The sequence below is a fragment of the Limnohabitans sp. 2KL-27 genome (assembly GCF_001269345.1).
In the GTDB taxonomy this organism is placed as follows: Bacteria; Pseudomonadota; Gammaproteobacteria; order Burkholderiales; family Burkholderiaceae_C; genus Limnohabitans_A.
On sequence record NZ_CXOP01000001.1, the window covers coordinates 449,275 to 505,068 of the forward strand.

Sequence of the window (55,794 nt, forward strand, 5' to 3'; positions counted from 1 at the left end):
CGGGTAATGGTCAATGCGCTCTTCGGCGGCCGAAATGCCGGTGTCCTTGAGCAGCTGGATGGCGCGTTGCCGCGCCTCCTGGGGCGTCACAGGCAGGTGGGCCAGGATGGTTTCGGTCAGCTGCCGCCCAATGGAGTACAGCGGGTTGAGCGAGGTCAGAGGGTCCTGAAAAATCGCACCGATCTTGCGGCCCCGGATGTGGCGCATCTGGTCATTGTTCAGGTGGTCAATGCGCTGGCCTTCGAGCAAGATCTGCCCACCGGCCACACGGCCCGGCGGCTCCAGCAAGCCAATGATGGCCGCGCCCGTGAGCGACTTGCCTGCGCCCGACTCGCCCACCACCCCCAAAATTTCACCGGGGGCGATGTCGAAAGAAATATGGTCCAGCGCACGCAAGGTGCCGTGGCGGCTGGGGAATTCCACCACCAGGTTGTTGACTTGTAAAAGACTCATCGCAATCTCGGATTCAGCGCGTCGCGCAACCAGTCACCCAGCAGGTTGACCGACAAGGCGATCAGCACCAGCATCAGGCCCGGAAAAATCGTGATCCACCACTCGCCCGAGAACAAATAATCGTTGCCCACGCGAATGAGCGTGCCCAAAGAGGGCGAGGTGGGCGGTGCGCCCACGCCTAAAAACGACAGCGTCGCCTCGGTGATGATGGCCGTGGCCACCTGGATGGTGGCCAACACCATGACCGGTCCCATCACGTTGGGCAGCACATGCTTGGCCATGATGCGCAAAGGGGCCACACCCGTCACGCGTGCGGCCTGCACGTATTCCTTGTTGCGCTCGACCAAGGTGGTGCCGCGCACTGTGCGGGCGTACTGCACCCAACCGGTCAACGAGATCGACAAAATCAACACGCCAAAAGCCAGCGACTCGTGCGCATTGGGGAACAGGGCTCGGCCCACCCCTGCAATCAGCAGCGCCACCAAAATGGCGGGGAAAGACAGCATCACATCGCACAAGCGCATGAGCAAAGCGTCGATCCAGCCGCCTTTGAAACCCGCCAGCAAACCCAGGCCCACACCCACCACCACCGACAAGACCACCGAGGCCAAGCCCACCACCAAAGAGATGCGCGAGCCGTAGATCAGGGCCGACAAAATGTCACGCCCCTGATCGTCGGTGCCGAGCAAAAACTTGGTGGAGCCCCCGTCCATCCAGGCGGGGGGCAAGCGGGCATCGCTCAGCTCCAGCGTGGCCAGGTCAAACGGGTTGGTGGGCGCCACCCAGCCGGCAAAAACCGAACAAAACAGACAGACGAAAGCGATGCCAGCCGCCACCATCGCGGTGGGCGATTGGCGGAAGCTGTAACCGACGTCGCTGTTCAGCCAACGTTTCAGTGCGTTCATGTATTACTTGATGGAGATGGACTTGAACGGCATGTAGTTGTCACCGCGCTGCACCAATGTGACCTTTTTGCTGGTGCCCCAGGCCAGCGCTTGCTGGTGCAAAGGCAGGTGACCGATGTCTGCACTGTGCAATTCGAAGACCTCTTTGATCATGGCATTGCGCTTGGCTTGGTCGGTTTCGCTCTGGATTTTCACGGTCAGCTCGTCCACCTTGGGGTTGCAATAAGCGCCCAGGTTGAACTGGCCCGTGCCTTTGTCGTCCACGCAGCGCATCAAGGCATTGAGGGCGTTGTGGGCGTCGTAGGTGCTGGGGGTCCAACCCAGCAAATAGAAGCTGGTGTCGCGGCGCAAAATTTTCGGGAAATAAGTGCCCTTGGTCTCGGCCTTCAGGTTGATCTTGATGTTCACCCGTGCCAAGTTGGCAGCCACGGCCTCACAGATCTGGCCGTCGTTCACATAACGGTCGTTGGGGCAGTTCATGTCCACCGAAAAGCCCGTGGGGTAACCGGCATCGGCCAACAGCTTCTTGGAAGCTTCTGGGTCAAAGGGCAAGCGCTTGTTCAGGTCTGGGTTGTAACCGTTGATGCCGGGGCCCACCATCAAGGCGCTGGGGTTGGAGGCGCCGCGCATCACGGTGCGCTTGATGCCCTCGATGTCGATGGCCTGGTAGAAGGCCTGGCGCACGCGCTTGTCCTTGAAGGGGTTCTTGCCCTTCACGCTGGAGTACAGCAGTTCGTCACGCTTTTGATCCATGCCCAAAAAGATGGTGCGCAGCTCGGGTGCCACCAGAGCGCGGGTGTTGGCACCGGCATTGATGCGGGGCACGTCTTGCACGGGCACGGGCTCCATGATGTCGATCTCGCCCGACAACAAAGCCGCCACGCGGGTGGGGTCGTTGGAGATCACGGAGAAGATGACTTCATCGACGTTGCCTTCGATCTTGCCCCAGTAGTTGCCGTTGCGCACAAAGGTGGTGCGCACATTGGGCTGGCGCTCGCGCAGGCGGTAGGGGCCTGTGCCGTTGGCGCGGAAGGAAGCGGCATTTTCAATGCCCTTGCGGCGGTCCACAGGCCGCGTGGCCTGGTTGTCCTCGCACCACTTCTTGCTCATGATGTACACGGTCGACAAAACGTTGGGCAAGATAGGGAAAGGGGCCTTGGTTTCGATCTCGATGGTGTGGCTGCCCACCTTGCGCACTTCCTTGATGTCGTTGGTGTTGCTGCGCATGTCCGAGCCTTCGCCCGCAGCGCGGTTGATCGAGAACACCACGTCATCGGCCGTGAAAGGTGTGTCGTCGTGGAAGCGCACGTTCTTGCGCAGCTCAAAACGCCACACAGTGGGCGATGTCTGCTTCCACGAAGAAGCCAGTCCGGGTTCGAACTTCAGGTCTTTGCTCACGCCCACCAGCGATTCGTAGACGTTGTTGGTCACGCTCAGTTGCAGGGATTCGTTGAGCGAATGCGGGTCCATCGACAAGGCGTCGCCCTGGTTGGCGATGCGCACGGTGGCTGCGTGTGCAGCGCCCAAGGACAAAGCCGAGACGATGGCCGCTGCCACCAGCGAGCGGGAGAGTTTGGAAGTGCGCATGAGAAAACTCCTGTGGTTGAAAGTGAAAGGCGGTCAGGGCTTGACCGTGGTGCCTAAGGGCAAAGCCTGCTCCACCAAACTGGCGTGCAAGGCCGCGCCCAAAGGCAGGATCTCGTCGTTGAAATCGTAACGGCTGTTGTGCAACGGGTGGGGGCCCGGGCCGTGGGGCAGACCTTGGCCGATGCGGATGTACGCCCCGGGTTTGGCCTGCAGCATGAAAGAAAAATCCTCGCCACCCATGCTGGGCAGCATGTTGCGCCAGACCTTGTCTTCGCCCACCAAGGCCGCTGCCACGTCGCAGGCAAATTGCGCCTCGGACACGGTGTTCACGGTGGCGGGGTAGACGCGCTCATAGGTCAATTCGGCCGATGCGCCAAAGCCCTGGGCGATGCCGTTGCACAAAGACCGCAAGCGGTCTTCGATCTGGTCTTGCACGGTCTCGCTGTAAGTGCGCACCGTGCCCACCAAAGTCACCTCGCCGGGGATTACGCTCATGGCCCCGGGGTGGCCGCCTTGCATCGAACAAATGCTGACCACCGCCTGGTCAAAGGCCGACAGGTTGCGGGCCACCACGCTTTGCGCAGCGGTGATGATGTGGCCCGCCACCAGCACCGGGTCGACGGCCTGGTGCGGGCGGGCGCCATGGCCGCCTTTGCCTCGGATGTGGATCTCGATCCGGTCGACTGCCGCCTGCATGGGGCCTGGGGTGATGCCGATCACGCCCAAAGGCGTCTCGGGCGAGTTGTGTTGGGCGTAGACCTGCTCGCACGGGAAACGCTCGAACAAGCCGTCCTCCATCATGGCGCGCGCACCCGCGAAACCTTCTTCGCCGGGCTGAAAAATCAGCACCGCTGTGCCATCAAAACGCCGGGTTTCGGCCAGGTACCGGGCCGCGCCCATCAGCATGGCCGTGTGGCCGTCGTGGCCGCAGCCGTGCATCAGGCCGGGCGTGCCAGATTTCCAGGTGCACTCGTTGAACTCGGTCAGCGGCAGCGCGTCCATGTCGGCCCGCAGACCGATCATGCGGCCCGGGTTGTGGGCCGAGCGGCCCTGACCATGCACCAAAGCCACCACGCCGGTTTGGCCGATGCCGGTGTGGATGCTGTCGACGCCACACAGCTTGAGCATCTCGGCCACGCGGCCCGCGGTGTAGACCTCTTCAAACCCCAGCTCGGGATGGGCGTGCAGGTCGCGCCGAAAAGCCGTGAGCTCGGGATGGAACTGGGCGATGCGCGCAAATGCCGCGCCCCGCCCCAACACCGATTGCAAAGAAGCACCCACGTTCAATGACCCCCGGGCTTGCCCACGCGCAGACGCGGGTCCACCACAAAGTAGAGCAAGTCCACGATCAGGTTGATGGCCACAAAGATCAGCGCGATCAGGCACAGGTAGGCGGCCATGACCGGGATGTCGGCAAACGTCACCGCCTGGATGAACAGCAAGCCCATGCCGGGCCACTGGAACACCGTCTCGGTGATGATGGCAAAAGCAATCAGGCCGCCCAGCTGCAAACCGGTGATGGTGAGCACGGGCACCAAGGTGTTTTTCAGCGCGTGACCAAAGTGGATGGCCCGGTTGGACAAACCCCGTGCGCGTGCGAACTTGATGTAGTCGGTGCGCAGCACCTCCAGCATCTCGGCCCGCACCAAGCGCATGATCAGCGTGAGCTGAAAAATTGCCAGCGTGACGGCCGGCAGCACGATGTGGTGCCAGCCCTTGGCCGTCATCAAGCCGCTCGACCACCAGCCCATTTGCACCACGTCACCCCGGCCAAAGCTGGGGAACCAGCCGAGCATCACGGCGAACACCAAGATCAGCAAAATGCCGATCAGGAAAGTGGGCAGCGACACCCCCAGCAGCGACACGGTCATGATCAGTTGGCTGGCCCAGGTGCCCCGGCGCAAGGCCGCGTAGACCCCCATGGGGATGCCAATGACCAGCGCCATGGTGGCGGCCACCAGGGCCAGCTCCAAGGTGGCGGGCAAGCGCTCGGCAATCAAGCGCGAGACCTTGGCACCCTGGCGCAGACTCAGGCCAAACTCGCCTTGGACCGCGTTGGACAAAAAGTGGCCAAACTGCACAAAGAACGGTTGGTCCAGACCCAGATCGGCACGCAACATGTCGATCTGCTCTTTGGTGGCGTCTTGCCCCAGCAAGAACACCACCGGATCGCCCACATACTGAAACAGCAAAAACGCAATGAAAGCGACCGTGACCATGACGACCACGGCCTGGATCAGCCGCTGCAAAATGAATGCGAGCATCAATTGACCTTGATCAGCGACCAGTCAAGGCGGTTGTCAGGGCGGTGCACCACGTCGACGTTTTTCTTCATCGCCCAAGGGATCACCTGGTTGTGCAGCGGGATGTGCGCCACGGTGTCGTTTTGCAACTGCAGACCTTCGGTCATCAGGCGGTTGCGCACCGGCAAGTCGGTCTCGGTTTTCACGCGGTCCACGATGTAGTCCATGCGGGTGTTGCTGTAGCGGCCCACGTTGTAGTTGCCGTCGCCGCCTGTGCCCACCGAGCGGGTGAGCGACTGCAGGCTGTACAAGCCGTCAAAGGTCGGAACGCCCCAGCCCAGCATGTAGATGCTGGCTTCGTAGCGCTGGATCATGGGGAAATACGTCACCAAAGGCATGGTGCGCAGTTTGGCCCTCACGCCAACCTTGGCCCACATGGCGGTGATGGCCTGGCAGATCTCTTCGTCGTTGATGTAGCGGTTGTTGGGGCAGGCAAAGTCCACCTCAAAGCCGTTGGGGTAGCCAGCCTCGGCCAGCAGCTTTTTGGAGGCGTCTTGCGAATAAGGGAAACGGGTGTCCACCGCTTTGGTCCAGCCATTGACCTGAGGAGCCACCAAAGCGCCGGTATTTTGCGACAAGCCGCGCATGGTCACGCGGTGGATGGTGTCGATGTCGATGGCCTGGTACAGCGCCTTACGCACTTTCACGTCCTTGAGCGGGTTCTTGCCCTTGACGCTGGAGCCGGGCAGCTCGTCACGGTGCTGGTCCATGCCCAAGAAAATGGTGCGGTTTTCGATGCCGTCGACCACCTTCAGGTTGGCGTTGTTGCGCATGCGGCCCAGATCTTGAGGGCTGGGGTCGAGCACAAAGTCAATTTCACCCGAAAGCAAGGCCGCGGCACGCGTGGCTTCGTTCTTGATGGGGGTGTAAATGACTTCGGTCACGTTGGTGGGCGCCTCGGACCAGCCCCACCAGTTGGGGTTTTTCACCAGCACCAGCTTTTGGTCAGGTTGCCATTCTTTGACCATGTAAGGGCCGCTGCCCATGGCGTTGCGGTGGGCAAAGTTTTCGTCTTTGGTCTTGGCATCTTTGGGCTCGACCGACTTGTTCTTTTCGGCCCAGGCCTTGCTCATGATGCGCAGCTCGGTCATTTGGTTGAGCAGCACCGGGTTGGGGCCGCTCAAGATGATGTCCACCGTGTTGGCGTCGACCTTGACGATGCGGCTCATGCCTTGGGTGTAGACGTTGAAGTTGGACGTCTTGGCGCGTGCGCGGTCCAGAGAAAACACCACATCGTCGGCCGTGAGGGCCGAGCCATCGCTGAATTTGACGCCCTTGCGCAAATTGAAGCGGTACTGGGTGGCCGACATTTCTTTCCAGGACGTGGCCAACTTGGGTTCGATCTTGAAGGTTTTGCTGTTGTAGTAGACCAAGGAGTCAAAAATGGCCGCATGCACGCCGTTGCCCAGTGCGTTGTTTTGCGAGTGGATATCGAGCGTGGGGATGTCGCTGGCGCTGGACCACTTGAAAGGCTTGGCCTGCACTGTGGCGGCGCCCATCAGGCCCGCCAAACCCAAAGACAGCACCAATGTGGTGGCGCGAACGGACAAATTGTTGACGTTTTTCATGAAAGTCACCTTGATCATGGAATGGAATGTACAGAGTTGCATACTATGCAACATTCAGGCCCGTGTCAGGGAGAGGGAATTCCCCCAAATGGCCTGTCTCGCACAGGACTGGTGCATGCTCAGTCCAGCCGAATGTCCCCGTACCAGGCCCGAACGTCGCCGCGGGTGTTGTCACTGTCGGTCATGATGGCCATGCCCAACAAAGCGCCAGGCGCTTCGCCAAAGGCTTTTTCAAAGTCGGCACGCACATCGCGCTGGTATTGCCGCCATTGCTTGACATGCTGTGCGCCCGATTCCAGCACCAGCTTGCGCACCCGGTCCGTTCGGGGGTTGAGGATGACCGATTCCACCGGGCGGCGGTTGCACCAGACATACATCAGCGTGGCATAGGGCAAGGGCTCGCCGGTGAGCGCCTCGGTCAGGTCGCTGAGCATGGCGTTTTTGGCAGAAAACCGGCTGCGGTCCCCTTCAAAAGCCAAAATCAGCCGCACGGGGGCGTCTTCGCTGTCGCGCTCGCCCATGTCGGCCTCGGCCATCAGGTTGTCAATTTGCCATGCAAATTGCAGCCGCCCCAATTGGGCTCCAGGCACATTCAGCCGCTGGCGCAGCATGCTGGCCGACGCTTGTGCGTGGGCGCTCAAGGCAGTTTGGCCGTCTTTCTGGGCAAGCCTGAACTCGGTGACCAATTTACCCGGCAGCTTGACCGATTCCCAGCGCGCTTTGTCCTGGGGGCTGAACGCCAAGGGGGCACCCGCGGGTTTGGTCAGGACCTTGGGCGCACTGGTGTCCGCCTTGTCCAGCTGGGCGCAACCGCCTAAGGCCATGGCACATCCCCACAGCGCGATCCAGCCTGCCCATGAACGCCAAAAAACCATGCTTGCCCTTTGAACACCCATGCAAGAACAAATGGCTTGCATAATCTTTGATCATTTTGATCCATCTGCTGCCATCAACGACTCAGGAGCAACCCGCATGATGAACCGCCGCCAACTGGTCCAAGCCGCCTTGACCACGCTCCCGCTGGGCCTCGTTCAAGCCCAAACCACTTTCCCGTCAAAACCCATGCGCATCGTGGTGCCCTTTGGCGCGGGCGGGGTGGCCGATCTGACGGCGCGCGCTGTGGCGCAAAAGCTCTCGACGAACGTGGGACAGCCGGTGGTCATCGACAACCGCCCCGGGGCAGGGGGCATTGTGGCCGCCGAGTTGGTGGCCAAGGCCGATCCCGATGGCCACACTTTGCTGCTGATGTCCAACGGCACCGCCGTGAGCGCTGGTTTGTTCAAGTCACTGCCGTTTAACCCACGCACCGACTTTGCACCGATTTCGTTGCTGGGCCTGTTTGACATCGCCATCGTGGTGCCCGAAGCATCGCCGCACCAAACCCTGGCTGATCTGATCGGCTTTGGCCGCAGCAACCCGGGCAAGCTGAACATCGGCACCATCAACATCGGCAGCACGCAGCACCTGGCGGCCGAGTTGCTGCGCACCCAAGCCAACCTGATCGCGCCAATCATTCCCTACAACGGCACACCCGCGGTCATCCATGCCTTGCGCGGCGGACAAATCGATGCGGCCGTCGAAATTCTGGGCCCGCTCAAACCGCAAATCAACGCCAAAGCTGTGCGCCTGCTGGGCGTGATGGGTGCCAAGCGCCCCCCGGACCTGCCGCTGGTGCCGGTGGTGCGCGAACTGCCGGGTCTGAGCAGCTTCAATGTGTCATCTTGGAACGCACTGGCCGCGCCCGGCAAAACACCCCAGCCGATTGTGCAGCGCCTGCACACCGAAGTGGCCAAGATACTGACCGAGCCGGAGATGGTGCAACGCCTGGCCAGCTTCAATGTGCAAGCCCAATCCAGCACCCCGACGCAACTGGCGCAACTGCTGGACGCCGACATCCAGCGCTGGCGTGAAGTGATCCTAAAAGCAGGGATACCGCAGCAATAAGGCGGGGCTCATAAAAAAACCCACCGTGTTGCCACGGTGGGTTTTTTGGTCTTTTAACTCTCAACTGGCTTGCGCCAGCGTCAAATTAGAAAGCGTGGCGCACGCCGACTTGGTAAGCAGTGGCAGACGAGCCAGCTGTAGGAGTCAACACACCATACTGAGCGTTGGCATCGTTGGTCACGCGAGCGTATTGTGCGTAAACGTCAGTGCGCTTGCTCAGAGCGTGAGCAATGCCCAAGGCCAACTGCTTGGCACCGAACTCGCCAGTGCTATTGGCTGTGTCAACCGACTTGATGGCGTAGCTGGCCTTGATGGTGTTGGCACCCATGGGCACAATCAGACCCAAGATGGTGTCTGTGCCCTTGAGGCTTTCCAGCTTTTGAGTCTGGTAACCAAAAGTTGCCTTGGCAACGCCGAAGTCATAGCTACCAGCCAAGATGGTGGTGCCCACGTTGGCAGTTGTGGTGGTTGTGACGCCGTGCTTGATGGTCTGTGTACCCACAGCCAAAGTCAGAGGACCTGCATCGTAACGAACGCGCAAGGAAGTACCTGCACCCAGCTTGCCAGTTGTGTTGGTGCTGGCGTTACCGTCGACCATGTACATGGCAACAGCTTGAACACCATTGAACACGGGAGTGCTGTAAGTGATGGTGTTGTTGGCACGGGCTGCGTTCACGCTGGCAACAGATTCGGTTAAACGTGCACCGCTGGCAGCGCTGGCAGCAGCAGCGCTGGCGTACCAAGGGCTGGCCAGAGACGCGTTGGTTAAGCCTTGCACATAAACACCAGAGCTGATGCTAGTGGTGGCCAAGTCTACGCCACGAGCAATGACACCGCCCAGGTTGTACCAGCTGCCAACGCCGTTGGTGCCGAAGGGATCAGCGATGCCGGTGATGCGGAACAGGGGGGTGTAGTCACCACCCAAGTCAACGCGACCAAAGCCACCTTGAACGCCGACCAAGCCAATACGGTCGCAGAAGCTGGTGGTTGCTGATGCAGAAGCAGAGGCGCTAGCGTAAGCAACGCCAGCATTGGGCGTCAAAGTGGTGTCGCATGTGAAGTTGGCTTTCATGCCGCCGCCCAGGTCTTCGGTGCCAGCGAACTGGATACGCGAAGAAGCCATGCCGTTCTTGGACATGCTGGTGGCTGAACCGACGTCGTTCTTGGCGTTTTGAACGCTCAAGTCAAAAGTACCCGACAAAGCCACGGTGGATTGTGCGAAAGCAGCGCCGGTGGCAGCAACAGCAGCCAGAGCAATCAGAGTTTTTTTCATTGCAAATTTCTCCAAAGTTTAAAAAAGAGCTTCGAATCCACCAGGTGGAAGACACCTGCCTGAACACTTAGCCAACCTCCAAATTCGGAAGGTTGAGCGTATTGCACCAGAGCCATGCGGCTTTTCAAAGAATTTCTACGAATAAAGGTCTTTTCCGTTGCATCGTTGCAACAACCCCACGGCAACTGTTTTCAATTGAATCCCTTTAGCTCTACTTTTATCAATAAATTCAATGACTTCCGAAGATTCTCAAAAGCATCGGTTGAATAAGGAATTGCTTCAAAATTTGACCAACAACTGGCCCACCACCGCCTTCACGCCAGAATTCAGCGCACTTTGATAAGCTCGCTTACATGAACACCCACGCTTTGATCCTGGCCGCTGACAGCGCTTTGCGCACCCTGTGGGCCGAGCCCCGTGCCAGCCGCCCCATGCCCTTGGCTGCCACTGCCGAGTTGGCATTGACCGATGCCGAGCGACGCGAGGCGGCTGCCTTGATGCGCGTGAACCATGTGGGTGAGGTCTGCGCCCAGGCGCTGTACACCGGGCAGGCGCTGGCCTGCAAAGACCCGGCCTTGCGTGCCCAGCTGGCCGAGGCGAGCCGGGAAGAGACGGACCACCTGGCCTGGACCCACCAGCGGCTCCAAGACCTGAAAGACCGCCCCTCTCTTTTGAACCCCCTGTGGTACGCGGGGGCCTTTGCCATTGGCTATGCCGCCGGCAAACTGGGTGGCGACAAAGTGAGCCTGGGGTTTGTGGTCGAAACCGAGCGGCAGGTGGAGGCGCACCTGCAAAGTCACATGGACCGCTTGCCTGCCGCCGACAGCGCCTCGCGCGCCATCGTGGCGCAAATGAAAGCCGATGAAATGGCCCATGCCCAGATGGCCATGCAGGCCGGGGCGGTCGAGCTGCCCGGCCCCGTCAAGGCCATGATGCAGATGGCGTCCAAGGTGATGACCACGGTGGCGCACCGGGTTTAAGCCTAGGCCCAAATCGGGCTTGTCGTGTGGCCAATAGAGGAGTGGGCGCCCTTCAATGCCATCCATTCAACCGTTCAAGCCAGTTCCACCACCTCAAAACTGGTCGTGATTTCTGCTGTTTTGCCCAGCATGATGCTGGCCGAGCAGTATTTGTCGTGGCTCATGGCAATGGCCCGCTCGACCGCGCTGGCGGGCACGCCTTTGGCAGTGACGGTGAAATGCATGTTGATCTGGGTGAAGACTTTGGGGTCCACCTCGGCGCGTTGGCTGCTGATTTTCACGCTGCAGCCACGCACATCGTGCCTGCCGCGCTTGAGGATGAGCACCACGTCATAGGCCGTGCAGCCGCCTGTACCGGCCAAAAGCATTTCCATCGGACGCGGGGCCAGGTTCTGGCCACCGTTTTCGGGCTTGGCGGCGTCTGGCGCACCGTCCATGTTGACCACATGGCCCGAGCCAGTTTCGGCCACAAAGCCCATGCCCGAACGGGTACCGGCCGCGCCGGTCCAGGTGACTGTGCATTCCATTTTTGTTTCCTTGTGAAGTGGCTGGCCTTGGAGGCCAGCGAATGGGTTGTGCCGATGTTACCCAAGCCCATGCTCGGGGCTTCAGCGATTTGTTGTCTGGCGTGTTTGCGTGGCAGCACCGCGCTTGCCACGTGGGCGCCTGTCAATTTTTTGCATTTTGAAACATGTCGGATGCTGCAACGCAACAAATCACACGTACAATTGCGAACAAGCGTGCTTTTTTGCATGCACCCCTTGTCTCCTCCACCCTCTGAAAAGGTGGATTTGCCCCAAGTCGCAAGGCTTGGGGCATTTTTTTGGCCGTTATCATCAAGCCCACACTTTTTAGGCGGTGGGGCATGTCCGCCATCGCACCGGACATGAAGACCCCAGACCTGAACCCCGCCGATTACCTGATCAAGATCTTGAATGCCAAGGTCTACGACGTGGCCAACGAATCGGCCCTAGAAACCGCCAAAAACCTGTCGCGCCGCTTGGGCAACCTGGTGCTGCTCAAGCGCGAAGACCAGCAGCCTGTGCACAGCTTCAAACTGCGTGGGGCCTACAACAAGATGGCTCACCTGAGCCCTGAGCAGCTCAAAAAAGGCGTGATCTGTGCCTCGGCGGGCAACCACGCACAAGGCGTGGCCCTGAGCGCCAGCAAGTTGGGCTCGCGCGCCATCATCGTGATGCCCACCACGACGCCGCAGGTCAAGATCGATGCGGTCAAGGGCTTTGGGGGGGATGTGGTGTTGCATGGCGACAGCTACTCTGACGCTTACAACCACGCCCTGACTTTGCAAAAAAAGCAGGGTCTGGCCTTTGTACACCCCTTTGACGACCCGGACGTGATCGCGGGCCAGGGCACGATTGCCATGGAAATGCTGAGCCAGCACCAGGGGCCGCTCGACGCGGTGTTTGTGGCCATTGGCGGCGGCGGCCTGATCAGCGGCGTGGCCAACTACATCAAGGCGGTGCGCCCAGGCGTCAAGGTGATTGGTGTGCAGATGAACGACTCCAACGCCATGATCCAGTCGGTGACGGCCCAACAGCGCGTGACCTTGTCCGATGTGGGCCTGTTTTCGGACGGCACGGCCGTGAAGCTGGTGGGCGAAGAGACCTTCCGCGTGGCCAGCAACTTGGTGGACGAGTACATGACGGTGGACACCGACGCGGTGTGCGCAGCCATCAAGGACATTTTTGTGGACACGCGCTCCATCGTGGAGCCTGCTGGCGCACTGGCCGTGGCCGCCATCAAGCAGTATGTGGCCGCGCACAAATGCAAGGGCCAGACCTTTGCGGCCATTTTGTGCGGCGCCAACATGAACTTTGACCGCCTGCGCTTTGTGGCCGAACGCGCCGAAGTGGGCGAAGAAAAGGAAGCCCTGTTTGCCGTGACCATCCCGGAAGAACGTGGCAGCTTCAAGCGCTTTTTGGAGCTGATCGGCAGCTTGCCGGGCGGCCCGCGCAATGTGACGGAGTTCAACTACCGCATGAGCGATTCGGACCAGGCCCATGTGTTTCTCGGCCTGAGCACCCACGGCAAAGGCGAAAGCAGCAAGATCACGGCCAAATTCAACAAGCATCAGTTCAAGGCGATTGACCTGACGCACGACGAGCTGGCCAAAGAGCACATCCGCCACATGGTGGGCGGGCACTCGGCGCTGTCACAAGACGAGCGCCTGCTGCGCTTTGAGTTCCCCGAGCGACCCGGCGCCTTGCTCAAGTTTTTGAGCCTGATGCGCCCAGGCTGGAACATCAGCCTCTTCCACTACCGCAACCAGGGCGCCGACTACGGCCGCATTCTGGTGGGCCTGCAGGTGCCGCCCACAGACAACAAGGCCTTTGACAAGTTCCTCAAAACGCTGGGTTATCCGTATGCGGAAGAGACGGACAACCCGGTTTATCGCTTGTTTTTAAGAGGGCAGATTCAAGCTTGAGCTTCAACACGCTAAAACTAGGCGTGTAGCACCTCGAACGGTGGCATGAATCCGATAGCAAAAGCTGCTCATGGGACTTTTTGGCTGCTGACCAATACTGATTCAGACAGCCGCATCCATTGGCTTTGACCCTTGAACAAACAATGGGCACTCAAATGCTTCAAGGGCCGTCTGCGGCAGGAAGCTCGAGCAGGATATCAGTGTCCGAGGACTTCAGACGGGCTTGTCTGGCGGTCAAGGACACGAGGGTCCAGCCGTCTTGAAGGGTTTGGCCCACGCGATAGGCCTGGGGGGGCTGGCCGTTGGTGGCGATCAGGGCGCTGCCTTGTCCGGAGGGGCTGGCGATCACGCCGATCAATGTGTAGGCGCTGCGGGTCTGGGGCGCCGGACTGGCCGCTGGGTTGGTGGGCTGCCCCAAGGCCCTGGCCACGGGCCCTTGCAAGTCCGTGAGCGGGTTCAAAGCGACAGGCGCTGCCGTCGCCAGGGTGGGTTCTGCCTTGGGCCAATGCAGTGCCCAATACGCCACGCCGGCTGCTGCCAGCAGCCAGACCGAGGCGGTGACAAGGGACAAAACGGTTTGGGGAGACCGTTTGGGCAGTGAAAATGTCAACATCCGAAGATTATGATGGACAACATGACCACAGAATTGACAAACAAAGCACGCCAGCAACGGGGCTTCACCTTGATCGAGCTGATGGTGGTGCTGGCCATCATTGGCGTGTTGGCAGCGCTGATCGTGCCCAACGTGCTCGGCCGCGCCGACGACGCCCGCATCACGGCTGCGCGCACCGATGTGGGCAACCTGATGCAGGCGCTCAAGCTGTACAAGCTGGACAACCAACGGTTTCCAACCGGGGAGCAGGGGCTCAACGCCCTCACGCTCAAACCCACCACCGAGCCCGTGCCCGGCAACTGGAAGCCGTATCTGGACAAACTGCCCAATGACCCCTGGGGCCGCCCCTACCAATACATCAACCCCGGCATCAAGGGTGAGGTGGATGTGCTGTCCTTTGGCGCTGACGGTCAAGCCGGCGGCGAGGGCAACAATGCAGACATCGGCAGCTGGCAGTAAACGCCTGCCAGACCCAGCCCGAGGCTTTACCCTGCTGGAGTTGCTGGTGGTGGTGGCCTTGATCGCGGTGGCCACGGCGGGTGTGCGTTTCTCGCTGCAAGGCAGTGCAGACAGCGCCCTGGAGCGCGATGCCGAACGTCTGGCCAATCTGCTCGAAACGGCACGCGCCCAGGCCCGTGCCAACGGCTCGGCTGTGGTCTGGCGCGCGCAGAGCCGAGGGGACTCTCAGGGTTTTGTTTTCGAAGGTTTGCCGCCACCGGGCCTGCCCCGCGACTGGTTGGCGGCGTCCACCCGTGCTGCGCCCGGGACCGCCGTGACGCTGGGGCCAGAGCCCTTGATGGCACCACGGGCCGTGTCTTTGTTCAGCAGCACGCGGCCCGAGCGGCAGCTGTGGGTGGTGACCGATGGCCTGCGGCCTTTCAGGGTTCAAAACACAGCGCAGCCGGTGTTGCCATGAGCCAACGCGGCTTCACGCTGATCGAAGTGCTGGTGGCACTCGGCATCACGGCTGTGGCCTTGATGGCCGGCTTGAAGGCGACAGGCTCGCTCAGCCGCAATGCCGATCGCCAGACGGTGACTATGCTGGGGCAAATCTGCGCAGACAACGAGCTCATTGCCTTGCGGCTGCGCAGGCAACTGCCCGACACAGGCAACCGCAGCGTCGAGTGCATGCAAGCGGGGCGTGTGCTGCAAGTGGATGTGTCGGTGCGGCCCACGCCCAACCCCAACTTCAGGCGCGTGGATGCGCGGGTGCTGGACCAGGGCGACCACGTGCTTCAGGTCTCTACCGTGATGGGGCGCAACTGATGCACGCCAACCAACAAAGCCGCGGCTTCACGCTGATCGAGGTGCTGGTGGCCATCGGCGTGATGGCTTTGATGGCTTGGATGGCATGGCGCGGACTCGACGGCATGCTGCGCACGCAAAGCAGTTTGCAAACGCGGTCGGACGAGGTCCGCACCTTGCAAGCGGGTTTGGCCCAGTGGCAGACGGACCTCGACCAAATGGCCGAGTTAGCGGGCACCTCCAGTTGGGACTGGGATGGCAAAGTGCTGCGCCTGACACGGCGCAGCGTTGAGGCGCCCGAAACCAGCACCGGTGCGCAGCCCAGCGTGCAGGTGGTCGCTTGGACTTGGCGCAACAATCCCGGTCGCCCCGGCGGGGGCGACTGGCAACGCTGGCAATCCGGGGCGCTGACCCAGCGACAAAATTGGCAAAACGCCTGGGCTCTGGCACAGCAATGGAGCCAGACACCGGACGACCTCACGCGTGCCGGACAGGTGCAGATTCACCCCCTGGGGGGTTGGCAATTGTTTGTGCACCGGGGCGGCAGCTGGACCAACCCCTTGTCCAGTGACGCCACCACCGGTGGCACGGCCATCAGCGGCTCAGCGCCCGATGGGGTTCGCTTGGTCCTGACCCTGCCGCCCGGCGCTGCAGGCTCGGGTGTGCTGAGCATGGACTGGGTGCGCCCCACCCTCTCGGGAGCGCCCCCATGAAGCGGCCTCTTGACCACGCCACACCCCAGCGCCAGCAGGGTGCCGCCTTGCTCATGGCCATGCTCACGGTGGCCTTGGTCACCACGCTGGCCAGTGCCGCCTTGTGGCAGCAATGGCGACAAGTCGAAATCGAAATCGCCGAGCGTGGCCGCAGCCAGACGGCCTGGATGATGACGGGCGCTCTGGACTGGACCCGCTTGATCCTGCGCGAGGACGCTGTGTCGGCCCAAGGCAAGGGAGTTGACCACTTGGGAGAGCCTTGGGCTTTGCCGGTGCAAGAGTCCAAGTTGTCGACCTTTTTGTCGCAAGACCAGCCATGGCGCGAAGGCGATGCCGAAGTGTTTTTGTCGGGCCAGATCACCGATGCCCAATCGCGCATGAATGTGATGAACCTGATCGAGGACAACAAGGTGTCGCCCCCCATGCTGGCCCGTTTTGCCGCCTTGTTTGAACGCCTGAACTTGCCCCTGGATGAACTGCAAAATTTGGCCACCCAACTGCAAGCGGCCATGCCAGTCAAGGCCGAACTCAACGCCAAACCCTCCACGGCCACCGCCAACACCGCCTTGATGCCGCAGCAAACTGCTCAGCTGCTGTGGCTGGGGCTGAGTCCCCGCAGCTTGGCGGCCTTGGAGCCCTACATCACCGTGCTGCCCGAAGCCACGCCTGTGAACCTGAACACCGCATCGGCCGAGGTGCTGTCGGCCAGCGTGCCCGGGCTGGACCTGGCCTCTGCCCGCCAAGCGGTTGCAAGGCGCCAGCAACGGCACTGGGCCAGCCTTGACGCTGCACGCGAAGCACTGGGCCCCGCGGGCCGACAACTGAGCGACAGGCAACACAGCATTCAGAGCCGCTTCTTCGAAGTCAACGGCCGCATGCGCATTGACCGTGTGGTCCAACAAGAACGCTCGCTGGTGCGGCGCGATGGCCAACAAGTCAGCATGGTGTGGCGGGTCAAAAGCCCGCAACAACGGTTGAACACGCCTCTACAATGATCCGCTCATGCGCACCCTGATTGTTCAATTGCCGCTTGGCCTGCCCAGCCCCAGCCTGACGTACCCCCACGCGGTCGTCGACGCTGAGCCCGGTGCACAACAGGGGGCCATGCAATGGGCCACGGCCAACCTGTTGCCCACGGCAGACCGGCAAACCGAGGTGGTCGCTTTGGTCCCTGCCGGACTGCTCTCATGGCACCCAGTGGAATTGCCACCCGGACTGCACAAACAAGCCGCTCGCCTGCCATTGGCCTTGCAAGGGTTGCTGGAAGACCGCCTGCTGGACGATCCGGCCCAGTTGCACATGGCCTTGCAGCCTGACTGGAACCACACCCCGCGCCCATGGGTGGCCGTGTGCGATCGCGGCTGGCTCAGCGCCCATTTGCAAGCGCTGGAGCAAGCGGGCCTGACCGTGCACCGCATCGTGCCCGAACTCAATCCTTCCTCTGCCCTGCCCTTGGGCGCCCAGTGGCAACTGACCGCCTTGGGCGATACCGAGACAGGTTGGCTCTGGATGACCCACCCCGACCGTGGTGTTTGGGGGCATGCCCTACAAGGACTGGGAGGGACGAGCCAAGGCCTTGGCCTTGCTGAAGTGGACCGACAAAGCATCGACATCCAAGCCGAACCCGGTGTGGTGGCGTGGGCCAGCCAATGGGCTGACACCCCAGCGCGGCTGATGTTTCCGGGCCAACACTGGCGGGCAGCGGTCGCGGCCGACTGGGATCTGGCGCAATTTGAGTTCAAGGCCAACAGCCGTTCACGCCAAATCAAAATCTGGCAACGCGCTGCCAGCACGTTTTGGCACGACGCTGCTTGGCGCCCCGTGCGCTGGGGGGTATGGGCCTTGTTGGCGGGTCAGCTGATCGGGTTCAATGCCTGGGCCTGGAAAACACGCGCCGACTGGCAAGCACAGCAGCAAAGCTGGGCCCAAGTTTTGCGTGAAACTTTTCCAAAAACACAGGTCGTGGTGGATGCCCCCTTGCAAATGGCCAAAGAAGTCGAGCGGCTGCGTCAGGCGTCCGGTCAACTCCATGCCGGTGACCTGGAGTCCATGCTCGGCAGCCTGGGCCAAGCCCTGCCTGCCGGCGTCACGGCCCCTGGCCAATGGACTTACCAGCCAGGTCAGTTGCGCTTGCAAAACTTCAAGCCCGGCCTTGCGCAACAACAGGCCTTGCAAACAGCACTGGCTGCGCGCGGCTACCGTTGGCGCGCCGATGGCGAGGCCTGGCTGATGACCCTCGCCCCTTCTGTGCAGGCCAAGCCATGAGCCGTCACACCCCCGCAAACCCCATGCTTGCCGCCTTGCAGCCGTTCTGGCTGCAACGCACCCCGCGCGAAAAACAACTCTTGCGCCTGGCGGGCGCCCTGGGGGTGCTGGTCGCGCTCTGGCAACTGGCGCTGGCACCGGCTTGGCAGACCTGGCAAGAAGCCCCGGCGCAGCAAGCACGGCTGGATGCACAAACCCAGACCATGCAACAGCTCAAGGTGCAAGCCCAAAGCCTGCAAACGCCCCAGGCGATCAGCCGAGTCGAATCGGTCCAATGGCTTGAAAGCAATCTGGCTGAATTGGGCCCCGGCAGCAAAGTCAGCGTGCAAGGCGAGCGCGCCACACTGAGCCTGGACGCCGCACCGGCAGAGGCTTTGGCGCGCTGGCTCAGCTTGGCGCGAGAGCGGGCCCTGGCCATGCCCGAGCAAGCCCAACTGCAATCAGGCGCTGCACCGGCAGCGGCCACCCCTGCCAACAGCCCCGCGCTGCTGCGCGGCACTTTGGTGTTGCGCTTGCCATGAAAGCCATGCACCGTCATCCGGCTTGGGCTTATGCCTTGTGGGGGACGCTGCTCGGTGTGGGCCTGGCCGTGTTGCTCTGGGCACCCGCACGATGGCTCGCTTGGGGCATCTCACAAGCGAGTCAAGGCCATGTGCAATGGCGCGATGCGCGTGGCACGGTCTGGTCGGGTTCGGCCCAACTGGTGCTGACTGGCGGCGGCCAAAGCCGCGACGCACAAGCTTTGCCGAGCCGACTGCAGTGGACCCTGACACCGCGCTGGGCGGGTCTGCAAATCGAGTGGCGGGCCGACTGCTGCATGACCGAAGCTGCCCTTTGGCAAGTCCAGGCGGGCTGGTCCACCTGGCAAGTTCAGGCCAGCGACCACCGCTCCACATGGCCTGCGGCCTTGCTCACGGGTTTGGGCGCACCCTGGAACACCTTGCAACCTGTGGGCCAGTTGCAACTGCGCACCCAGGGTCTGCAGTTTCACTGGGCACAGGGCCGCATGCAAATGAAAGGCTTGGCCGATTTGCACTTGCACCAGCTGTCCACGCGGCTGAGCCCCATCCAACCCGTGGGGAGTTATTCGCTGCAATTGCGTGGCACCCCCGAAGGCACCCCCACCCCCAGCTTGCAACTGAGCTCGCAACAAGGCCCTTTGCTCTTGAGTGGTGATGGCCAGTGGGTGGGTGCGCGGCTGCGGTTCCAGGGCGAGGCCAGCGCGCAAGAGGGCCACGCACCTGAACTCAACAATTTGCTGAACATCCTGGGCCGCCGACAAGGCACGCGCAGTTTGATTTCCTTGGGGTGAGCCCCAACTTGTCCAAACCGCTTCACATGACGCACACCATGCACCCTCTGAACGCCACACCCTCAACCCGCCTTGAGATGGCCCCTTGGTTGGCCAGCGCCCGTTGGCCATGGTTTGCCTTGGCCTGGGTTGGCCTGGCCAGCGCCACGGCGCAGGCCCAGCCTTCAAACCCGACCCCAACACCCGCACCCGCGCTGACCGCCCGCCAAAAAGAACCGGTCACCCTCAATTTTGTGAATGCCGAAATCGATGCCGTGGCCCGCACGCTGGCCACCTTGTCGGGCTACAACGTGGTGGTGGACCCGCGGGTCAAGGGCACGATGTCGCTGTCGAGCCATCTGCCCGTGCCCCCGGCCCAAGCACTGCGCCTGTTTGCAGCGCAATTGCGCACGCAAGGCTTCGCCGTGGTCGAGTCTGCAGGCCTGTACACCGTGTTGCCCGAGGCCGAGGCCAAGCTGCAAAGCAGTGCCGTGTCGGCGGGCGCTGTGCCGGCGGGAACCGGACAAATCGTCACCCAAATTTTCAAGCTCAACCACGAAAACGCCAACAACCTGGTGCCGGTGCTGCGCCCTTTGATCAGCCCCAACAACACCATCAACGTGAACCCTGGCACCAATGCGCTGGTGATCACCGACTATGGCGACAACCTGCAGCGCCTGGGCCGCATCATCGCGGCGCTGGATGTGTCCAACGCCACGGGTGTGGAGATCATTCGCCTCAAACACGGCATTGCGGGTGACCTGGCCCCCATGCTGCAACGCTTGCTCGATTCGGGCGCTGCGGCGGGCGCACCCGCTGCGCAGGGCCAAACCGACACCCTGTTCAAAACCACGGTGCTCGCAGAAACGCGCACCAATTCGCTGATCGTGCGGGCGGCCAATCCGGCGCGTTTGGCATTGACCCGTTCTTTGGCCGAACAACTGGACCAGCCCAGCGCCAGCGGCGCAAGCGCTGCCAGCGGCAACATCCATGTGGTCTACCTGAAAAACGCCGACGCCACCAAGCTGGCGATCACCTTGCGTGCCGCCATGACGGCGCAAGGCAGCCAGCCGGCAGCGGGCTCTTTCAGCACGGCCACGCCGGTGGCTGGCGCGAGCGCAGCGACCAGCACGCTCGGCGCCAGCAACCCCGCAGCGCAACCGTCGACCGGGGGGCAAATTCAGGCCGACCCCGCCACCAATGCCCTCATCATCACAGCGCCCGAGCCGCAATACCGACAACTGCGCAGCGTGATCGACATGCTCGACCAGCGACGCGCGCAGGTGTTTGTCGAGAGCTTGATCGCCGAGGTCAGCGCCGACAAAGCCGCGGAGTTCGGGGTGCAGTGGGTGAGTGGCACCGGCACCAACGGCAGCACCGTGGGGCTGCTGGGCACCAACTTTGCCGTGGGCGGTACCAACTTGCTGAGTCTGGCTGCAGGCGCAGCCTCCGGCCAATACAACGCATCGACAGGTTTGAACGTGGCGATTGGACAGCAACGCAACGGTGCTTTGGCTTTGGGCGCACTGGCGCGCTTTTTGCAATCGAGCGGCGACGCCAATGTGCTGTCCACGCCCAACTTGCTCACGCTGGACAACGAGGAAGCCAAAATCGTGATTGGCCAAAACGTGCCCTTTGTCACGGGCCAGTACACCGCCAACAACAGCAGCAGCGGCGCAGTCAACCCGTTCCAGACGATCGAACGCAAAGACGTGGGCTTGACGCTGCGGGTCAAACCACAAATCAGTGAGAGCGGCACCGTCAAGCTGCAAATTTTCCAGGAAGTCAGCAGCATTGACAGCAAAAGCTCCTCGACCGCTGGCTTGATCACCAACAAGCGCTCGATTGAATCGAGCGTCCTGGTGGACGATGGCTCCATCGTTGTCTTGGGCGGCTTGCTGCAAGACGACACCACCAACAGCCAGGAAAAAGTCCCGGGCCTGGGTGACATGCCTTTCTTTGGCAATCTGTTCAAGTCCGAAGCGCGCAGCCGCAAAAAAACCAACCTGATGGTGTTCCTGCGCCCCGTGGTGGTGCGCGACGGCGCGGCCACAGAAGCCCTGTCGATGGGGCGTTACGAGCAAATGCGCCTGAACCAGCAGGGTTTCCAGCCAGCTGCGACGGGCCCCTTGCCTGTTCAGGGTTCTGCGGTGATGCCGCCCGTGGGGGCGGCTGGCGCAACACCCCAGTCACCTGCGCCTGCAGCCAGCCCTTCCCGCCAGCCCTGAGCACGCCACCATGCGCCACCCTCTGCCTTACGCCTTTGCCCGCACCAGCCAATTGCTGCTGGAGGACGACGGCGACCGCATGACCTTGAGCTGGTGTGAGGGGAGTGACCGTTCGGCCTTGTCTGAGGTGTCGCGTAAATTTGCAGGCCAAAGCCTTGTGATGCAGAACACAGAGGCCGGCGAATTGGCCCGGCGCATCAACCAAGCGTATTCAGGAGGTCAAGCCCACAGCGGCTCCAGCGCCGCCGCCGTGGTCAGCGAAGTCGAGTCCGAAGCCGATTTGTCGCGCATGATGCAGGCGCTGCCAGCGGTGGAAGACCTGCTCGAAGCCAGCGACGACGCGCCCATCATCCGCATGCTCAACGCCTTGCTCACGCAAGCGGCACGAGATGGCGCCAGCGACATCCACATCGAACCCTACGAGCGCCACAGCAGCGTGCGCTTTCGCGTAGACGGCACTCTGCGCGAGGTGGTGCAACCCAACCGCGCCCTGCACGCCGCGCTGATTTCGCGGCTGAAGATCATGGCCGAACTCGACATCGCCGAAAAACGCCTGCCGCAAGACGGGCGCATCAGCCTGCGCTTGGGCTCACGTGCGGTGGATGTGCGCGTGTCCACCCTGCCCAGCGCCCACGGCGAACGCGCTGTGTTGCGCCTGCTGGACAAAAGCGAAGCGCGTTTGACCCTCGAAGCCGTGGGCATGCAAGGCCGCGTGTTGCAGCAGGTGGACCAACTCATAGGCCAACCGCATGGCATTTTGTTGGTGACCGGCCCCACGGGGTCTGGCAAAACCACCAGCCTGTATGCGGCGCTGCAGCGGCTGGACGCCACGCGCAACAACATCATGACGGTGGAAGACCCGATCGAGTACGAACTGCCCGGTGTGGGCCAGATGCAGGTCAACGCCAAAATCGATCTGACCTTTGCCAAGGCCTTGCGTGCCATCCTGCGGCAAGACCCGGATGTGATCATGATCGGCGAGATCCGTGACTTCGAAACCGCCCAAATCGCCATCCAGGCTTCGCTCACAGGCCACTTGGTGCTGGCCACCCTGCACACCAACGACGCGGCCAGCGCCGTCACCCGCTTGACCGACATGGGCGTGGAGCCTTTTTTGCTGAGTTCTTCCTTGCTGGGTGTGCTGGCCCAAAGGCTGGTGCGCAAGCGCTGCACAGACTGCGGAGGTTCGGGCTGCGAAACCTGTGGCCACACGGGTTACGCCGGGCGCACCGGCGTGTTTGAATTGCTGGTGGCCAGTGACGAGATCCGCGCCCAGATCCACAACCGCGCGGCCGAATCCGAATTGCGCGCCACCGCCTTGGCACAAGGCATGGTGCTGATGCGTGACGACGGGCAACGCCTGGTCGATGCCGGCATCACCAGCGCGCAAGAGCTGCTGCGCGTGACGCGAGACTGAGCCGCATGCCTGCTTACCGCTTTGAAGCCCTGCAAGCCGACGGTGCAATGCGCAAAGGCACCGTGGAAGCCGACAGCCTGAAATCGGCCCGCACACAACTGCGTGCACAGTCTCTGGTGCCTTTGTCGGTGGAAGTCATCGCTGCGGGGTCGGCCGACCCTGCAGACTCAGGCTTGCCGTGGTGGCAGCGCAGCATGGGCAGCAGCCGCGCTTTCAGCGCCAGCCAGCGCACGGTTTGGACCCGTCAACTGGCCGGGCTTGTGGGCAGTGGTTTGCCTCTTGAGCGGGCACTGTCCGCATTGGCAGAAGAATGCGAGCACGACATGCAGCGCCAGCTGATGGCCGCGATCCGAGCCGAGGTCAACTCGGGCAGCAGCCTGGGGTGCGCGCTGGGTATGCACCCAGCAGAGTTTCCGGCCATCGACCGCGCCGTGATCTCGGCGGGCGAGGAAAGTGGCCACCTGGGCGATGTGCTGCACCAACTGGCCAACGACCTGGAGGACCAGCAGGTGTTGCGCTCCAAATTGCTGTCGGCCTCGTTGTACCCGGCCATCGTGAGCCTGGTGGCGCTGGCGATTGTGATTTTTCTGATGACCTCGGTGGTGCCGCAGGTGGCGGGCGTGTTTGCGGGCACGCAGCGGCAGCTGCCCGGCCTGACGGTGGCCATGCTGGACATCAGCGGCTTTGTACGTGATTGGGGCTGGGCAGTGGTTCTGGCGGCTGCCGCTGGCGCGCTGTCGCTGCAGATGGCCTTGAAACAAAGCGCATTTCGCTTGAAATTTGACGCCGCTTGGCTGCGCCTGCCCCTGATCGGGCGGCTGGCCCGGGGTTACAACAGCGCCCGCTTTGCGTCCACGCTCGCCATGCTCACGGCCGCTGGCGTGCCCATCCTCAAAGCCCTGCAAGCGGCAGCCGATACCCTGTCCAACCAGGCTTTGCGTGCGGACGCCCTCGAAGCCCTGGTCCGGGTGCGGGAAGGGGCGCCATTGGGGATGGCATTGGCACACAAGGCACGCTTTCCGGGCTTGTTGTCCATGTTCGCCCGGCTGGGCGAACAAACCGGCCAATTGCCTGTGATGCTGCAACGCGCCGCCACCCAGTTGTCTTCCGAAGTGCAGCGCCGCGCCATGGCCCTGGCCACCGTGCTGGAGCCGCTGCTGATCGTGGCCATGGGTGGCATGGTCTTGCTGATCGTGCTGGCGGTGCTGATGCCGATCATGGAATTGAACCAGTGGGTGAAATGAACAATGATGTCATGCCCCTCTGGATCGGGCGTCCAAAGAGCCACGGCGCAAGCCCAAGGTTGACCCACATCTGTGCCCAGATGACCTGCTTTTTCTGCAAGGAGTGAACCATGCCCGCATCCCTAGAAGGCCAACTCGTCGTCGCGATCTCGTCGCGGGCCCTGTTCGACTTTGAAGAAGAAAACCGCCTGTTTGAGCAAGGTGACGACCGGGCTTATATGCAGCTGCAACTGGGCCGCCTCGAAGAGCCCGCCAAGCCTGGCGTGGCGTTTTCTCTGGTGCGCAAGTTGCTGGCCTTCAACGATGCGGATGCGCAGCGCGTGGAGGTGGTGATCCTCTCGCGCAACGACCCGGTCTCGGGCATGCGGGTGTTCCGCTCGGCGCAGCACTATGGCCTGCCCATCCAGCGCGGCAGCTTCACACGGGGCCAGCCCCCGTGGCGTTACCTCAAACCACTGAACGCCAACCTGTTTTTGTCCACCCATTTGTCGGATGTGCGCGCCGCTTTGGGCGCAGGCGTGCCGGCCGCACAGGTGTACCCGCACTCCGCCCTCGCATCCGAGGCGCATCCCCACGAAGTGCGCATCGCTTTTGACGGTGATGCGGTGCTGTTTTCTGACGAGGCCGAACGCGTGTTTCAGGCCGAGGGTCTGTCGGCCTTTCAGGCCCATGAGCGCGACAAGGCCGGCCAGCCTTTGTTGGCCGGACCTTTCAAGCCCTTGCTGGCGGCCTTGCACCGCTTGCAGCACGAGGGCACCCCCGCCATGCGCATTCGCACCGCACTGGTCACAGCCCGCAGTGCGCCGGCGCACGAGCGCGCCATCCGCACGCTGATGGACTGGAACATCGAGGTGGACGAGGCCATGTTTCTGGGCGGTTTGCCCAAAGGGGAGTTTTTGCGAGAGTTCGAGCCGGACTTTTTCTTTGACGACCAAACCGGTCACATCGAATCGGCTGCCCGGCATGTGCCTTCAGGCCATGTGGCGTCAGGGGTTTCAAACCCGGACTGAGCCCTCACTTTTTGTCAACGTATGGGGCCACCTGCTTGGCGTCGATGCGGTAACTGGACACCCCCATGTGCGAGTCGGTTTTGGTGGCACTCAAAGGACCGGTGACCCACAAGGTGTCCATCATTCGAAAGCGCTTGGTGGGCTTGTCCAGGACCACGTGCACGATCTGGTTAGCGGGGGGCGGCGGCGAATGCACACAGGCGCCAAAGTAAGGCACCAACAAAAATTCCTTGCTGCCTTCGGGCAAGTCCTCCAGCGGCACCATGTAGCCCGGCAAGCGCACGCTTTGCCCCAGGATCAGTGGGTTGATGGGTGCGTTGTCCCACATCTTGCGCATTTTTTTGAGGGCTTCCTCGGCCCTGGGGTCGTTGTCCTTGAGGGTCTCCAGATTCAGCGCCTTGAGGTCTTTGTAGGGGTCCCAGCCCGCTGGAATCAGCTGCTCCCAGCCGATGGTGCGCGTGGGACCCGGCACGCTGGCGCCAGGTGGTGGGGCTTCGGCCGACAAGGCCGGCTGGAATTGGGGCACGGTGTCGCGCACCGTCTCACGCACGCTTTGCGCCCAAGCCTGAGAACCGAGCCCCAGACTCCAAGCGCACAGCGCAGCCCATACCATGGTGTAGCGGTTCATCCCTGATCCTTGGTGTTCATGCGCGAGGCGACAAGCCATCGGCCAAGGATAAACGGTAAGCCCGCCAGGCCGGGCCCAGACTGGCCAGCAAACCGGCCAGCAAGACCGCGCCGGCCAAAGACAGTTGCGTGGGCAAAGGCGCAGCCCACTGCAAACGGATGCCCAAAGACTGCTGCAGCCAGGGCGTGGCCAGTGCCATGCCCGTGTAAGCCAGCAACACACCCAACACGACCCCGGCAGTGGTGACCCACACCCCTTCGAGCGTGAGCAGGCCCAGCACATGGCGCGGCGAAGCCCCCACGGCGCGCAGCACGGCCAATTCGCGGCGGCGCTCATTGAGGCCCGCCAACACCACCGCCACCAGCGAGACCACACTCACCAAGGCCACCAAGGCCGAGACCGCCAGCAAGGCGTTTTCGCCCAGGCCAAGCACCGACCACAGCTCACCCAGCGCGACACCGGGCATCACGCCCATCAGCGCTTCTTCTTCGTAAAAATTCACAAAGCGCTGCACATTGAACACCGCTGCCCGACTTTTCAAGCCCACCAGGGCGGCCGTGACTTCTTGCGGCTCCAGGTTGAATTTGCGGGCCTGGTCGGCCGGAATCTGAGCGCCCGGCATGGGGGTGCCAGCGACCCAGTCGAGGTGGATGGCTTCGAGGGCCTGGAGGCTCACTTGCACCGAACGGTCCACCGGAGTGCCCGTGGGCGCCAGAATGCCGACCACCTTGAAGGGCTTGTCGGCGTGTTCATCGGCCTCAGCCGCTTCGGGACCATGGTCATGCAGGCCATGGCCGAGCGTGATGCTTTGGCCCAGGCCATAGCCCATTTGGCGTGCCACTTCGGCCCCGATCACCGCCTCGTACAAGCCATCCAAGGTGTCGGCAAACGCATTGCCCTGCTGCAAGACCAGCGGCTGTTTGTCGCCATAGGCAAAGTGCTGGAAAAACGCGGGTGTGGTGCCCAGCACCGGAAAGCCACGGTGCGAGTCTCCCAGACTCAAAGGCACGACCCAGGACACCGAGCGGTGCTGCGCCAGCTTGTGCACGCTGTCCATGGACATGCTTTGCGGCACGCTGCCGATGTGAAAGACCGAAAACAGCATCAGCTGCACCGGACTGCTGCGGGCCCCCACGATCAGATCGACCCCGCTGACCGATTGCGAAAAACTGTGTCGGATGTCGTGGCGCAAACGCTCCAGCGTCCACAGCAAGGCGGTGGCCAGCGCCAGCGACACCACCACCCACACCAAGGTGCTGCGGCGGCTCCAGGCACTTTGCCGGGCGATGTTCAGCAAGTTGTTCATGCGCTCACCTCGGCTTGCTGCAAGTCGGGCAAGGACCATTGCACGTCAAAGCGCACCGCCTGCTGGGCGTCATGGCTCACGCACACCAAGGTGCTGCCCGCGTCACGCGCGGCCTGCAGCAACAAGTCCATGAATTCCTGGCGCAAGGCCGCGTCGAGCGCCGAGGTGGGCTCGTCGGCCAGAATCAATTCGGGCTGACCCATCAGGGCGCGGGCGGCGGCCACGCGCTGCTGCTGGCCGACCGACAAAGCGTCGGCACGGCGGCTCCACAGCGGCTCGGGCAAACCCATGCGCTCCAACCAGCTTTGGGCCGTGGCCTCGGGGCCCCCTGCGGCCTGGCAGCGTTCGCGCCGCAATTTGGAAAAGCGGCAAGGCAAGGTCACGTTGTCCAGCACGCTCAGGTAGGGCAGCAAATTGAACTGCTGGAACATCAGGCCCACATGGTCGGCGCGAAAGGCGTCGCGCTGACCCGGCTTCAAAGCCGCCCAGTCTTGCCCCAGCAAGGCCACACGCCCATGGCTGGGCGACAAAACGCCCGCCAACAAGCCCAGCAAAGTGCTCTTGCCGCAGCCGCTGGGGCCGTGCAAAAAAACAGTCTGGCCACGGTCCACATGCAAGCGCCCCAGCACCAATGTGTCAGGCCCGCCCCGGGTCCAGGCAAAGCGCAATGGCTCGATGTCGATCACACAGTTCTCCCTGTTGAGCGGGGCAATATACCCCGTCAATCGGGCACGACGGTCTTTCTCCGGCTTTCCCTGCGGGCAATCCAGACGGTGGCGCCCAAGATGACCAAGGCCCCAGCCCAGGTCCATTGGCTGGGCACATCGCCAAACACCAACCAGCCCAAGATCGAGGCCCAAACCAGGTCTAAAAAGCGCAGCGACTGGATGGCCGAAATATCGGCCAGGGCGAAGGCCCGCGTCAGGCAATAGTGGGCGAGCGTGCCGAGCACGCCCGTGGCGGCAAAGCCGAGCCACTGCATCAAGGTGGGCGCTTGCCAGTTGGGCAGCGCCATCGGCAGGCTCAAGACCGTGACCGTCAGGGCTTGCCACAGCACAATCACGCCCGCTTTTTCATAGCGGGTCAGGGCTTTGGTGATGAGAAAGGACGCCGCAAACACGGGCGACGAGGCCAGCATGACCAGGTTGAACCAACCGCCCTCGCCTGACATTTTGGGCAGGACCACCACCAACACGCCCGCAAAGCCGATGATGGCCGCGATCCAGCGGTCTTTGCGCATGGGCTCGCCCAAAAACCAGGCCGCGCCGAGCATGATGAAAATCGGGCCGGTAAAGCCAATGGCCGTCATGTCGGCCAGGGGGATTTTGGGCAAGGCCGTGAACCACAACACCAGCCCCAGCGTGTGTACCCCGCCGCGCCAGAACTGGCCCACCATGTTCACAGGCATGTAGGCACGCCAGCCGTCGCGCCAAACCCAGGGCAGGATGAAGAACAAGCCAAACAAATAGCGCAGGAACTGCGACTGGTAAACATCCAGATGCAAGGTCAGTTCTCTGGCGACGGTATTCAAAAGGGAGAACAGCACCCCGCCCAGCACCATCCAGACCATGCCCCGCACCGCCACAGGCCAGCCCGCAAATAAGCGCCGACTGCGGTGGTGCGCGAGCAACCATTGTCGAGGGGGGGAGAAAAAGGCTTTGCGCGGCTTCATGCGCAAACACCAAGGCGAAGATCCATCACGCCGCCATCTTAGGTCGTTTCAGCGCACGGGCAGGTCACCTCGGTTACGGGGCTTGTCCGGGGTCGAATGGGGGTGGGAGGCCGCCCCTGCGGCCGAATGGTGCTTGTGACCTGCCCCGAATTCGCGAGCGGGGGCTCGCTCCCACTTCAAAAGTCAGGAATTAACCCGCGCTGTTTTGCAGTGCGGCAATGCGCTGCTCGATGGGCGGGTGGGTGCTGAACAGTTGACCGATGCCCCCGGCGATGCCCATGGCGGCCATGCTTTTCGGCAATTCGGCGGTGTGCACGCCACCCAAGCGGGCCAAGGCGTTGATCATGGGCTGCTTGCGGCCCATCAACTGCGCAGCGCTGGCATCGGCGCGGAACTCGCGCTGGCGGCTGAACCAGGCCACGATGATCGCCGCGAGAACGCCCAACAGAATGTCCATCACGATGGTGGTCACGTAGTAGCCGATGCCAGGGCCGGTGTTTTCGCTGTCGCCCTTGCGCAAAAAGCTGTCCACCGCATAACCCACCACGCGGGAGATGAACACCACGAAAGTGTTCATGACGCCCTGGATCAGGGCCATGGTGACCATGTCGCCGTTGGCAATGTGCGCCACTTCGTGGGCGAGCACGGCCTCGATTTCTTCGTGGGTCATGTTTTGCAGCAAACCCGTGGACACGGCCACCAAGGCCGAGTCACGGAAAGCGCCGGTGGCAAAAGCGTTGGGGTCGCCTTCAAAAATACCGACTTCGGGCATGCCGATGCCGGCTTTGTCAGCCAGTTTGCGCACGGTGTCCACGATCCAGGCTTCGTCGGCGTTGGCCGGTTGGGCAATGACTTGGACGCCCGAGGACATCTTGGCGATCCATTTGCTCATGAGCAAAGAGATGATGGCGCCACCAAAGCCCATGATCAGCGCAAAACCCAGCAAAGCACCCAGGTTCAGGCCGTTGGAGGTCAAAAAGCGGTTGACGCCCAGCAAGTTGGCGACGATGCCTAAAACCAGCACCACGGCCAGGTTGGTCGCGACGAAAAGAAAAATGCGTTTCATGTTGAGGTTCACTTTCACCCGAAAGACGCGGGCACGTTGGGACGGATATTAGGGTGTCGGACTGCAAAATCAAGCCGGGGGCGTGATTTCCGGTTTGGCGTACGGTTTTTCCGCCAGGCGCGGATTTCTGCGGGGACGGAACACGCTGGCATCGGCGTAAAACGCCGGGTCTTCGTTGGCCAGCCACCAGCCCGGCACCCCCAACAGGGGCAAGGGGCTGAAGGGTTTGCGGGCCAGCTTTTCTGGCGTGAGGTCTTGCGCCAACCAGGCGTCGATGTCGGCCTGAACCACCCCTTCCGGCACGCGCCACAGGTGCACCGTGATGGACTTGTAGGGCTGCACCGCTTTTTCAAGGGCGGCATGGCCGAAGGTCCAAAGCCGTGTGTGTGCCCACTCACTGCGCAAACCTACAAAGGCATCGATCCAGCGGTGCTCGGTCAAGGCCGCCCACACCGCATCGGAGGGCTGGATCAGCAGCGCGTTTTCATCGAACACGGTGGCAGCGTCGCGCACCGGGCCCCGCACCTGGCCCACCCCGGCGCGGGCGATTTCACGGGCCTGCAACTGGTTGAGGCGTTTTTTGGCCAGCGGGAAATGCATCCAGCACAGGGCATTGAAGAAGTCGTGCAATCCTTCGCGGGTGGGCACCTGGCCGGTGGCAAAAATGAAGTCTTCGTAGGCTTGGCCCTCGGGCAAGTCGGCTTGCGACACAAAGCGCAGGGGGGCATGGCCCGACGCATTCAAGGCCTCGGGCTGGGGCAGGCCCGCCGCCACTTGGCGTGCGATGGGCTCACCCACGGCCCGCCAGTCGGCCAGCCAAGGCGCCTCCCAGTCGATGTCGGGCACGCTCAGGCTGGAGGCTGGCGCGCAGCGGTGCCCGGCCAGTGGGAGGCTCAGCCCGCCACCAGACGCCACGGCAGACTTTCGCCCGAACGCAGGGGCTTGAGTTCGGCCTCGCCGTAGGCAAAGCTTTCAGCGGGTGTCCAGCTTTCGCGGCGCAGAGTGATGGTGCTGGTATTGCGCGGCAGGCCGTAGAAATCGGCGCCGAAGAAGCTGGCAAAGCCTTCGAGCTTGTCCAGCGCGCCCGCTTGCTCAAAGACTTCGGCGTACATCTCGATGGCGGCATGCGCGGTGTAGCAACCGGCGCAACCGCTGGCGTGCTCTTTGAGGTGCGCCGGGTGCGGGGCGCTGTCGGTGCCCAGGAAGAAACGTGGGTTGCCACGGGTGGCCGCCTGCACCAGGGCCAGGCGGTGGGTTTCGCGCTTGAGCACAGGCAAGCAGTAGTAATGTGGGCGGATGCCGCCGGTGAAGATGGCGTTGCGGTTGTACAGCAGGTGGTGGGCGGTGATGGTCGCGCCCAAGTTCGCGTCGCCCGCAGCCACATAGTCGGCGGCTTCTTTCGTGGTGATGTGTTCCATCACGATTTTCAAACCCGGGAAGTCGCGGCGCAGCGGGATCAGTTGCTGCTCAATGAACACGGCTTCGCGGTCAAACAGGTCGATGTCGGACGAGGTGACTTCGCCGTGCACCAGCAGCAGCACGCCTTCGCGCTGCATGGCTTCGAGCACGGGGTAGATTTTGCGCAGGTCGGTCACACCCGCGTCGCTGTTGGTGGTGGCCCCTGCCGGGTAGAGCTTGCAGGCCACCACGCCTGCGGCCTTGGCGCGGGCGATCTCCGCCGGGGCCAGGTTGTCCGTCAAGTACAAGGTCATCAGCGGCTCAAAAGCCATGCCTGCCGGCACGGCGGCCTGAATGCGTGCCTTGTAGGCCAGCGCCTGCTCGGCTGTGGTCACGGGCGGCTTGAGGTTGGGCATGATGATGGCGCGGCCGAATTGGGCGGCGGTGTGCGGCACCACCACGTTCAGGGCGGCGCCATCGCGCACATGCAGGTGCCAGTCGTCGGGGCGGATGAGGGTGAGTTCTTGGGTCATGGGGCGTATTGTCGCAAAGGTCCGACGCCCCGCTGCGGTCAGCCGCCTCAATCGGCCAGCGGACGGGTGAGGTAAACGCCCTCGCGCCCCACCACGGGCTCGCGCGTGGGCATGAAAAGCGTGCAGTCGTCACAGGTGGCATGCAAGGGTTGGTCACCGTCCATGGCGATCAACTCGCCCTTGGCAAAGGTTTCAAAACCGATCACCGGCCGGGTGAAGCGGAAATCCGCATGCGCCACCACATGGGTTGTGAGCAGCTCGAAGCGGCGCGGTGCTGTCGCGGGGGCTGCGGCCCGCTCAAGGAGACCGAAATGCCCCAAAAAATCCATCGACACTTGGATGGCCAGATCGGCCGAGCTTTGCTTGAAATGTTGACCGCACTCGACCACGAGGGCAGCGCCTGCGTTGCTCTGGGCCTGGCCATGACGGCCATGCTGAATGACCGGTGTCCCCGACCCCAGCCCTTGAGGCATCACCAAGTGCACCGCAGGTGCCGCCAGGGCACTGGCAGCGCGTGCATTGCGGGCAAAGGCCGGGTAGACCCAGAAAGGCACCACATCCTGGCTCGTGGAGTGGATGTCCAGAATGTGGTCCGCCTCGGCCACCACGGCGCGCATGGCACGCGCACGGCGCAGCTCTACGCTGTCGTCTGAGCCGTCGAGCCATTCTTCGGACCAGATGCGGTTGAAGTTGTGCGTGATCTGGCGGCTTTCAAAAGGTCGGGCCGGATCGAAGGACTCATAGGCCGCCACATTGGCAAAGCTCACCGTGAGCGTGCCACGCAAGGGCCGCACACCCGTGTCCAGCAAATGACAGGCGGCGACCATGCCACAAAACTCGTTGCCATGTGTGAGGGCATTGACCAAGACATGCGGTCCGGGCACACCCGAGTCGAAGCGATGGACAAAATCCACACCCACATTGCCCAGCCGGTAGGCGGACAAGTCGCGCGGCATGACCTCGATGGCTGGCAAGTTCTGACCCATGGCGCTCATGCTCAATGCTGCAGGATTTTGTTCAAGAAATCCTTGGTGCGGGGCTGGCGGTTTTCCGGGTGGTTGAAGAACTCGTCCTTGGAGCAGTCTTCCAAAATGCGGCCGCCCACGTCGATGAAGATCACGCGGTTGGCCACCTTGCGGGCAAAGCCCATCTCGTGTGTGACCACCATCATGGTCATGCCTTCTTGGGCCAGTTGCACCATCACGTCCAGCACCTCACCCACCATCTCGGGGTCAAGCGCCGAGGTGGGCTCGTCAAACAGCATCACGATCGGGTCCATCGACAAGGCGCGGGCAATGGCCACACGCTGCTGCTGACCACCGGAGAGTTGGCCCGGGAACTTGTCCTTGTGCGCCAGCAAGCCCACGCGGTCGAGCATCTTGAGGCCGCGCTCGCGGGCTTCGTCTTCTGTGCGTCCCAAAACTTTGATCTGGGCAATCGTCAGGTTCTCGGTCACCGACAGGTGCGGGAACAATTCAAAGCTCTGAAACACCATGCCCACGCGCGAACGCAGTTTGGGCAGGTCGGTGTTGGCGTCCATGAGCGAGACGCCGTCCACATGGATGCTGCCTTGCTGCACAGGCTCCAGACCATTGACGGTTTTGATGAGGGTGGACTTGCCCGAGCCGGAGGGGCCGCACACGACCACCACATCGCCCTTGTTGATGCTGACCGAGCAGTCGTTGAGCACCTGCACCGGTCCGTACCACTTGGACACATTCTTGATTTCAATCATTTTCATTCCCCCATTTCATTCAGCGCACGATGGCAATCTTGGCCTGCAGGCGCTTGACGCCCCACGACAAACCAAAACAAATCACGAAATACACGCCAGCGGCCAAGATGTACGCCTCTTCGGGTCGGCCGTAAATTTTGCCCGCGTTGGTGAAGCCCTTGAGCAAATCATAGGCACCAATGGCATAGACCAAGGAGGTGTCTTGGAACAAGATGATGGTCTGCGTGAGCAACACCGGCAGCATGTTCCTGAAAGCTTGGGGCAAGATGATCAGGCGCATGTTTTGCCCATAGGTCATGCCCATGGCTTGGCCTGCAAACACCTGACCCCGCGGGATGGACTGGATGCCGGCCCGCATGATTTCGCTGAAATAAGCCGCCTCAAACGCCACAAAGGTGATGATGGCCGACCATTCGGCACCTATCGGTCTGCCAATCAAGAACGGCATCAGCAAATAGAACCACAGGATCACCATGACCAAGGGCACCGAACGCATGCCGTTGACATAAAAGGTGGCGGGCACCGACAAAAGTTTGGAGCCCGACAGGCGCATCAGTGCCAGCAAGGTGCCGAAGATCACGCCACCGATGGTGGCGGTGATGGTCAGTTGGACGCTGAAAACCAAGCCGTTCCACACGAACTTGCGCAGCATCTCCAAATCGAAAAACGAGAGGTCGAGTCCGAACATGTCAGTGCCCCCCCGTGCCGGCCGAAACAATGAAGCCCGGTACGCGCATTTTCTTTTCAATCAAGGCAAACACGCGGTTGACCCCAAAAGCCGACAAGGCATACAGGCCGGTCACCGCGATGTAAATTTCGATGCCGCGTGAGGTTTCTTCTTGCGCCTGCATGGCAAACATGGTGAGTTCGGCGATCGACACCGCAAAAGCCACGGACGAGTTTTTCAACAAGTTCATTGACTCGCTGGTCAGCGGCGGCAAGATGATGCGAAAGGCCATGGGCAAGAGCACATAGCGGTAAGACTGTGCCGTTGTAAATCCCACCGCCATGGCGGCATAGGTTTGCCCTTTGGGCAAGGCTTGGATACCTGCCCGCACCTGCTCAGCGATGCGCGCCGAAGTGAAAAATCCCAAGGCAAACACCACCAACACAAAGCCCGGCACCTGCTGAAAGGCGGGAATGATTTTGGGCACCACGAAGTACCACAAGAAAATTTGCACCAACAGCGGTATGTTGCGGAACAACTCGACCCAGGCGTTGCCCAAAGCGACCCAAACCGGGCGTCCGGGCAAGGTGCGCACCGTGCCCACCACGGCGCCAACGCTCATGGCCACGACCCAAGAACACGCCGCCACGGCCAGCGTCCAGCGCCAAGCCTCCAGCATCCACTCCAAATAAGTTCGACCACTGCCGTCGTCGGTGAAAAAAACCTGCCAGTCCCAAGTCATGTTGTCTTCCCTGCAAAGCGAAATCCGTTGCCCAAAGAAAAACCCCGCCCAAGTCAGCCCCGGCGGGGTTTTTCGATGCGAAGAGCCGTTTTATTTTTTGGCGTAATCTTCAGCCGGCTTGTCGTTCAAGTTGGCCCAAGCGGTTTTGGTGGCATCGCTGGCAGCCAAGCCCACGCGGGTGTTTTTGGGTGGGATAGGTTGCATGAACCACTTGTCATAGGCCTTGGCCATGTCACCGCTCTTGACCATGTCACGCACGGTGTCATCGGCCAGTTTCTTGAAGGCGGGGTCGTCCTTGCGGATCATGATGGCGATGGGCTCCACGTTGAGCACTTCACCCACGATCTTGAAGTCAGCTGGGTTCTTGGCGGTGGCAATGTTGCCAGCCAGGATCTGGCCGTCCATCACGAATGCGTCGGCGCGACCGGATTCCAACAGCAAGAAGCTGTCAGCGTGGTCCTTGCCAAAGACTTCCTTGAAGTCGACGCCATTGGCGCGCTCATGCTTGCGCAGCAGCTGCACCGAAGTGGTGCCGGTGGTGGTGGCCACACTGCGGTCTTTGAGTTGGCCGATCGAAGTGATGCCCGAGGCGGCCTTCACGGCGATGCGCACTTCTTCCACAAAGGTGGTGACCACAAAGGCCACGTCTTTTTGACGCGCCGCATTGTTGGTGGTCGAGCCGCATTCGATGTCCACGGTGCCGTTTTGAACCAAGGGAATGCGGTTTTGTGAGGTCACGGACTGGAACTTCACGTCCAACTTCTTGCCTGCCGCTTTTTCGACGTTGGCGATGATGCGCTGGCAAATCTCGTAGTGGAAACCGGCGTACTTGCCGTCACCGAGGGTGTAGGACAAGGCGCCTGAAGAATCGCGCACACCCATGGTGATCACACCAGAGTTTTTGACTTTGGCGATGGTGTCGGCTTGAGCGGCCACACAGGCCAAAGCAGCGATCGCCGCAGCGAACAATTGTTTTTTCATTCATTTCTCCAAAAAATCGCCCAAAGGCGTACGTTAAACCATGCCCTTGTCGGGCATGGATGCACCATCATGGCACGGTGACAGGCCGGGTCGTCACAGTCATTGCACAAAATGTGCCCGACGCGAGGATACAGTGACTATAGTGATCCAGACCCCATCCCTGCATCAGGGTGTACCCGGAAGGTTAATGCAAAAAATGCATAACACGATGCGCCAAGGCATCAGCCCCCTAAAAGGTGCGGGGTTTCCAGTGCCAAATGTTGCCAAAGCTCGTGTGCAGGATGCCGAGAACTGGTTTTGGGACCCAGTTTGGCCCGGTAAGCCCTGACCTCCATGGTCAAGGCCAGACTGTGGCCCCCAGGCAAATGGGCCTCCACCAGAGCGCCGCTCTGCACTTCCTTGCGCACGGCGCTTTCTGGCAAAAATGCGATGCCATGCCCTTGCAGGGCCATGACTTTCAAGCCTTCGGCCATGTCGGTTTCATACACCCGGTCCAAATGGATCGGTGTGCCCGAATGCTGAAGTATCCAGTCCGTCACGCCCCCCAAATAAGCGCCGGGGGCATAGCCCAAATAGGGCAAAGGCCGCGCAGGCGTTCCCGGCAAACTGCACGCTGGGCTGCCGTCGGCCGGGGCCAGCACATACGGGGCGATGGACTCGGCACCCAACACCACCATGTCGTAACGCTCGGCATCGAGTTGCAAGGGTTGAGAGGGGTGGTGGTAAACGATCAACACATCGCAACCACCCTCGGCCAGACGCATCGCGGCATCGTGCACGTTCAAGGCAATCAGGCGGCTTTTGATCGGCCCAAAGCTCTCGCGCAAACTGGCCACCCAGGATGGGAAAAAAGTGAACGCCAGCGTGTGAGGCACCGCAAACTCGATGAAATCCTGCCCCGCCGAGTTGTGCCCGCGCAGCATGGCCCGGGTGTTTTGCAAGGATTGCAGCAACTCCAGCGCCTGCGCGTAAAGGGTCTCACCCGCCGGTGTGAGTTTGGTGGGGTAAGAGCTGCGGTCCACCAGATCGGCCCCGGCCCAAGCCTCCAGCGACTGGATGCGCCGGGAAAAGGCGGGCTGCGTGACATGGCGCAACTGCGCCGAGCGGCTGAAACTGTGGGTTTCAGCCAAGCTCACAAAGTCTTCAAGCCACTTGGTTTCCATGCGCGGATTATGTCGCGGCCAAGTCAGCGGCCAGCGCTGGCGGTGACTCTGCGTTTTGCTGCAAAGCCCACATGCTGGCGTAGCGGCCTTGGCTGGCCAGCAGCTCGGCGTGGTTGCCGCGTTCGATGATCCGGCCTGCTTCCATCACCAAAATCTCATGTGCATCGACCACAGTGGACAAACGGTGGGCGATCACCAGCGTGGTCTTGTTTTGTGCGACGCTGGCCAGCTCGGTCTGGATGGCGCGTTCATTGGCTGAATCGAGTGCCGAGGTGGCTTCGTCGAACACCAAAATTGGCGGGTCTTTGAGCAGGGTGCGGGCAATGGCCACGCGCTGTTTTTCGCCACCCGACAGCTTCAGCCCGCGCTCGCCCACCGAGGTTTGGTAGCCCTTGGGCGTGGAGGCGATGAAGTCGTGGATGCGGGCCGAACGCGCCGCGCCTTCGATCTCAAGCTGGCTCGCACCAGGTCGGCCATAGGCGATGTTGTAGGCCACGCTGTCGTTGAACAGCACCGTGTCTTGCGGCACGATGCCCAAGGCTTGGCGAACGCTCGCTTGTGTGACTTGGCGAATGTCCTGCCCCGCGATGCAGATGTTGCCTTGCTGCACGTCGTAAAAGCGGAACATCAATCGGGCCAGCGTGGACTTGCCCGAACCCGAAGGCCCGACCACCGCCACGGTTTTGCCCGCAGGAATGCTGAAGCTGATGTCTTGCAGGATCGGGCGGTCGCTCTCGTAGGCAAAGGACACGCGGTCAAACACCACATCGGGTGCACCTTGCAAAGCCAGCGCAGGCGAACCCGGTACATCGGCCACTTCGCGTTCGCGGTCCATCAGCACGAACATCTTGTCCAGATCGGTCAGGCTTTGCTTGATCTCGCGGTAGAGCACGCCCAGAAAGTTGAGTGGAATGTAGAGCTGGATCATGAAGGCATTGATCATCACCAAATCGCCCAAAGTCATGCGCCCGGCCACCACACCCTCTGTGGCCCGCCACAGCATGGCCACCAAGGCCGACGCGATGATGAGCTGCTGCCCGGTATTGAGCACCGACAAGGTGGTTTGCGCCTTGAGCCGCGCCAGGCGCAGGCGCTCCAGACTTTCGTCGTAGCGTCCTGCCTCAAAACGCTCGTTGCCAAAGTATTTGACGGTTTCGTAGTTCAGCAGCGAGTCAATCGCCCGGGTGTGCGCGGCCGAGTCGAACTCGTTGGCCTGTTTGCGAAACTGCGTGCGCCACTCGGTCACGCGCACGGTGAAAAAGATGTACAGCGCCAAAGCCACCAGCGTGATGCCCGCAAACCAGGCGTCAAACTTGACAGCCAAAATGGCCAACACCAGGCCCACCTCGATCAGTGTGGGGATGACGCTGTAGAGCGAATAAGAGATCAATGACTCGATGCCACGCACGCCGCGCTCGATGTCGCGCGTCATGCCCCCGGTCTGCCGCGCCAAATGAAAGCGCAGGCTCAGGGCGTGCAGGTGCTCAAAGGTCTGCAAAGCGATGGAGCGCGAAGCACCTTGCGTGGCTTTGGCAAACACCAGCTCACGCAATTCGGTGAAAGCCGATGTCAGCAAACGCAAGGCACCGTAGCCCACCAGCAGCGCCACTGGCACCACCAGCACCGCTTGTGGGTCGCCGGGCTTGAGGCTCATGGCATCCACCAACTCTTTGAGCAGCAAAGGCACGCTCACGTTGGCCAGTTTGGCCCCCACCATGAGGGTCAAGGCAAAGAACACGCGCCATTTGTATTGCCACAAATAGGGCAAAAGGCGCGAGAGGGTTTTCCAGTCGCTGCCGGCTGGCGGCTGGGTTGCAGCGCCGGGCTTGGCGCCAGGGGCATGGGGGGTGGCAGAGGCAGCGGTTTCGCCGTGGTGGCGCATAAGGGACAATCCGATTTTGACGTTAACCACCGATTGTGCCCATGTCTGCCACCCCACGCCCCGATACCGTGTCTTTGCCCACCGACCAGGAGCTGGTGCTCAAAGTCATCCCCATGCCAGCCGACTGCAATGCCAGCGGCGATATTTTTGGCGGCTGGGTCATGGCCCAGGTCGACTTGGCCGGTGCCGTGTTGCCCGCCCGGCGTGTGCGCGGGCGCATGGTCACCGTGGCGGTGAACGAGTTCATTTTCAAACAGGCCGTCAAGGTGGGCGACATCCTGTCGTTTTTCTCGCGCATTGTGCGCGTGGGACGCACCTCGGTCACGGTCAAGGTGGAGGTGTTTGCCGAGCGCTTTCAGCTGCAAGGCCAGTACATCAAGGTCACCGAAGCGAACCTGACCTATGTGGCGGTGGACGACCAAGGCAAGCCCCGGCCAGTGCCTGCCGAATGATGGGGCTCGGGACGCTCAGGACACGATGTAGGCCGCAGCGCCTGTCGACATCAATGTGCCGTCGGGCCCACAAAACTCCATGCGCGACGAGCCCACCCGCGAGCCCACGCGCAAAGCATTGGCCGTGATGGTGAAGTGCTCGCCAATGCCAGGGCGCAAATAGTCCACCCGCAAATCGATGGTGCCCAGCTTGGCAAAGCGCTCCAGGCGTTTGGCGGGCGACTCGTCCATGTGTTTGGCCGCCAGCGCGGCCATGACGGCTGCGCTGCCGATGGCATCCAGCACCGCGCTGATGACGCCCCCATGGATGCGGTTGTAGGCAAAGTGTCCCACCAACTCAGGCCGCATGTCGATGCGGGCCTCCACGCCCTCGGGCGTGACTTTCACCAGTTTCAGACCGAGGGTCTTGTTGAAAACGATTTTTTCTTCGTAGATCTGGCGGAAACCTTCGATGTATTCGGGTTCCAGAACGATGGGGGTGGTTGGGCGATGGGGCATCGGGTGATTCTATCGATCACCACATGCGCTGGGACAGGGTGCAGGCAAAGGTGCAGGTCGGCAGCTTCAGCCCCATGTGAGGCCTGAGCCAAAGCCCGCCAGAAAAAGCTCACACCCTGCGGTCCCCCCCGCGAGCGCCAACTTCAGACCTTGCTGAAGTCGGGTTTGCGTTTTTCCATGAAGGCGCCGAAAGCTTCTTTGGCAGCAGGTTCAAGCAACATGCGGCCAAAGCTTTGGCCTTCTTCGTCCATCTTTTGCAGCACTTCTTGCTGGTAGCCGCTTTTCATCAAGCGCTTGGTGGCGATCAGGGAGGTCAGTGGCTTGGCGGCCAGTTTGCGGGCCTGCGCCTGGGCGTAACCATTGACCTCGGTGGGGGGCACCACGCGGTTGACCAGGCCCACCTCCTGCGCGGCTTCGGCAAAGAAGGGTTCGCCCATCAGCAGGGCTTCGGCAGCGCGGTGGTAGCCGAACATGCGCGGCGCCAGCAGGCTGGAAGCTGCTTCAGGACAGAGGCCCAGGTTGACGAAGGGCATGGAGAACGCGGCGTTGTCACCGGCATAGACCAGGTCGCAATGGAACAGCATGGTGGTGCCGATGCCCACGGCAGGCCCGGCCACAGCAGCGAGCAGCGGCTTTTCGAAGGTGGCGATGCCGCGCAAAAAACGGAACACGGGCGACTCTTGCGTGGTGGGGGGCTGGTTCAAAAAGTCACCGATGTCGTTGCCCGCGCTGAAGATGCTCTCGTGCCCCTGAAACACCACCACGCGAACGGCTGGATCGGCCCCGGCCTGGGCCACGGCGTCGGCCATGGCGGCGTACATGGCGGCGGTGATGGAGTTCTTCTTGTCCAGGCGGTTGAAGGTGATGGTCATCACCCCTGCGTCGGTGTGGGTCAGGATGTCAGACATGGTGCTCTCGCCTCAAGATGAAAGGGCCGCCACCACGGGCGGCAGTTGGGATGGAAAAGGGTCAGGGGGCTTTGACCCACAACTGGTTGCGCCAGAAGGGGCCAAGGAAACCGCGCACTTGCAGTTTCGCGCCACCCTCGATGGGCGTCAGTCGCACGCGGTACAGCTTGCCCTCTTCCGGGTCGAGGATGTCGCCACCATCCCAATACTCATGGCCCGCCGACTTTTTCACGCCCCGGATGATTTCCATGCCCAAAATGGCTTGGTCCTTGCGATCGTCCTTGCACAGGCCGCACTTGGCTGCAGGGTCAGCGTCCTTGCGCAAAATCTGGCTGACCTTGCCGCGCAGCACACCGCCCGCGTTTTCGATGGTGACCACGCTCTTGGTCTCGCCGGTTTTGTCGTCAATCGTGTGCCAACGGCCCACAGGGCTGTTGGCCTGGGCTGCCAGGGCCATGCAGCCCATGACAAGCAGGGCGAATGCGCGGGAAACTTTTTTCATGGGTTGACTCCTGAAGGTCTCGGTCATGCCAGCGCGGCGTCGGTGTCCATCAGCACATCGCTGCCCGCGCGGATGCGGCGCATCAAGGTGGATGTTTCAGGCATCAGGCGGGTGAAATAAAAACGCGCGGTCTGCAGCTTGGCTTGGTAGAACGGGTCGGGGCGTTGCGCTTCCTCTTCGGCCTCGGCCAATTTGACCAAGGCGATTTGCGCCGAACGGGCCCAGAAGTAGCCCAGCACCAAATGCCCCACCACGCGCAGGTAGTCCACCGCGGCAGCGCCCACTTCGTCGGCATTGCTCATGGCTTTCATGCCGACTTCGCCGGTCAGTTGCGTGAGTTTTTGGCCCAAATCGGCCAAGGGCTTGATGAACTCGCCCATGGCTTCATTGGCCATCTCGGGCTTGACCAATTGCTCGACCAGTTTGCCAAACTTCTTGAGTGTGGCGCCCTGATTGCCCAGCACCTTGCGGCCCAGCAAGTCGAGCGACTGGATGGTGTTGGTGCCTTCGTAAATCATGTTGATGCGGGCATCGCGCACAAACTGCTCCATGCCCCACTCCTTGATGTAGCCGTGACCGCCAAACACCTGCTGGCAAGCCGAGGTGGCTTCCCAAGCGTTGTCGGTGGTGAAAGCTTTCACGATGGGTGTCAGCAAGGCCACGACTTCGGCGGCCTCGGCACGCACGGCCTCGTCGGGGTGGTTGATCTCTTTGTCCAGCAGCAAGGCGCAATAGCAGGCCAGCGCACGCCCCCCCTCGGCATAGGCCTTCGCGGTCATCAGCATGCGGCGCACATCGGGGTGCACGATGATCGGATCGGCCGGCTTGCCGGGGGCTTTCACGCCAGTGAGCGAGCGCATCTGCACGCGGTCTTTGGCATAGGCCAGCGCGTTTTGGTAAGCCACTTCGGTCAGGCCCAGCGACTGGTTGCCCACGCCCAGGCGGGCCGCATTCATCATCACGAACATGGCCGCCAATCCTTTATGGGGCTGGCCCACCAAGGTGCCAACGGCACCATCGAGCACCATTTGGCACGTGGCATTGCCGTGGATACCCATCTTGTGCTCCAGGCCACCGCAGTAGATGCCGTTGCGCTCACCCATGCTGCCGTCGGCCGCCACATTGAACTTGGGCACGATGAACAGGCTGATGCCTTTGCTGCCGGGCGGCGCATCGGGCAAGCGGGCCAGCACCAAGTGAACGATGTTGGGGGCCAGATCGTGCTCGCCTGCGCTGATGAAAATCTTCTGACCGCTTAGCTTGTAGGTGCCGTCGGCCTGAGGCTCGGCCTTGGTGCGCAGCATGCCCAGGTCGGTGCCGCAATGGGGCTCGGTCAGACACATGGTGCCGGTCCACTCGCCGCTGGTCAGCTTGGGCAGGTACAAGGCTTTTTGCTCGGGCGTGCCGTGCGCATGCAGGCACTCGTAGGCGCCGTGCGACAAGCCGGGGTACATGGTCCAGGCCTGGTTGGCCGAGTTGAGCATCTCGTAAAAGCACTGGTTGACCACAAAGGGCAAACCTTGGCCGCCGAAGTCGGTATCGCAGCTGAGCGATGGCCAGCCACCAGCCACGTACTGCGCATAAGCCGCTTTGAAACCATTCGGGGCTTTGACCTCGTGTGTGTCGCGGTTGAGCTGGCAGCCCTGGGTGTCACCCGAAATGTTCAGGGGAAACACCACTTCGGATGCGAATTTTCCGCCTTCTTCGAGCACCGCGTTGATGGTGTCGGCGTCGGTGTCGGCGTGCTTGGGCAAGGCCTTGAGCTCGGCGCTGACGTTGAGCAATTCGTGCAAGACAAACTGCATGTCGCGAAGGGGTGGGTTGTAAACGGGCATGGGGGCTCCTTGGATCGGTGTGCGGGGCAAAAAATGAGGGAATCAGCCGCCGGCAGGCTTGCGGCGGGCCTTGGGCACGGCCACAAGCTTGGGCGCTGGTTTCGTGTTGGTGGGCGCGGGGCCAGATGGCATACCCGGCCCTTCATAGCGGGCCAAGATGTGTTGAAAGCCTTGGCGGGCGCGGTCGGCGGCAGTGGGGTTGCGCAAAAAACGGGCTTCGTAATGCAGGGCCAAAATCAGCCCATGGATTTCAAAAGCGATTTGATGGGCATCGGATGCGCGGCTGAGTTGGCCTTCGTCCTGGGCCAGTTCCACCGCCCGGCGCAAGGCGGTTTGCCAGGTGGACACCGAAGAGGCCAGCGCGTCGCGCACCGGGCCGGTGCGATCGTCAAACTCGACCGCACCACTGATGTAAATGCAACCCGAATCGATCTCGGCCGAGGTCTGCACCATCCAGTTGTCAAACAGGGCCTGCAGGCGAGGCAGACCTCTGGGCTTTTGCATGGCGGCGTAAAACACCTCGGCCTCAAACCGGTCGTGGTATTCGCGGATGACGGAAATTTGCAGCTCTTCGCGCGAGCCAAAGTGGGCAAACACGCCCGACTTGCTCATGCCCGTGACCTCGGCCACCGCACCGATGGACAGGCCTTCCAGGCCGATTTGCGAGGCCAAGCCCAGCGCCGCATCGATGATCACAGCCTTCGTTTGCTGGCCTTTGATCAACACGCGGCGGCCTGCCTCTGGTGCAGGCAATGCTTCAACATTGGAGGGTTTTTTGTGATCGGTCATGGCGCATAAAAAAGAACGACCGTTCTATTTTGCACCAAAAATGGCCCAACAAACAAACACCTGATGGACCAAGGGTCAATCAGGTGGGGCGCACCGGTGGCAGCCCGAAAGTGCGCCACCCCCGATCACATCGGGGGTGGCGCACGGGCGTCAAAGCAGCATCAGGCTTTGAAGGCCACGACTTTCTGGGTTTGCTCGCCCAAGCCCTCGATGCCCAAGCGCATCACGTCGCCGCGCTTGAGGAACACCGGAGCAGGCTTGCCGTCGACCTTGACGCCCATGCCCACGCCCGGCGGGGTGCCCGTGGTGATGATGTCGCCGGGCTCCAGCGTCATGAATTGGCTGACATAGCTCACCAACTTGGCCACACCAAAGATCATGGTCTTGGTGTTGCCGGTTTGAAAGCGCACGCCGTTCACATCGAGCCACATGCCCAAAGCTTGCGGGTTGGGCACTTCGTCACGCGTGACCAGCCAAGGGCCAACGGGGCCGAAGGTGTCGCAACCCTTGCCCTTGTCCCAGGTGGCGCCGCGCTCGAGCTGGTATTCACGCTCGCTCACGTCATTGACCACGCAGTAGCCGGCCACATGGTTCAAGGCGTCTTTTTGGGAGACATAACGGGTGCGCGTGCCAATCACGATGCCCAGCTCAACCTCCCAGTCGGACTTCTTGGAGCCCTTGGGCAGCATGACGTCGTCGTTCGCACCCTGGATGCAGGAGATGGCTTTGGTGAACACGATCGGCTCGGCCGGGATGGGCATGTTCGACTCGGCCGCATGGTCGGCGTAGTTCAAGCCGATGGCGATGAACTTGCTGGTGTAGGAGATGGGCGTGCCAAAACGCTTTTTGCCGCGCACCAGGGGCAGCTTGTCGGTCTTGACTTTGGCCAACTTGGCCAAGGCCTTGTCGTTGAGCAGCTCAGGCGAGATGTCTTTGACCACAGCGCTCAGGTCGCGCAAGCGGCCTTCGGCGTCGATCAGACCGGGTTTTTCTTTGCCGGGTTGGCCATAGCGAACGAGTTTCATAAATGCCTTTCAGTTTTCAGATGGATCAATAAGTGGAACGGCCGCCCGAGAGGTCAAAGACCGCACCGGTGGAGAAGGAACAGTCTTCGGTGCTCAGCCAGGTCACCATGGCGGCGACTTCTTCGGGCTCGCCAAAGCGGGCCATTGGAATTTTGGAGAGCATGAACTGGATGTGCTCGGGCGTCATTTGATCAAAGATGGCCGTCTTCACAGCCGCCGGGGTGACACAGTTCACGCGCACGCCCGTGTCGGCCAACTCTTTGCCCAAGGATTTGGTCAACCCGATGACGGCTGCCTTGCTGGCACTGTAAGCGCTGGCGTTGGGGTTGCCGTCCTTGCCCGCCACCGAGGCGATGTTGACGATGCGCCCATAGTTGCGGGCCTTCATGTGGGCGCTCAGTTCGCGGCAGCAATGAAACAGGCCGTGCACGTTCACGTCGAACACCTGCTTCCAGGCGTCAACAGGGTAGTCCCAGACCTTCACGTTGGGGCCGGTGATGCCCGCACTGTTGACCAGCACATCCACCCCCGCCAGTGCGGTGGTTTGGGCTGTGGCATGGACCACCGAAGCGTGATCGGCCACGTCCACCTGCACTGTGTTGACCACTGCGCCCAGTTGCCCTTGACGCAGCTGCTCGGCGGCTTTGGCCATGCCCACCACATCCCGGTCCCAGATCGTGACGCGTGCGCCCGAGGACAGCATGCGCTGCGCAATGGCAAAACCCAAACCGGTTGCGCCTCCGGTGATGACCGCGTGGCGGCCTTTCATGTCCAACAAGTTCATGTGTGTGTCTTTCAGAAAAATCAAATGGTCATGCCACCGTCGACCATGTAGGCATTGCCTGTGGCGAAGATGGATTCGTCGGAAGCGAGGAAGGTGACGATGGGTGCGATCTCGTGCGCCTGGGCCAAACGGCCCATGGGTTGGCGGTTGATGAAGTCTTGTCGGGCCTGTACCGGGTCGGCATAGCTGTTGATGCGGTCTTGCAGCGAAGGGGTGTCCACGGTGCCGGGGCAGATGCAGTTGCACCGAATGCCTTTGCGCACATAGTCGGCCGCCACGCTTTTGGTCAGGCCAATCACGGCCGCTTTGCTCGCACCGTAGATGAAACGGTTGGGCAGGCCGCGAACGCTGGAGCACACGCTGGCCATGTTGATGATGCTGCCGCCCTGCCCGTTTTTTTCGAACTGCGCCAGCATTTTGGGGATGGCCGCCTGGATCATCCAGAACTGCGATCGTACGTTCAGGTTGAAGGCAAATTCCCAATCGTCGTCGGTGGCCAATTCGATGTTGCCGTTGTGCACAAAGCCCGCGCAGTTGAAGATGATGTCGATGCGCGGCAAGCTGGCCACTTGGGCGGCAATGGCCTTCTTGTCGAGCACGTTCAGCACGGCGGTGTGCACATTGGCCACGCCTTGGTACGCCTTGAGCAGCTCGGCATTCACATCGGTGGCATAGACTGTTGCGCCCTCGGCCGCCATGGCCAATGCAGCCGCCTGGCCAATGCCTTGTCCGGCGGCAGTGACCAGTGCGATTTTTCCTTTGAGTCTCATGGTGCTTTTATCTCCAGTTGGGTGATCTGTCTTGCAGCGATGGCGGCCCAGTCCCAGGCGATGCCCAGACCTGAGGCGTCAGGCGGATGAGCAAAACCGTCCTGCACTTTCATGCGCGAAGTGGTGATGTCGTCGAGTTGCGGGATGTATTCCACCCAAGTGGCGTTGGGCACGGCAGCGCACAGGCTCACATGCAACTCCATCAAAAAGTGCGGGCACACCGCCACGTCAAAGGTTTCGGCCAGGTGCGCGGTCTTGATCCAGGGTGTGATGCCGCCAATGCGGGCCACATCGGGCTGCACGATCGAGCAGGCGCCTTGCTCCAGGTATTCGCGAAACTGCATCGGGTGGTACATGGACTCGCCCACCGCCACAGGAATGGTGGTGTGCTCGCGCAACTGGCGGTGGCCCGACACATCTTCGGCAGGCATGGGTTCTTCCATCCAGGCCAAGCCCAAGCCGTCAAATGCCCGCGCACGGCGCACGGCCTCGGCCCGGTTGAAGCCCTGGTTCGCATCGGTCATCAGCTCAAAGCCCGGCCCCACTGCGTCCCGCACGGCGCTCAGCCGCGCCACGTCTTCGCTCACATGCGGGCGGCCGATCTTGATCTTGGCGCCTTTGAAACCTTGGGCTTGCGCCTCCAGCGTCTGGTCCACCAGCGCCTCGGGCGACAAATGCAACCAACCGCCTTCGGTGGTGTACAGCGGCACACGCGCTTGGGCCCCGCCCAGCAACTGCCAAAGCGGCAGGCCCTGGCTTTGCGCACGCCAATCCCACAAGGCCGTGTCCACGCAAGCCAGCGCCAGGCTGGTCATGGCGCCCACAGCCGTGGCATGGGTGTGAAAAAACAAATCCTTCCAGATGGCCTCGACCATCACCGGGTTGCGTCCGACCAAACGTGGGGCCAGGTGGTCCTTGAGCAAGGCGATCACCGAAGAGCCGCCGGTGCCAATGGTGTAGGCATAGCCCGTGGCTGCGATGCCATCACTGCAGTGCAGCGTGAGCAAGATCGTTTCTTGCGTCACAAAGGACTGGATGGCGTCGGTGCGCAAGACCTTGGGCGGCAAATTCACTTGCCGAATGCTCACGCGCTCAATGGTGACGGGGCTCATGTGGGACAACAGAGATGGTGACAAAAACAGGTGCGGCAGGATCTGGTGAGGCAGGAACAGCCGCCGACAGCGACACCCACAGTCACAAGGGTTTCAAGGCTTTGCAGCATGAGACATCTCTAACGCGCCGTGCGTCGTTTGCGTGACAGCTGTCGTGCGGGTTTGTGCGGAGTTGCAAGGGCCATTGAACATGTGATGATTCTGCAACTGGTCTGACCACTTGTCCAATTCACGTTATCCCTGATCACCCCCATGCCCTTGCAAACCGTGGCCCCGCAGCGCCTTTACCGCCAGATTGCCGAACAAGTTCGGCAACTGATGGCGTCGGGCGAGTTTGCGCTGGGTTCGCGACTGCCAGCCGAACGCGACCTGGCCCTGCAACTGGGCGTGAGCCGACCTTCGGTGCGCGAAGCCCTGATTGCGCTGGAAGTCGAGGGCATGATCGAGGTGCGCACAGGCTCTGGCATTTATGTGCGGCACACCGCAGCGGCCAAGCCCACAGCCCATGCCGAGCTGGATGACGACACCCCCGCCAACTGGGGACCTCTGGAAGTCATGAGCGCCCGGATTCTGGTCGAGGCCGAAGTGGCGGCCCTGGCCGCCGCCAACGCACAAAAGGGCGACCTCAAAGCCATCAAAAGCGGGCTGCAACAAATGAAGCTCGAAGCCGCTCGAGATGAAATCCCGCGCCAGGGCGATGAAGCCTTTCACGAAGCCATTGCCCAGGCCTGCGGCAACAGTGTTCTGCTGGACACGGTGCAGCGCTACTGGATGGCCCGCAACGGCCCTTTGTTTGAACGGCTGGGGGATTACTTCGAACACCCTGACTCATGGCAAACCGCCATTGCAGAACACCAGGAAGTGATGCACGCTATCGAGGCACGTGACAGCAGCGCGGCCCGTAAAGCCATGCAAAAGCACCTGAAGCAAGCCCACAAAAGATACAGCGCGAGCTGGCGCCGCGCACCCGCCCGCTAGGGTGATTTTCTGTTCCCGCGTCAGCAATTTTTTTAAAACCCGAGAGGAGACAACGATGAGCAAACGATTCGCACTGAAGACCTTGGCCGCATTGGGCGCCTTGGCCATGGGCACCCTGCTGATGAGCACTGGTGCTCAGGCCCAGCAAAAACTCAAGTGGGCCCACGTCTACGAGACTTCTGAGCCCTACCACACCGAATCGGTGTGGGCGGCCGATGAAATCAAAAAGCGCAGCAATGGCAAGTTCGACATCCAGGTCTTCCCGGCCTCCACCTTGGGCAAGGAAACCGACATCAACCAGGGCCTGACTCTGGGCACAGTGGACATGATCATCAGCGGCCCCTCCTTTGCCGCCCGTACATACCCCCGCTTTGGCATCGCCTACTACCCCTTCATCTTCCGCGATGGTGACCACCTGATCGCTTATTCCAAAAGCCCTGTGTTCCAGGAGATGGTCAGTGAGTTCCGCGCCAAAACCGGCATCCAGGTCACGGCCTATACCTACTACGGTGCACGCCACACCACCGCGCAAAAAGCCTTCACCAACTGTGCTGGCATGAAGGGCATCAAAATCCGTGTGCCCGATGTGCCTGCTTACCGCGCCACGCCTGAAGCCTGCGGCGCCAACCCCACGCCCATTGCTTTTGCCGAGGTGTACCTGGCCCTGCAAAACGGGACCGTGGAAGCCCAAGAGAACCCTTTGACCACGATCGAGGCCAAGAAGTTCTTTGAAGTGCAAAAGGCCATCATGCTCACCGGGCACATCGTCGACGGCCTGACCACCCAGATCGCCCCGCATGTGTGGAACAAGTTGAGCGATGCCGAGAAAAAACTGTTCACCGACGTGACACAAGAAGCTGCTGTGCGCGCAACTGCCAAGATCAAGGCGCGTGAGGCTGAGTTGGTGGACGAGTTCAAGAAAAAAGGTCTGCAGATCGTGCAGGTGGACCGCAAGTCATTCCAAGATGCTGTGCTGAAAAACAAGCCCCTCACAGGCATGGGTTTCACTCAGTCTGACTTCGACAAGATTCAAGCGGCCAAATAAGGCGCTCTTTTCAGGTGGGGTGCTTCACGCACCCTCCTGAAAATTTGACCCAGCACGCAGGCCGAACATGGCAAGTTCGGTCTGCGCCAGATGGGCCAACTCTCGAACCCAAGGACATCCCATGAGCAACCTTCCCGACCTCGACGCCATGCCCAAAGTCATGGGCGACGATGGCCAGTTTCACGCGACCGATGAGGATGTCGATCTGTCGGGCACGCCCATCGAAGCCTGGGTGGCTTTGGCCTTCTTCTGGGCCTTGGGCCTGACGGTTTTTTACCAATTTTTCACGCGCTACGTGATGAACAACTCGGCCTCGTGGACCGAAGAGATTGCGCGTTATTTGCTCATTGCCACCGTGTTCACGGGGGCCACGATTGGTGTGGCGAAAAACAACCACATCCAGGTGGACTTCTTCTTTCGCTTCATGCCCGACTGGATGGGTCGCTTGATGGGCACTGTGGTCGATGTGATGCGCATCGCCTTCTTTGCGGCCGCCACCTTCCTCACGGGCCAGATGATGGAAAAACTGGGCAGCTACAAGATGACCATCATCGACTTGCCCATGAACCTCGTTTATGGCGTGGTCATGGCCGGCTTCGCCGCCATGTGCTTGCGCGCCATGTGGGTGGCCAAGGTGCATTGGCAGCGCGGCTACACCGTGCTGCAACGCCCCGAATCCGAAATGACCGACCGCTGAAATCGCCCACCTGAAAGTGTTCCCATGCTGAAAATCATTTTTCTCTTTCTCATGAGTGGCGGGATCCCGGTGGCCATTGCCATGGCGGGCGCGTCTTTGATTTACATCTTGTTTACCCAAAGTTCACCGCCCTTTGTGGTCATCCACCGCATGGTCTCGGGCATCGACAGTTTTCCGCTGCTGGCCGTGCCCTTCTTCATTCTGGCCGGCAACCTGATGAACAACGCGGGCATCACCAACCGCATCTACAACTACGCACTGGCCTTGGTGGGCTGGCTCAAAGGGGGCTTGGGTCACGTCAACGTGGTCGGCTCGGTGGTGTTTGCGGGCATGAGCGGCACGGCCATTGCCGATGCGGCAGGCCTGGGCACCATCGAGATCAAAGCCATGAAAGACCATGGCTACAGCACCGAATTTGCCGTGGGCGTCACCGCCGCTTCGGCCACATTGGGCCCCATCATCCCGCCCAGCTTGCCCTTTGTGATCTACGGCATGATGGCCAACGTCTCGGTGGGTGCGCTGTTCCTCGCGGGCATCTTGCCCGGTATTTTCATGGCCCTGCTCATGATGCTCACGGTGGCCTATTTCGCGCACAAAAACGGCTGGGGCGCCGATGTGAAATTCGAATGGCCCAAGGTCATCAAGGCCCTGGCCGAAACCGCGGTGGTGGTGGGCTGGCCCCTGGCGATTTGGTGGCTGGTCACGGCCATGGGCACGCCGCCTCAACTCACGGTGTTTGTGGCCCTGATCGTTTTGTTCGCCGCCGACAAGTTTTTCGACTTCCAAGCCGTGTTGCCCATCATGACCCCCGTGATCTTGATTGGCGGCATGACCACCGGCGTGTTCACCCCCACCGAAGGCGCCATTGCGGCTTGCGTTTGGGCGATTGCCTTAGGCTTCTTCTGGTACCGCACGCTCAACTTCAAGATGTTCGTGAAGATCTGCCTGGACACGGTAGAGACCACCGCCACCGTGCTGTTCATCGTGGCCGCTGCCAGCATCTTCGGCTGGATGCTCACCGCCACAGGCGTGACCACCGCCATCTCCGCTTGGGTGTTGGGCTTCACCCAAGAACCTTGGGTATTTTTGCTGCTGGCCAACGCGCTCATGCTGTTTGTGGGCTGCTTCCTCGAGCCCACCGCCGCCATCACCATCCTGGTGCCGATTCTGGTGCCGATTTGCCAGCAGTTGGGCATTGACCTGGTGCACTTCGGTCTGATCATGGTGCTCAACCTCATGATCGGTTTGCTGCACCCGCCCATGGGCATGGTGCTGTTTGTGTTGGCGAGGGTGGCCAAGCTCAGTGTGGAGCGCACCACCATGGCCATCTTGCCCTGGCTGTTCCCCTTGCTGGGCAGCCTGGCGGTCATCACCTATATGCCCAGCCTGGTGCTGTGGTTGCCCAAGCAGTTTTATTGACCCCTCGGAGCTGATGTTCAGCCCCGTTTTGAAGCAACGTTCAACATGTCCAATCTCTTCATCCGCCTGCACCCGTCTGACGACGTGGTCATCGCCCGCAGCCAACTCATGAGCGGCAGCGCCGTCGAAGGTGTGCCCGTGCGCGGCCTGATCCCGCCGGGCCACAAGGTCGCCACACGCGCCATCGCTGTGGGCGAGCCGGTGCGCCGCTACAACCAGATCATTGGTTTTGCGCACCAGCCCATCGCGCCGGGCGAGCATGTGCACACGCACAACCTGAACATGGGCGCCGAAAAAGGCAACTTCGAGCGCGACTACGCCATCGGGCAAGACGTGAAGCCTGAACCTGCCCGCCAGCAGGCGACCTTCATGGGCTACAAGCGCTCTGATGGCCGCGTGGCGACGCGCAATTACATCGGCGTGTTGTCGAGCGTGAATTGCTCGGCCACTGCGGCACGCGCTATTGCCGACCATTTCTCTAAACGCAACAACCCAGCTGCGCTGGCCAACTTTCCCAATGTGGATGGTGTGGTGGCCCTGACCCACGGCACCGGCTGCGGCATGGACACCGAAGGGCTGGGCATCCAACTGCTCGAGCGCACACTCGCCGGTTACGCCACGCACGCCAACTTCTGGGGCGTGGTGGTGGTGGGTTTGGGCTGCGAAGCCAACCAGCTCAGCACCTGGCTGGCGCACAGCAGCCTGCGCGTGGGTGAAACGCTCAAGGTCTTCAACATCCAGGACTCGGGCGGCACGCGCCTGACGGTCGAAAAAGGGATTGCCTTGATCGAAGAGATGTTGCCCCGCGCCAACGCGATCCAGCGCGAGCCTTGCAGCGCCGAGCACATCACGGTGGGCCTGCAGTGCGGCGGCTCCGATGGTTATTCGGGCATCAGCGCCAACCCCGCACTGGGCGTGGCGGTGGACTTGTTGGTGCAGCATGGCGGCACCGCCATCCTGAGCGAAACCCCCGAAATTTACGGCGCCGAGCATTTGCTCACCCGCCGCGCGGTCAAGCCAGAGGTGGCGCACAAACTGATCGAGCGCATCCGCTGGTGGGAAAACTACACCGCCATCAACGGCGGCGAGATGAACAACAACCCCTCCCCCGGCAACAAGGCCGGCGGCCTGACCACCATCTTGGAAAAATCTTTGGGCGCAGTGGCCAAAGGCGGCACGAGCAACCTGCAGGCGGTCTACGAATACGCCGAGCCGGTAACCGCCAAAGGCTTTGTCTACATGGACACGCCCGGTTACGACCCGGTCAGTGCCACAGGCCAAGTGGCGGGCGGGGCCAACCTGATTTGCTTCACCACTGGCCGCGGCAGCGCTTACGGCTGCGCGCCCTCACCCAGCCTGAAGTTCTCGACCAACACCGCCTTGTGGAAAAAGCAGGAAGAGGACATGGACCTGAACTGCGGCGAGATCGTGGACGGCGGCGTGAGCATCGCCGACATGGGTCAGCGCATCTTCGAGATGATTCTGGCTGCGGCTTCGGGCGAGCCCACCAAGAGCGAGCGCCACGGCTACGGTCAAAACGAATTCGTGCCTTGGCAAGTCGGCGCGGTGATGTGAACCCACACCTTGAAAGAACCCCATGAGCCAACGCATCCAAGCCGCTGAACTGCGCGCCAAAGTCGCACGCATCATTGAACAAGCGGGCAGCGCCCCAGCGGAGGCCGCGCAGGTGGCCGACAACCTGGTCATGGCCAATCTGAGCGGACACGACTCGCACGGTGTGGGCATGGTGCCGCGCTATGTGGACGCCGTGCTCGAAGGGGGCCTGAGTCCCAACACGGGCGTCAAGGTGCTGCTCGACACCGGGCCCCTTTTGAACCTGGACGGTCAGCGCGGCTACGGCCAAATCACCGGTGTGCAGGCGATGCACATGGGCATTGAACGCGCCAAGCAGCATGGGGTGTGCACTGTGGCGCTCAGCCGCTCACACCACCTGGGCCGCATCGGCCACTTTGCCGAAATGGCCGTGGCCCAAGGCCTGGTGTCGGTGCATTTTGTGAACGTGCTCTCGCGCCCCGTGGTCGCGCCCTTTGGCGGAGGCGACGGCCGCTTTGGCACCAACCCCTGCTGCATCGGCGTGCCCATGGGCAGCCGCGCCCCCTTTGTGCTCGACTTTGCCACCAGCCGCGTGGCGCAAGGCAAGATGCGCGTGGCCCACAACAAAGGCGAACAAGTGCCCCCCGGCTATTTGATCGACGAACACGGCCACCCCACCACCGACCCCGGCGTGGTGGTGGTGCCGCAGTCCAACGGCTTGTATGGCGCACTCATGACCTTTGGCGACCACAAAGGCTTTGGCATGGCTGTCGCCTGCGAACTGTTGGGCGGTGCCCTCACGGGCAGCGGCACCTGGCACCGCGAAGCCGACCACCAACGCGCCGTGCTCAACGGCATGCTGACGATGCTGATCGACCCGGTGCGCTTGGGCACGCAAGCCATGTTCGAGCAAGAAGCCCTAGCCTTCGACGATTGGCTGCGCCAAAGCCCCGATGCTCCGGGCAGCGACGGCGTGCAGATGGCGGGCGAACCCGAACGCGCCGCCCGTGCCGAGCGTGAAAAAACTGGCATCTGGATCGACGACAACACCTGGGCGGAGATCGAAGCCTCAGAGAAAAAACTGCTGGGGCGTTGAGCCGTGATGGATCGAGGCCTCCTGCGCCAGCGCCCATCCTGTGAGCGATGGGGCCAATGGCGGCCCACATGGCATCGCGTGTGGCACGCCCATCACGCCCAGAAAGCGCGCCCCCCACACCCTGAAGACCCATCCCGCTGACACCATGCACCTCTCGGCCCTCACCCTGGCATCGTTGCCCGCTGACATCCACACCCCCACCTACGACCGGCGCCGACACGCCCCAGGCGTGGTGCACCTGGGATTGGGTGCTTTTCACCGGGCCCACCAGGCCATGGTGTTTGACCAGTTGTTGGCCTCTGGCGACACGCGCTGGGGGATCCACGGCGTGGGCATGACGCGACCCGATTTGGTGAACCAGCTGCGTGCACAAGACGGCCTGTATGCCGTTCGTGTGGCCGATGGTCAAGGGCTGAAGTGGCAAGTGCCCGGTGCCTTGTGGCGCATGAGTGTGGCCACCACCGAGCGCGAAGCGGTGGTGCAGGCCATTGCTGCGCCCGCCACACGCTGGGTCACACTCACCGTCACAGAAAAAGGCTACACCCCGGCGCTGGGGCAGCTGCTGCTGGATGGCCTGCGTCTGCGCCAGCAAGCGGGCTTGCCGGGCATCACCGTCGCCTCCTGCGACAACCTGCAAGGCAACGGCCACAAGCTGCAGGCCTTGGTCAAGGCCAGCGCCTTGCCCGATGACAGCAGTGTGTTGCATTGGCTCGATGCCCATTGCGCCTTTCCGTGCAGCATGGTCGACCGCATCGTGCCCGCGGCCACCGCCGAAGTGCTGGCCGCTGCCAGCCAAGCGCTGGGCCTGCGCGACGATGCGGCGCTGAGCACCGAAGGCTTTTGGGAATGGGTGATCGAAGACCGCTTGGCCGACCCGGCCGACGCGGCCCTGCTGCAAAGCGCGGGCGTGCGTGTGACAGCCGATGTGCACAGCTACGAAGAAACCAAGCTGCGCATGCTCAACGGCAGCCACACGGCCATGGCGCTCATGGGCGCCATCACCGGTCGGCCCTTCATTGCCAGCTGCATTGGCGTGTCGCACATCCAGGCCTTTGTGCACCGCCTGATGGGC

The 55,794-nt window shown here is 61.8% G+C and carries 56 protein-coding genes (2 of these 56 cut by a window edge); 23 read left to right on the forward strand and 33 right to left on the reverse strand.

Annotation, left to right across the window (positions count from 1 at the left end; all coding sequences use genetic code 11):
• The 7 genes from LHAB_RS02250 to LHAB_RS02280 all read right to left on the reverse strand — a co-directional run.
• On the reverse strand, positions 1-453 hold the start of the coding sequence (locus LHAB_RS02250; RefSeq protein WP_090043736.1) for an ABC transporter ATP-binding protein. The gene continues 516 nt to the left of window position 1, outside the view; the window shows 453 of its 969 coding nt (coding positions 1-453); the start codon lies at positions 451-453; its stop codon lies off the left edge, out of view.
• The gene (locus tag LHAB_RS02255; RefSeq protein WP_090043737.1) at positions 450-1,358 is read right to left on the reverse strand and encodes an ABC transporter permease; all 909 of its coding nucleotides are present in this window, start codon (positions 1,356-1,358) and stop codon (positions 450-452) included. Before LHAB_RS02255 ends, LHAB_RS02250 begins: the two co-directional genes overlap by 4 nt.
• A 3-nt stretch (positions 1,359-1,361) precedes the next feature.
• Entirely contained in the window at positions 1,362-2,945 is a 1,584-nt protein-coding gene (locus LHAB_RS02260; RefSeq protein ID WP_090043738.1) for an ABC transporter substrate-binding protein, read from the reverse strand.
• A 33-nt stretch (positions 2,946-2,978) separates the two neighbouring features.
• On the reverse strand, positions 2,979-4,226 hold the full coding sequence (locus LHAB_RS02265) for a M20 aminoacylase family protein (protein WP_090043739.1): 1,248 nt from the start codon (positions 4,224-4,226) through the stop codon (positions 2,979-2,981).
• Between the two features lie 2 nt (positions 4,227-4,228).
• The gene (locus LHAB_RS02270) at positions 4,229-5,209 is read right to left on the reverse strand and encodes an ABC transporter permease (RefSeq protein WP_090043740.1); all 981 of its coding nucleotides are present in this window, start codon (positions 5,207-5,209) and stop codon (positions 4,229-4,231) included.
• Complete coding sequence (locus LHAB_RS02275) at positions 5,209-6,816, reverse strand: ABC transporter substrate-binding protein (RefSeq protein WP_090043852.1); 1,608 nt, start codon at positions 6,814-6,816, stop codon at positions 5,209-5,211. The genes LHAB_RS02270 and LHAB_RS02275 overlap by 1 nt, the downstream gene beginning before the upstream one ends.
• 119 nt (positions 6,817-6,935) lie before the next feature.
• Positions 6,936-7,691 (reverse strand): DUF3047 domain-containing protein, encoded by a 756-nt coding sequence (locus LHAB_RS02280; RefSeq protein WP_228763317.1) that lies wholly within the window; start codon positions 7,689-7,691, stop codon positions 6,936-6,938.
• 100 nt (positions 7,692-7,791) lie between these two features.
• On the opposite strand from LHAB_RS02280, the gene LHAB_RS02285 reads away from it, so the two are divergent.
• Positions 7,792-8,760 carry a Bug family tripartite tricarboxylate transporter substrate binding protein gene (locus LHAB_RS02285; RefSeq protein WP_090043854.1) on the forward strand — a complete coding sequence of 323 codons (969 nt, stop codon included), beginning with the start codon at positions 7,792-7,794 and terminating at the stop codon, positions 8,758-8,760.
• 85 nt (positions 8,761-8,845) lie between these two features.
• Here the strand turns inward: LHAB_RS02285 and LHAB_RS02290 are convergent, their stop codons facing one another.
• Positions 8,846-10,033, reverse strand: coding sequence for a porin (locus LHAB_RS02290; protein WP_090043741.1), 1,188 nt, complete (start codon positions 10,031-10,033; stop codon positions 8,846-8,848).
• Between the two features lie 353 nt (positions 10,034-10,386).
• Between LHAB_RS02290 and coq7 the strand changes: the two genes are divergently transcribed.
• Positions 10,387-11,013 (forward strand): 2-polyprenyl-3-methyl-6-methoxy-1,4-benzoquinone monooxygenase, encoded by a 627-nt coding sequence (coq7, locus tag LHAB_RS02295; RefSeq protein WP_090043742.1) that lies wholly within the window; start codon positions 10,387-10,389, stop codon positions 11,011-11,013.
• 74 nt (positions 11,014-11,087) lie between these two features.
• Here the strand turns inward: coq7 and LHAB_RS02300 are convergent, their stop codons facing one another.
• Positions 11,088-11,540, reverse strand: a complete 453-nt coding sequence (locus LHAB_RS02300; protein WP_090043743.1) for an OsmC family protein — start codon at positions 11,538-11,540, stop codon at positions 11,088-11,090.
• A 338-nt stretch (positions 11,541-11,878) separates the two neighbouring features.
• On the opposite strand from LHAB_RS02300, the gene ilvA reads away from it, so the two are divergent.
• Positions 11,879-13,459, forward strand: coding sequence for a threonine ammonia-lyase, biosynthetic (ilvA, locus tag LHAB_RS02305; protein WP_194943052.1), 1,581 nt, complete (start codon positions 11,879-11,881; stop codon positions 13,457-13,459).
• Between the two features lie 160 nt (positions 13,460-13,619).
• Here ilvA and LHAB_RS02310 read toward each other — a convergent pair whose 3' ends face one another.
• Positions 13,620-14,072, reverse strand: coding sequence for a type II secretion system protein N (locus LHAB_RS02310; protein WP_090043744.1), 453 nt, complete (start codon positions 14,070-14,072; stop codon positions 13,620-13,622).
• 12 nt (positions 14,073-14,084) lie between these two features.
• Between LHAB_RS02310 and gspG the strand changes: the two genes are divergently transcribed.
• From gspG to LHAB_RS02370, 12 genes are all read left to right on the forward strand, one after another.
• Complete coding sequence (gene gspG / locus LHAB_RS02315) at positions 14,085-14,531, forward strand: type II secretion system major pseudopilin GspG (RefSeq protein ID WP_090043856.1); 447 nt, start codon at positions 14,085-14,087, stop codon at positions 14,529-14,531.
• Positions 14,506-14,988 (forward strand): prepilin-type N-terminal cleavage/methylation domain-containing protein, encoded by a 483-nt coding sequence (locus tag LHAB_RS02320; protein WP_090043745.1) that lies wholly within the window; start codon positions 14,506-14,508, stop codon positions 14,986-14,988. The genes gspG and LHAB_RS02320 overlap by 26 nt, the downstream gene beginning before the upstream one ends.
• The gene (gspI, locus tag LHAB_RS02325) at positions 14,985-15,338 is read left to right on the forward strand and encodes a type II secretion system minor pseudopilin GspI (protein ID WP_090043746.1); all 354 of its coding nucleotides are present in this window, start codon (positions 14,985-14,987) and stop codon (positions 15,336-15,338) included. Before LHAB_RS02320 ends, gspI begins: the two co-directional genes overlap by 4 nt.
• Positions 15,338-16,030: a PulJ/GspJ family protein gene (locus LHAB_RS02330; protein WP_090043747.1), complete on the forward strand. Its 693-nt coding sequence runs from the start codon at positions 15,338-15,340 to the stop codon at positions 16,028-16,030. Before gspI ends, LHAB_RS02330 begins: the two co-directional genes overlap by 1 nt.
• Positions 16,027-17,025 carry a type II secretion system minor pseudopilin GspK gene (gene gspK / locus LHAB_RS02335; protein WP_090043748.1) on the forward strand — a complete coding sequence of 333 codons (999 nt, stop codon included), beginning with the start codon at positions 16,027-16,029 and terminating at the stop codon, positions 17,023-17,025. The genes LHAB_RS02330 and gspK overlap by 4 nt, the downstream gene beginning before the upstream one ends.
• Before the next feature lie 7 nt (positions 17,026-17,032).
• Positions 17,033-18,295 (forward strand): type II secretion system protein GspL, encoded by a 1,263-nt coding sequence (gene gspL / locus LHAB_RS02340; protein WP_090043749.1) that lies wholly within the window; start codon positions 17,033-17,035, stop codon positions 18,293-18,295.
• Positions 18,292-18,816, forward strand: coding sequence for a type II secretion system protein GspM (gene gspM / locus LHAB_RS02345; RefSeq protein WP_194943054.1), 525 nt, complete (start codon positions 18,292-18,294; stop codon positions 18,814-18,816). Before gspL ends, gspM begins: the two co-directional genes overlap by 4 nt.
• Positions 18,813-19,607: a type II secretion system protein N gene (gspN, locus tag LHAB_RS02350; protein ID WP_090043750.1), complete on the forward strand. Its 795-nt coding sequence runs from the start codon at positions 18,813-18,815 to the stop codon at positions 19,605-19,607. Before gspM ends, gspN begins: the two co-directional genes overlap by 4 nt.
• A 77-nt stretch (positions 19,608-19,684) precedes the next feature.
• Positions 19,685-21,814 (forward strand): type II secretion system secretin GspD, encoded by a 2,130-nt coding sequence (gene gspD / locus LHAB_RS02355; protein ID WP_090043858.1) that lies wholly within the window; start codon positions 19,685-19,687, stop codon positions 21,812-21,814.
• A gap of 10 nt (positions 21,815-21,824) precedes the next feature.
• Entirely contained in the window at positions 21,825-23,231 is a 1,407-nt protein-coding gene (locus LHAB_RS02360; protein WP_090043751.1) for a GspE/PulE family protein, read from the forward strand.
• Between the two features lie 5 nt (positions 23,232-23,236).
• Positions 23,237-24,475, forward strand: coding sequence for a type II secretion system inner membrane protein GspF (gspF, locus tag LHAB_RS02365; protein WP_090043752.1), 1,239 nt, complete (start codon positions 23,237-23,239; stop codon positions 24,473-24,475).
• A gap of 110 nt (positions 24,476-24,585) precedes the next feature.
• Positions 24,586-25,485 (forward strand): 5'-nucleotidase, encoded by a 900-nt coding sequence (locus LHAB_RS02370; RefSeq protein WP_090043753.1) that lies wholly within the window; start codon positions 24,586-24,588, stop codon positions 25,483-25,485.
• Positions 25,486-25,489: 4 nt separating this feature from the next.
• On the opposite strand, the gene LHAB_RS02375 is transcribed toward LHAB_RS02370, so the two are convergent.
• From LHAB_RS02375 to LHAB_RS02440, 14 genes are all read right to left on the reverse strand, one after another.
• Positions 25,490-26,113: a DUF3299 domain-containing protein gene (locus LHAB_RS02375; protein ID WP_228763319.1), complete on the reverse strand. Its 624-nt coding sequence runs from the start codon at positions 26,111-26,113 to the stop codon at positions 25,490-25,492.
• Between the two features lie 16 nt (positions 26,114-26,129).
• Positions 26,130-27,419: an ABC transporter permease gene (locus tag LHAB_RS02380; RefSeq protein ID WP_090043754.1), complete on the reverse strand. Its 1,290-nt coding sequence runs from the start codon at positions 27,417-27,419 to the stop codon at positions 26,130-26,132.
• Positions 27,416-28,105: an ABC transporter ATP-binding protein gene (locus LHAB_RS02385; RefSeq protein WP_090043755.1), complete on the reverse strand. Its 690-nt coding sequence runs from the start codon at positions 28,103-28,105 to the stop codon at positions 27,416-27,418. Before LHAB_RS02385 ends, LHAB_RS02380 begins: the two co-directional genes overlap by 4 nt.
• 35 nt (positions 28,106-28,140) lie before the next feature.
• Positions 28,141-29,091, reverse strand: a complete 951-nt coding sequence (locus tag LHAB_RS02390; RefSeq protein ID WP_090043756.1) for a DMT family transporter — start codon at positions 29,089-29,091, stop codon at positions 28,141-28,143.
• Between the two features lie 190 nt (positions 29,092-29,281).
• Positions 29,282-30,157: a protease HtpX gene (gene htpX / locus LHAB_RS02395; RefSeq protein WP_090043860.1), complete on the reverse strand. Its 876-nt coding sequence runs from the start codon at positions 30,155-30,157 to the stop codon at positions 29,282-29,284.
• Positions 30,158-30,226: 69 nt separating this feature from the next.
• Positions 30,227-31,003, reverse strand: coding sequence for a DUF3025 domain-containing protein (locus tag LHAB_RS02400; RefSeq protein WP_090043861.1), 777 nt, complete (start codon positions 31,001-31,003; stop codon positions 30,227-30,229).
• A 47-nt stretch (positions 31,004-31,050) separates the two neighbouring features.
• Complete coding sequence (gene pyrC, locus LHAB_RS02405) at positions 31,051-32,088, reverse strand: dihydroorotase (protein WP_090043757.1); 1,038 nt, start codon at positions 32,086-32,088, stop codon at positions 31,051-31,053.
• 47 nt (positions 32,089-32,135) lie between these two features.
• Complete coding sequence (locus tag LHAB_RS02410; protein ID WP_090043862.1) at positions 32,136-33,074, reverse strand: M14 family metallopeptidase; 939 nt, start codon at positions 33,072-33,074, stop codon at positions 32,136-32,138.
• A gap of 11 nt (positions 33,075-33,085) precedes the next feature.
• Positions 33,086-33,823 (reverse strand): amino acid ABC transporter ATP-binding protein, encoded by a 738-nt coding sequence (locus LHAB_RS02415; RefSeq protein ID WP_090043863.1) that lies wholly within the window; start codon positions 33,821-33,823, stop codon positions 33,086-33,088.
• 19 nt (positions 33,824-33,842) lie between these two features.
• Entirely contained in the window at positions 33,843-34,511 is a 669-nt protein-coding gene (locus LHAB_RS02420) for an amino acid ABC transporter permease (protein ID WP_090043758.1), read from the reverse strand.
• Between the two features lies 1 nt (position 34,512).
• Positions 34,513-35,232 carry an amino acid ABC transporter permease gene (locus LHAB_RS02425; protein ID WP_090043759.1) on the reverse strand — a complete coding sequence of 240 codons (720 nt, stop codon included), beginning with the start codon at positions 35,230-35,232 and terminating at the stop codon, positions 34,513-34,515.
• 90 nt (positions 35,233-35,322) lie between these two features.
• Positions 35,323-36,213: an amino acid ABC transporter substrate-binding protein gene (locus LHAB_RS02430; protein ID WP_090043760.1), complete on the reverse strand. Its 891-nt coding sequence runs from the start codon at positions 36,211-36,213 to the stop codon at positions 35,323-35,325.
• Positions 36,214-36,434: 221 nt separating this feature from the next.
• Positions 36,435-37,376 carry a LysR substrate-binding domain-containing protein gene (locus tag LHAB_RS02435; RefSeq protein WP_090043761.1) on the reverse strand — a complete coding sequence of 314 codons (942 nt, stop codon included), beginning with the start codon at positions 37,374-37,376 and terminating at the stop codon, positions 36,435-36,437.
• A 7-nt stretch (positions 37,377-37,383) separates the two neighbouring features.
• Complete coding sequence (locus tag LHAB_RS02440) at positions 37,384-39,258, reverse strand: ABCB family ABC transporter ATP-binding protein/permease (RefSeq protein WP_090043762.1); 1,875 nt, start codon at positions 39,256-39,258, stop codon at positions 37,384-37,386.
• A gap of 41 nt (positions 39,259-39,299) precedes the next feature.
• Between LHAB_RS02440 and LHAB_RS02445 the strand changes: the two genes are divergently transcribed.
• A complete protein-coding gene (locus LHAB_RS02445) occupies positions 39,300-39,710 on the forward strand; it encodes an acyl-CoA thioesterase (RefSeq protein ID WP_090043763.1) in 411 nt (136 codons plus the stop codon).
• Positions 39,711-39,725: 15 nt separating this feature from the next.
• Here LHAB_RS02445 and LHAB_RS02450 read toward each other — a convergent pair whose 3' ends face one another.
• From LHAB_RS02450 to LHAB_RS02490, 9 genes are all read right to left on the reverse strand, one after another.
• Entirely contained in the window at positions 39,726-40,208 is a 483-nt protein-coding gene (locus tag LHAB_RS02450) for a thioesterase family protein (RefSeq protein ID WP_090043764.1), read from the reverse strand.
• 143 nt (positions 40,209-40,351) lie between these two features.
• Complete coding sequence (locus LHAB_RS02455) at positions 40,352-41,116, reverse strand: enoyl-CoA hydratase (RefSeq protein ID WP_090043765.1); 765 nt, start codon at positions 41,114-41,116, stop codon at positions 40,352-40,354.
• 61 nt (positions 41,117-41,177) lie between these two features.
• A complete protein-coding gene (locus LHAB_RS02460) occupies positions 41,178-41,618 on the reverse strand; it encodes a DUF2147 domain-containing protein (protein ID WP_090043766.1) in 441 nt (146 codons plus the stop codon).
• Between the two features lie 23 nt (positions 41,619-41,641).
• A complete protein-coding gene (locus tag LHAB_RS02465; RefSeq protein ID WP_090043767.1) occupies positions 41,642-43,453 on the reverse strand; it encodes an acyl-CoA dehydrogenase C-terminal domain-containing protein in 1,812 nt (603 codons plus the stop codon).
• 42 nt (positions 43,454-43,495) lie between these two features.
• On the reverse strand, positions 43,496-44,242 hold the full coding sequence (locus tag LHAB_RS02470) for a TetR/AcrR family transcriptional regulator (RefSeq protein ID WP_090043768.1): 747 nt from the start codon (positions 44,240-44,242) through the stop codon (positions 43,496-43,498).
• A 161-nt stretch (positions 44,243-44,403) separates the two neighbouring features.
• Positions 44,404-45,267 carry a fumarylacetoacetate hydrolase family protein gene (locus tag LHAB_RS02475; protein ID WP_090043769.1) on the reverse strand — a complete coding sequence of 288 codons (864 nt, stop codon included), beginning with the start codon at positions 45,265-45,267 and terminating at the stop codon, positions 44,404-44,406.
• Positions 45,268-45,292: 25 nt separating this feature from the next.
• Positions 45,293-46,051 carry an SDR family NAD(P)-dependent oxidoreductase gene (locus LHAB_RS02480; protein ID WP_090043770.1) on the reverse strand — a complete coding sequence of 253 codons (759 nt, stop codon included), beginning with the start codon at positions 46,049-46,051 and terminating at the stop codon, positions 45,293-45,295.
• A 20-nt stretch (positions 46,052-46,071) separates the two neighbouring features.
• Positions 46,072-46,821 (reverse strand): SDR family oxidoreductase, encoded by a 750-nt coding sequence (locus LHAB_RS02485; RefSeq protein ID WP_090043771.1) that lies wholly within the window; start codon positions 46,819-46,821, stop codon positions 46,072-46,074.
• Positions 46,818-47,933 carry a mandelate racemase/muconate lactonizing enzyme family protein gene (locus tag LHAB_RS02490; protein ID WP_090043772.1) on the reverse strand — a complete coding sequence of 372 codons (1,116 nt, stop codon included), beginning with the start codon at positions 47,931-47,933 and terminating at the stop codon, positions 46,818-46,820. The genes LHAB_RS02485 and LHAB_RS02490 overlap by 4 nt, the downstream gene beginning before the upstream one ends.
• A 252-nt stretch (positions 47,934-48,185) precedes the next feature.
• Here LHAB_RS02490 and LHAB_RS02495 point away from each other — a divergent pair, with 252 nt between their 5' ends.
• The 7 genes from LHAB_RS02495 to LHAB_RS02525 form a co-directional block, all read left to right on the forward strand.
• Positions 48,186-48,911 (forward strand): FadR/GntR family transcriptional regulator, encoded by a 726-nt coding sequence (locus LHAB_RS02495; protein WP_090043773.1) that lies wholly within the window; start codon positions 48,186-48,188, stop codon positions 48,909-48,911.
• A 55-nt stretch (positions 48,912-48,966) separates the two neighbouring features.
• Positions 48,967-49,956 carry a sialic acid TRAP transporter substrate-binding protein SiaP gene (locus LHAB_RS02500; RefSeq protein WP_090043774.1) on the forward strand — a complete coding sequence of 330 codons (990 nt, stop codon included), beginning with the start codon at positions 48,967-48,969 and terminating at the stop codon, positions 49,954-49,956.
• Positions 49,957-50,077: 121 nt separating this feature from the next.
• Complete coding sequence (locus tag LHAB_RS02505; RefSeq protein ID WP_090043775.1) at positions 50,078-50,653, forward strand: TRAP transporter small permease; 576 nt, start codon at positions 50,078-50,080, stop codon at positions 50,651-50,653.
• A 24-nt stretch (positions 50,654-50,677) separates the two neighbouring features.
• Positions 50,678-52,072 carry a TRAP transporter large permease gene (locus LHAB_RS02510; RefSeq protein WP_090043776.1) on the forward strand — a complete coding sequence of 465 codons (1,395 nt, stop codon included), beginning with the start codon at positions 50,678-50,680 and terminating at the stop codon, positions 52,070-52,072.
• Between the two features lie 45 nt (positions 52,073-52,117).
• Positions 52,118-53,647 (forward strand): UxaA family hydrolase, encoded by a 1,530-nt coding sequence (locus LHAB_RS02515; protein WP_090043777.1) that lies wholly within the window; start codon positions 52,118-52,120, stop codon positions 53,645-53,647.
• 22 nt (positions 53,648-53,669) lie between these two features.
• Positions 53,670-54,722, forward strand: coding sequence for a malate/lactate/ureidoglycolate dehydrogenase (locus LHAB_RS02520; RefSeq protein ID WP_090043778.1), 1,053 nt, complete (start codon positions 53,670-53,672; stop codon positions 54,720-54,722).
• Positions 54,723-54,867: 145 nt separating this feature from the next.
• Positions 54,868-55,794, forward strand: partial view of a mannitol dehydrogenase family protein gene (locus tag LHAB_RS02525; RefSeq protein WP_090043864.1) — the 5' portion only. The gene runs 477 nt beyond the window's last position; 927 of the gene's 1,404 nt are visible here — the first part of the coding sequence; its start codon is at positions 54,868-54,870; its stop codon lies beyond the right edge, outside the window.

Bases quoted from the DNA above. Each gene is read 5' to 3' on its own strand.
- LHAB_RS02255 (WP_090043737.1), bottom strand. From the start codon at position 1,358: ATGAACGCACTGAAACGTTGGCTGAACAGCGACGTCGGTTACAGCTTC.
- LHAB_RS02260 (WP_090043738.1), bottom strand. From the start codon at position 2,945: ATGCGCACTTCCAAACTCTCCCGCTCGCTGGTGGCAGCGGCCATCGTC.
- LHAB_RS02270 (WP_090043740.1), bottom strand. From the start codon at position 5,209: ATGCTCGCATTCATTTTGCAGCGGCTGATCCAGGCCGTGGTCGTCATG.
- LHAB_RS02275 (WP_090043852.1), bottom strand. From the start codon at position 6,816: ATGAAAAACGTCAACAATTTGTCCGTTCGCGCCACCACATTGGTGCTG.
- LHAB_RS02280 (WP_228763317.1), bottom strand. From the start codon at position 7,691: ATGGTTTTTTGGCGTTCATGGGCAGGCTGGATCGCGCTGTGGGGATGT.
- LHAB_RS02285 (WP_090043854.1), top strand. From the start codon at position 7,792: ATGAACCGCCGCCAACTGGTCCAAGCCGCCTTGACCACGCTCCCGCTG.
- LHAB_RS02290 (WP_090043741.1), bottom strand. From the start codon at position 10,033: ATGAAAAAAACTCTGATTGCTCTGGCTGCTGTTGCTGCCACCGGCGCT.
- coq7 (WP_090043742.1), top strand. From the start codon at position 10,387: ATGAACACCCACGCTTTGATCCTGGCCGCTGACAGCGCTTTGCGCACC.
- LHAB_RS02300 (WP_090043743.1), bottom strand. From the start codon at position 11,540: ATGGAATGCACAGTCACCTGGACCGGCGCGGCCGGTACCCGTTCGGGC.
- ilvA (WP_194943052.1), top strand. From the start codon at position 11,879: ATGTCCGCCATCGCACCGGACATGAAGACCCCAGACCTGAACCCCGCC.
- LHAB_RS02310 (WP_090043744.1), bottom strand. From the start codon at position 14,072: ATGTTGACATTTTCACTGCCCAAACGGTCTCCCCAAACCGTTTTGTCC.
- gspG (WP_090043856.1), top strand. From the start codon at position 14,085: ATGGACAACATGACCACAGAATTGACAAACAAAGCACGCCAGCAACGG.
- LHAB_RS02320 (WP_090043745.1), top strand. From the start codon at position 14,506: ATGCAGACATCGGCAGCTGGCAGTAAACGCCTGCCAGACCCAGCCCGA.
- gspI (WP_090043746.1), top strand. From the start codon at position 14,985: ATGAGCCAACGCGGCTTCACGCTGATCGAAGTGCTGGTGGCACTCGGC.
- LHAB_RS02330 (WP_090043747.1), top strand. From the start codon at position 15,338: ATGCACGCCAACCAACAAAGCCGCGGCTTCACGCTGATCGAGGTGCTG.
- gspK (WP_090043748.1), top strand. From the start codon at position 16,027: ATGAAGCGGCCTCTTGACCACGCCACACCCCAGCGCCAGCAGGGTGCC.
- gspL (WP_090043749.1), top strand. From the start codon at position 17,033: ATGCGCACCCTGATTGTTCAATTGCCGCTTGGCCTGCCCAGCCCCAGC.
- gspM (WP_194943054.1), top strand. From the start codon at position 18,292: ATGAGCCGTCACACCCCCGCAAACCCCATGCTTGCCGCCTTGCAGCCG.
- gspN (WP_090043750.1), top strand. From the start codon at position 18,813: ATGAAAGCCATGCACCGTCATCCGGCTTGGGCTTATGCCTTGTGGGGG.
- gspD (WP_090043858.1), top strand. From the start codon at position 19,685: ATGGCCCCTTGGTTGGCCAGCGCCCGTTGGCCATGGTTTGCCTTGGCC.
- LHAB_RS02360 (WP_090043751.1), top strand. From the start codon at position 21,825: ATGCGCCACCCTCTGCCTTACGCCTTTGCCCGCACCAGCCAATTGCTG.
- gspF (WP_090043752.1), top strand. From the start codon at position 23,237: ATGCCTGCTTACCGCTTTGAAGCCCTGCAAGCCGACGGTGCAATGCGC.
- LHAB_RS02370 (WP_090043753.1), top strand. From the start codon at position 24,586: ATGCCCGCATCCCTAGAAGGCCAACTCGTCGTCGCGATCTCGTCGCGG.
- LHAB_RS02375 (WP_228763319.1), bottom strand. From the start codon at position 26,113: ATGAACCGCTACACCATGGTATGGGCTGCGCTGTGCGCTTGGAGTCTG.
- LHAB_RS02380 (WP_090043754.1), bottom strand. From the start codon at position 27,419: ATGAACAACTTGCTGAACATCGCCCGGCAAAGTGCCTGGAGCCGCCGC.
- LHAB_RS02390 (WP_090043756.1), bottom strand. From the start codon at position 29,091: ATGAAGCCGCGCAAAGCCTTTTTCTCCCCCCCTCGACAATGGTTGCTC.
- htpX (WP_090043860.1), bottom strand. From the start codon at position 30,157: ATGAAACGCATTTTTCTTTTCGTCGCGACCAACCTGGCCGTGGTGCTG.
- pyrC (WP_090043757.1), bottom strand. From the start codon at position 32,088: ATGACCCAAGAACTCACCCTCATCCGCCCCGACGACTGGCACCTGCAT.
- LHAB_RS02410 (WP_090043862.1), bottom strand. From the start codon at position 33,074: ATGGGTCAGAACTTGCCAGCCATCGAGGTCATGCCGCGCGACTTGTCC.
- LHAB_RS02415 (WP_090043863.1), bottom strand. From the start codon at position 33,823: ATGATTGAAATCAAGAATGTGTCCAAGTGGTACGGACCGGTGCAGGTG.
- LHAB_RS02420 (WP_090043758.1), bottom strand. From the start codon at position 34,511: ATGTTCGGACTCGACCTCTCGTTTTTCGATTTGGAGATGCTGCGCAAG.
- LHAB_RS02425 (WP_090043759.1), bottom strand. From the start codon at position 35,232: ATGACTTGGGACTGGCAGGTTTTTTTCACCGACGACGGCAGTGGTCGA.
- LHAB_RS02430 (WP_090043760.1), bottom strand. From the start codon at position 36,213: ATGAAAAAACAATTGTTCGCTGCGGCGATCGCTGCTTTGGCCTGTGTG.
- LHAB_RS02435 (WP_090043761.1), bottom strand. From the start codon at position 37,376: ATGGAAACCAAGTGGCTTGAAGACTTTGTGAGCTTGGCTGAAACCCAC.
- LHAB_RS02440 (WP_090043762.1), bottom strand. From the start codon at position 39,258: ATGCGCCACCACGGCGAAACCGCTGCCTCTGCCACCCCCCATGCCCCT.
- LHAB_RS02445 (WP_090043763.1), top strand. From the start codon at position 39,300: ATGTCTGCCACCCCACGCCCCGATACCGTGTCTTTGCCCACCGACCAG.
- LHAB_RS02450 (WP_090043764.1), bottom strand. From the start codon at position 40,208: ATGCCCCATCGCCCAACCACCCCCATCGTTCTGGAACCCGAATACATC.
- LHAB_RS02455 (WP_090043765.1), bottom strand. From the start codon at position 41,116: ATGTCTGACATCCTGACCCACACCGACGCAGGGGTGATGACCATCACC.
- LHAB_RS02460 (WP_090043766.1), bottom strand. From the start codon at position 41,618: ATGAAAAAAGTTTCCCGCGCATTCGCCCTGCTTGTCATGGGCTGCATG.
- LHAB_RS02465 (WP_090043767.1), bottom strand. From the start codon at position 43,453: ATGCCCGTTTACAACCCACCCCTTCGCGACATGCAGTTTGTCTTGCAC.
- LHAB_RS02470 (WP_090043768.1), bottom strand. From the start codon at position 44,242: ATGACCGATCACAAAAAACCCTCCAATGTTGAAGCATTGCCTGCACCA.
- LHAB_RS02475 (WP_090043769.1), bottom strand. From the start codon at position 45,267: ATGAAACTCGTTCGCTATGGCCAACCCGGCAAAGAAAAACCCGGTCTG.
- LHAB_RS02480 (WP_090043770.1), bottom strand. From the start codon at position 46,051: ATGAACTTGTTGGACATGAAAGGCCGCCACGCGGTCATCACCGGAGGC.
- LHAB_RS02485 (WP_090043771.1), bottom strand. From the start codon at position 46,821: ATGAGACTCAAAGGAAAAATCGCACTGGTCACTGCCGCCGGACAAGGC.
- LHAB_RS02490 (WP_090043772.1), bottom strand. From the start codon at position 47,933: ATGAGCCCCGTCACCATTGAGCGCGTGAGCATTCGGCAAGTGAATTTG.
- LHAB_RS02495 (WP_090043773.1), top strand. From the start codon at position 48,186: ATGCCCTTGCAAACCGTGGCCCCGCAGCGCCTTTACCGCCAGATTGCC.
- LHAB_RS02500 (WP_090043774.1), top strand. From the start codon at position 48,967: ATGAGCAAACGATTCGCACTGAAGACCTTGGCCGCATTGGGCGCCTTG.
- LHAB_RS02505 (WP_090043775.1), top strand. From the start codon at position 50,078: ATGAGCAACCTTCCCGACCTCGACGCCATGCCCAAAGTCATGGGCGAC.
- LHAB_RS02510 (WP_090043776.1), top strand. From the start codon at position 50,678: ATGCTGAAAATCATTTTTCTCTTTCTCATGAGTGGCGGGATCCCGGTG.
- LHAB_RS02515 (WP_090043777.1), top strand. From the start codon at position 52,118: ATGTCCAATCTCTTCATCCGCCTGCACCCGTCTGACGACGTGGTCATC.
- LHAB_RS02520 (WP_090043778.1), top strand. From the start codon at position 53,670: ATGAGCCAACGCATCCAAGCCGCTGAACTGCGCGCCAAAGTCGCACGC.